The organism is Aerosakkonema sp. BLCC-F183 (assembly GCF_041929145.1).
In the GTDB taxonomy this organism is placed as follows: Bacteria; Cyanobacteriota; Cyanobacteriia; order Cyanobacteriales; family Aerosakkonemataceae; genus Aerosakkonema.
On record NZ_JBHFNU010000118.1, the window covers coordinates 1 to 57,671 of the forward strand.

50 protein-coding genes and 2 tRNA genes (1 of these 52 running past the window's edge) are annotated in these 57,671 nt (G+C 44.7%); 29 read left to right on the forward strand and 23 right to left on the reverse strand.

The window, feature by feature from the left end; genetic code table 11:
* Positions 1 to 135 precede the first annotated feature (135 nt).
* Positions 136 to 1,002, reverse strand: coding sequence for a PAS domain S-box protein (locus ACE1CD_RS34595; RefSeq protein WP_374827666.1), 867 nt, complete (start codon positions 1,000 to 1,002; stop codon positions 136 to 138).
* Positions 1,003 to 1,623: 621 nt separating this feature from the next.
* Positions 1,624 to 3,258, reverse strand: a complete 1,635-nt coding sequence (locus ACE1CD_RS34600) for a YcjF family protein (RefSeq protein ID WP_374827667.1) — start codon at positions 3,256 to 3,258, stop codon at positions 1,624 to 1,626.
* Positions 3,259 to 3,926: 668 nt separating this feature from the next.
* Here ACE1CD_RS34600 and ACE1CD_RS34605 point away from each other — a divergent pair.
* Together ACE1CD_RS34605 and ACE1CD_RS34610 are read left to right on the forward strand one after the other, a co-directional pair.
* On the forward strand, positions 3,927 to 4,937 hold the full coding sequence (locus tag ACE1CD_RS34605; RefSeq protein ID WP_374827668.1) for a hypothetical protein: 1,011 nt from the start codon (positions 3,927 to 3,929) through the stop codon (positions 4,935 to 4,937).
* A 263-nt stretch (positions 4,938 to 5,200) separates the two neighbouring features.
* A complete protein-coding gene (locus ACE1CD_RS34610; RefSeq protein WP_374801066.1) occupies positions 5,201 to 5,722 on the forward strand; it encodes a DUF937 domain-containing protein in 522 nt (173 codons plus the stop codon).
* Positions 5,723 to 5,893: 171 nt separating this feature from the next.
* Here ACE1CD_RS34610 and ACE1CD_RS34615 read toward each other — a convergent pair whose 3' ends face one another.
* Together ACE1CD_RS34615 and ACE1CD_RS34620 are read right to left on the reverse strand one after the other, a co-directional pair.
* Positions 5,894 to 6,346, reverse strand: a complete 453-nt coding sequence (locus tag ACE1CD_RS34615) for a hypothetical protein (RefSeq protein WP_374827669.1) — start codon at positions 6,344 to 6,346, stop codon at positions 5,894 to 5,896.
* A 571-nt stretch (positions 6,347 to 6,917) separates the two neighbouring features.
* Positions 6,918 to 7,814: a hypothetical protein gene (locus ACE1CD_RS34620; protein WP_374827670.1), complete on the reverse strand. Its 897-nt coding sequence runs from the start codon at positions 7,812 to 7,814 to the stop codon at positions 6,918 to 6,920.
* Positions 7,815 to 8,065: 251 nt separating this feature from the next.
* Between ACE1CD_RS34620 and ACE1CD_RS34625 the strand changes: the two genes are divergently transcribed.
* Together ACE1CD_RS34625 and fmt are read left to right on the forward strand one after the other, a co-directional pair.
* Positions 8,066 to 8,953, forward strand: coding sequence for an OmpA family protein (locus tag ACE1CD_RS34625; protein WP_374827671.1), 888 nt, complete (start codon positions 8,066 to 8,068; stop codon positions 8,951 to 8,953).
* Positions 8,954 to 9,026: 73 nt separating this feature from the next.
* Positions 9,027 to 10,031: a methionyl-tRNA formyltransferase gene (fmt, locus tag ACE1CD_RS34630; RefSeq protein ID WP_374827672.1), complete on the forward strand. Its 1,005-nt coding sequence runs from the start codon at positions 9,027 to 9,029 to the stop codon at positions 10,029 to 10,031.
* A gap of 17 nt (positions 10,032 to 10,048) precedes the next feature.
* Here the strand turns inward: fmt and ACE1CD_RS34635 are convergent, their stop codons facing one another.
* The 4 genes from ACE1CD_RS34635 to ald all read right to left on the reverse strand — a co-directional run bounded on the left by ACE1CD_RS34635 (position 10,049) and on the right by ald (position 13,686).
* Positions 10,049 to 10,411, reverse strand: a complete 363-nt coding sequence (locus ACE1CD_RS34635) for a DUF6464 family protein (protein ID WP_374827673.1) — start codon at positions 10,409 to 10,411, stop codon at positions 10,049 to 10,051.
* A gap of 235 nt (positions 10,412 to 10,646) precedes the next feature.
* Positions 10,647 to 11,807 (reverse strand): GTPase, encoded by a 1,161-nt coding sequence (locus ACE1CD_RS34640; protein ID WP_374827674.1) that lies wholly within the window; start codon positions 11,805 to 11,807, stop codon positions 10,647 to 10,649.
* A gap of 162 nt (positions 11,808 to 11,969) precedes the next feature.
* Positions 11,970 to 12,227, reverse strand: coding sequence for a hypothetical protein (locus ACE1CD_RS34645; RefSeq protein ID WP_374827675.1), 258 nt, complete (start codon positions 12,225 to 12,227; stop codon positions 11,970 to 11,972).
* Positions 12,228 to 12,579: 352 nt separating this feature from the next.
* On the reverse strand, positions 12,580 to 13,686 hold the full coding sequence (ald, locus tag ACE1CD_RS34650; RefSeq protein WP_374827676.1) for an alanine dehydrogenase: 1,107 nt from the start codon (positions 13,684 to 13,686) through the stop codon (positions 12,580 to 12,582).
* Positions 13,687 to 13,962: 276 nt separating this feature from the next.
* On the opposite strand from ald, the gene ACE1CD_RS34655 reads away from it, so the two are divergent.
* The 4 genes from ACE1CD_RS34655 (at position 13,963) to ACE1CD_RS34670 (ending at position 16,256) form a co-directional block, all read left to right on the forward strand.
* Positions 13,963 to 14,154, forward strand: a complete 192-nt coding sequence (locus tag ACE1CD_RS34655; RefSeq protein ID WP_190461096.1) for a hypothetical protein — start codon at positions 13,963 to 13,965, stop codon at positions 14,152 to 14,154.
* A 177-nt stretch (positions 14,155 to 14,331) separates the two neighbouring features.
* Positions 14,332 to 14,628 carry a hypothetical protein gene (locus tag ACE1CD_RS34660; protein WP_374801044.1) on the forward strand — a complete coding sequence of 99 codons (297 nt, stop codon included), beginning with the start codon at positions 14,332 to 14,334 and terminating at the stop codon, positions 14,626 to 14,628.
* Positions 14,629 to 14,689: 61 nt separating this feature from the next.
* Positions 14,690 to 15,136, forward strand: a complete 447-nt coding sequence (locus ACE1CD_RS34665) for a heavy metal-responsive transcriptional regulator (RefSeq protein ID WP_190461165.1) — start codon at positions 14,690 to 14,692, stop codon at positions 15,134 to 15,136.
* 124 nt (positions 15,137 to 15,260) lie between these two features.
* Entirely contained in the window at positions 15,261 to 16,256 is a 996-nt protein-coding gene (locus ACE1CD_RS34670; protein WP_374827677.1) for a WD40 repeat domain-containing protein, read from the forward strand.
* Between the two features lie 57 nt (positions 16,257 to 16,313).
* Here the strand turns inward: ACE1CD_RS34670 and ACE1CD_RS34675 are convergent, their stop codons facing one another.
* Entirely contained in the window at positions 16,314 to 16,568 is a 255-nt protein-coding gene (locus ACE1CD_RS34675; RefSeq protein ID WP_374827678.1) for a hypothetical protein, read from the reverse strand.
* 161 nt (positions 16,569 to 16,729) lie between these two features.
* On the opposite strand from ACE1CD_RS34675, the gene ACE1CD_RS34680 reads away from it, so the two are divergent.
* From ACE1CD_RS34680 to ACE1CD_RS34690, 3 genes are all read left to right on the forward strand, one after another.
* Positions 16,730 to 18,844 carry a diguanylate cyclase domain-containing protein gene (locus tag ACE1CD_RS34680; protein ID WP_374827679.1) on the forward strand — a complete coding sequence of 705 codons (2,115 nt, stop codon included), beginning with the start codon at positions 16,730 to 16,732 and terminating at the stop codon, positions 18,842 to 18,844.
* Between the two features lie 284 nt (positions 18,845 to 19,128).
* Positions 19,129 to 19,743 carry a pentapeptide repeat-containing protein gene (locus ACE1CD_RS34685; RefSeq protein ID WP_374827681.1) on the forward strand — a complete coding sequence of 205 codons (615 nt, stop codon included), beginning with the start codon at positions 19,129 to 19,131 and terminating at the stop codon, positions 19,741 to 19,743.
* A gap of 84 nt (positions 19,744 to 19,827) precedes the next feature.
* The gene (locus ACE1CD_RS34690; RefSeq protein WP_374827682.1) at positions 19,828 to 21,366 is read left to right on the forward strand and encodes a DNA phosphorothioation system restriction enzyme; all 1,539 of its coding nucleotides are present in this window, start codon (positions 19,828 to 19,830) and stop codon (positions 21,364 to 21,366) included.
* A gap of 294 nt (positions 21,367 to 21,660) precedes the next feature.
* Here ACE1CD_RS34690 and ACE1CD_RS34695 read toward each other — a convergent pair whose 3' ends face one another.
* On the reverse strand, positions 21,661 to 23,052 hold the full coding sequence (locus ACE1CD_RS34695; protein ID WP_374827683.1) for an NB-ARC domain-containing protein: 1,392 nt from the start codon (positions 23,050 to 23,052) through the stop codon (positions 21,661 to 21,663).
* 298 nt (positions 23,053 to 23,350) lie between these two features.
* Here ACE1CD_RS34695 and ACE1CD_RS34700 point away from each other — a divergent pair, with 298 nt between their 5' ends.
* Complete coding sequence (locus ACE1CD_RS34700) at positions 23,351 to 25,654, forward strand: FG-GAP-like repeat-containing protein (protein WP_374827684.1); 2,304 nt, start codon at positions 23,351 to 23,353, stop codon at positions 25,652 to 25,654.
* Positions 25,655 to 25,739: 85 nt separating this feature from the next.
* Here ACE1CD_RS34700 and ACE1CD_RS34705 read toward each other — a convergent pair whose 3' ends face one another.
* Complete coding sequence (locus tag ACE1CD_RS34705; protein WP_374801026.1) at positions 25,740 to 26,138, reverse strand: type II toxin-antitoxin system VapC family toxin; 399 nt, start codon at positions 26,136 to 26,138, stop codon at positions 25,740 to 25,742.
* Positions 26,129 to 26,329, reverse strand: a complete 201-nt coding sequence (locus ACE1CD_RS34710) for a hypothetical protein (protein WP_374801024.1) — start codon at positions 26,327 to 26,329, stop codon at positions 26,129 to 26,131. The genes ACE1CD_RS34705 and ACE1CD_RS34710 overlap by 10 nt, the downstream gene beginning before the upstream one ends.
* A gap of 268 nt (positions 26,330 to 26,597) precedes the next feature.
* On the opposite strand from ACE1CD_RS34710, the gene ACE1CD_RS34715 reads away from it, so the two are divergent.
* The 5 genes from ACE1CD_RS34715 to ACE1CD_RS34735 all read left to right on the forward strand — a co-directional run bounded on the left by ACE1CD_RS34715 (position 26,598) and on the right by ACE1CD_RS34735 (position 31,161).
* Entirely contained in the window at positions 26,598 to 26,771 is a 174-nt protein-coding gene (locus ACE1CD_RS34715; protein ID WP_374801022.1) for a hypothetical protein, read from the forward strand.
* Positions 26,772 to 26,824: 53 nt separating this feature from the next.
* Positions 26,825 to 28,888, forward strand: coding sequence for an AAA family ATPase (locus ACE1CD_RS34720; RefSeq protein WP_374827685.1), 2,064 nt, complete (start codon positions 26,825 to 26,827; stop codon positions 28,886 to 28,888).
* A complete protein-coding gene (locus tag ACE1CD_RS34725) occupies positions 28,878 to 29,534 on the forward strand; it encodes a Uma2 family endonuclease (RefSeq protein ID WP_374801018.1) in 657 nt (218 codons plus the stop codon). Before ACE1CD_RS34720 ends, ACE1CD_RS34725 begins: the two co-directional genes overlap by 11 nt.
* A gap of 90 nt (positions 29,535 to 29,624) precedes the next feature.
* Positions 29,625 to 30,095 carry a DNA phosphorothioation-associated protein 4 gene (locus ACE1CD_RS34730; RefSeq protein ID WP_374801016.1) on the forward strand — a complete coding sequence of 157 codons (471 nt, stop codon included), beginning with the start codon at positions 29,625 to 29,627 and terminating at the stop codon, positions 30,093 to 30,095.
* 34 nt (positions 30,096 to 30,129) lie between these two features.
* Positions 30,130 to 31,161 carry an endonuclease/exonuclease/phosphatase family protein gene (locus ACE1CD_RS34735; RefSeq protein WP_374827686.1) on the forward strand — a complete coding sequence of 344 codons (1,032 nt, stop codon included), beginning with the start codon at positions 30,130 to 30,132 and terminating at the stop codon, positions 31,159 to 31,161.
* Between the two features lie 172 nt (positions 31,162 to 31,333).
* Here ACE1CD_RS34735 and ACE1CD_RS34740 read toward each other — a convergent pair whose 3' ends face one another.
* On the reverse strand, positions 31,334 to 32,935 hold the full coding sequence (locus ACE1CD_RS34740) for a DGQHR domain-containing protein (protein ID WP_374827687.1): 1,602 nt from the start codon (positions 32,933 to 32,935) through the stop codon (positions 31,334 to 31,336).
* A gap of 214 nt (positions 32,936 to 33,149) precedes the next feature.
* On the opposite strand from ACE1CD_RS34740, the gene ACE1CD_RS34745 reads away from it, so the two are divergent.
* Positions 33,150 to 33,620 (forward strand): hypothetical protein, encoded by a 471-nt coding sequence (locus tag ACE1CD_RS34745; protein WP_374827688.1) that lies wholly within the window; start codon positions 33,150 to 33,152, stop codon positions 33,618 to 33,620.
* 58 nt (positions 33,621 to 33,678) lie between these two features.
* Positions 33,679 to 34,743 carry a DNA sulfur modification protein DndB gene (gene dndB, locus ACE1CD_RS34750; protein ID WP_374827689.1) on the forward strand — a complete coding sequence of 355 codons (1,065 nt, stop codon included), beginning with the start codon at positions 33,679 to 33,681 and terminating at the stop codon, positions 34,741 to 34,743.
* Positions 34,744 to 34,790: 47 nt separating this feature from the next.
* On the opposite strand, the gene ACE1CD_RS34755 is transcribed toward dndB, so the two are convergent.
* Entirely contained in the window at positions 34,791 to 35,966 is a 1,176-nt protein-coding gene (locus tag ACE1CD_RS34755) for a DNA sulfur modification protein DndB (protein ID WP_374827690.1), read from the reverse strand.
* Between the two features lie 180 nt (positions 35,967 to 36,146).
* On the opposite strand from ACE1CD_RS34755, the gene dndC reads away from it, so the two are divergent.
* The 4 genes from dndC to dndE all read left to right on the forward strand — a co-directional run bounded on the left by dndC (position 36,147) and on the right by dndE (position 41,396).
* Positions 36,147 to 37,826, forward strand: a complete 1,680-nt coding sequence (gene dndC, locus ACE1CD_RS34760; RefSeq protein WP_374827691.1) for a DNA phosphorothioation system sulfurtransferase DndC — start codon at positions 36,147 to 36,149, stop codon at positions 37,824 to 37,826.
* Between the two features lie 316 nt (positions 37,827 to 38,142).
* Complete coding sequence (dndD, locus tag ACE1CD_RS34765) at positions 38,143 to 40,134, forward strand: DNA sulfur modification protein DndD (protein WP_374827693.1); 1,992 nt, start codon at positions 38,143 to 38,145, stop codon at positions 40,132 to 40,134.
* Between the two features lie 279 nt (positions 40,135 to 40,413).
* Entirely contained in the window at positions 40,414 to 40,803 is a 390-nt protein-coding gene (locus ACE1CD_RS34770) for a GxxExxY protein (protein ID WP_374800998.1), read from the forward strand.
* 188 nt (positions 40,804 to 40,991) lie between these two features.
* Positions 40,992 to 41,396, forward strand: coding sequence for a DNA sulfur modification protein DndE (gene dndE, locus ACE1CD_RS34775; RefSeq protein WP_374827694.1), 405 nt, complete (start codon positions 40,992 to 40,994; stop codon positions 41,394 to 41,396).
* 58 nt (positions 41,397 to 41,454) lie between these two features.
* On the opposite strand, the gene ACE1CD_RS34780 is transcribed toward dndE, so the two are convergent.
* The 3 genes from ACE1CD_RS34780 to murA form a co-directional block, all read right to left on the reverse strand.
* Positions 41,455 to 41,538, reverse strand: a tRNA-Leu gene (locus ACE1CD_RS34780).
* Positions 41,517 to 42,395: a M48 family metallopeptidase gene (locus tag ACE1CD_RS34785; RefSeq protein WP_374800994.1), complete on the reverse strand. Its 879-nt coding sequence runs from the start codon at positions 42,393 to 42,395 to the stop codon at positions 41,517 to 41,519. The genes ACE1CD_RS34780 and ACE1CD_RS34785 overlap by 22 nt, the downstream gene beginning before the upstream one ends.
* Before the next feature lie 232 nt (positions 42,396 to 42,627).
* Positions 42,628 to 44,001, reverse strand: coding sequence for a UDP-N-acetylglucosamine 1-carboxyvinyltransferase (gene murA / locus ACE1CD_RS34790; protein WP_374801111.1), 1,374 nt, complete (start codon positions 43,999 to 44,001; stop codon positions 42,628 to 42,630).
* A gap of 259 nt (positions 44,002 to 44,260) precedes the next feature.
* On the opposite strand from murA, the gene ACE1CD_RS34795 reads away from it, so the two are divergent.
* A tRNA-Leu gene (locus ACE1CD_RS34795) sits at positions 44,261 to 44,342 on the forward strand.
* A 145-nt stretch (positions 44,343 to 44,487) separates the two neighbouring features.
* Positions 44,488 to 45,267: a TrmH family RNA methyltransferase gene (locus tag ACE1CD_RS34800; RefSeq protein ID WP_374827696.1), complete on the forward strand. Its 780-nt coding sequence runs from the start codon at positions 44,488 to 44,490 to the stop codon at positions 45,265 to 45,267.
* Positions 45,268 to 45,311: 44 nt separating this feature from the next.
* Here ACE1CD_RS34800 and ACE1CD_RS34805 read toward each other — a convergent pair whose 3' ends face one another.
* Positions 45,312 to 45,548 (reverse strand): hypothetical protein, encoded by a 237-nt coding sequence (locus ACE1CD_RS34805; RefSeq protein WP_374800990.1) that lies wholly within the window; start codon positions 45,546 to 45,548, stop codon positions 45,312 to 45,314.
* A 174-nt stretch (positions 45,549 to 45,722) separates the two neighbouring features.
* Between ACE1CD_RS34805 and lpdA the strand changes: the two genes are divergently transcribed.
* The 4 genes from lpdA to ACE1CD_RS34825 all read left to right on the forward strand — a co-directional run bounded on the left by lpdA (position 45,723) and on the right by ACE1CD_RS34825 (position 49,973).
* Positions 45,723 to 47,162 (forward strand): dihydrolipoyl dehydrogenase, encoded by a 1,440-nt coding sequence (gene lpdA, locus ACE1CD_RS34810; RefSeq protein WP_374827697.1) that lies wholly within the window; start codon positions 45,723 to 45,725, stop codon positions 47,160 to 47,162.
* Between the two features lie 182 nt (positions 47,163 to 47,344).
* Entirely contained in the window at positions 47,345 to 48,232 is an 888-nt protein-coding gene (trpC, locus tag ACE1CD_RS34815; protein ID WP_374827698.1) for an indole-3-glycerol phosphate synthase TrpC, read from the forward strand.
* A gap of 68 nt (positions 48,233 to 48,300) precedes the next feature.
* Entirely contained in the window at positions 48,301 to 48,612 is a 312-nt protein-coding gene (locus ACE1CD_RS34820) for a DUF5340 domain-containing protein (RefSeq protein WP_374800984.1), read from the forward strand.
* A gap of 191 nt (positions 48,613 to 48,803) precedes the next feature.
* Positions 48,804 to 49,973 carry a pyridoxal-phosphate-dependent aminotransferase family protein gene (locus tag ACE1CD_RS34825; RefSeq protein ID WP_374827699.1) on the forward strand — a complete coding sequence of 390 codons (1,170 nt, stop codon included), beginning with the start codon at positions 48,804 to 48,806 and terminating at the stop codon, positions 49,971 to 49,973.
* A 9-nt stretch (positions 49,974 to 49,982) separates the two neighbouring features.
* On the opposite strand, the gene ACE1CD_RS34830 is transcribed toward ACE1CD_RS34825, so the two are convergent.
* The 5 genes from ACE1CD_RS34830 to ACE1CD_RS34850 all read right to left on the reverse strand — a co-directional run.
* The gene (locus ACE1CD_RS34830) at positions 49,983 to 50,108 is read right to left on the reverse strand and encodes a hypothetical protein (protein ID WP_374800980.1); all 126 of its coding nucleotides are present in this window, start codon (positions 50,106 to 50,108) and stop codon (positions 49,983 to 49,985) included.
* Between the two features lie 136 nt (positions 50,109 to 50,244).
* A complete protein-coding gene (locus ACE1CD_RS34835) occupies positions 50,245 to 50,715 on the reverse strand; it encodes a cupin domain-containing protein (RefSeq protein ID WP_374827701.1) in 471 nt (156 codons plus the stop codon).
* 273 nt (positions 50,716 to 50,988) lie between these two features.
* A complete protein-coding gene (locus ACE1CD_RS34840; RefSeq protein WP_374800976.1) occupies positions 50,989 to 51,591 on the reverse strand; it encodes a PadR family transcriptional regulator in 603 nt (200 codons plus the stop codon).
* 247 nt (positions 51,592 to 51,838) lie between these two features.
* The gene (locus ACE1CD_RS34845) at positions 51,839 to 54,427 is read right to left on the reverse strand and encodes a CHAT domain-containing protein (RefSeq protein WP_374827702.1); all 2,589 of its coding nucleotides are present in this window, start codon (positions 54,425 to 54,427) and stop codon (positions 51,839 to 51,841) included.
* A 252-nt stretch (positions 54,428 to 54,679) separates the two neighbouring features.
* Positions 54,680 to 57,671, reverse strand: partial view of a filamentous hemagglutinin N-terminal domain-containing protein gene (locus ACE1CD_RS34850; RefSeq protein WP_374827703.1) — the 3' portion only. Its footprint extends 185 nt past the window's final position; only the last 2,992 of its 3,177 coding nucleotides appear in the window; its start codon lies off the right edge, out of view — the gene reads right to left on this strand; it ends in the stop codon at positions 54,680 to 54,682.

Here is a 57,671-nt window from a genome sequence, read left to right on the forward strand (position 1 = left end):
GGAATCTCTAGATTTATTTAGTGAACAAACTGCTAAATTAATGTCTTTAAGTCCTCATAAATTACCTTATTATCAACGAGGTCATCGCGCCGAAATGCTTATCCAGTCTACCTTTGAGCTATAGTTGTCGCCCCGTCAGGCTCTGTTGGGCAAACCTGTTAACGCATCGTGAAAAGCATTATGAATCAGTTGTTCCTCCGCACGCTTGCGTTCGGTTATATCTCGCGTTACTTTCGCAAAACCTTTTAACTTTCCACTTTCATCTCGTAATGCCGTTATGACGACATTAGCCCAAAAACGCGATCCATCTTTTCGTACCCGCCATGCTTCGTCTTCAAACCCACCTTCTGTTGCTGCCATTTTCAATACTCGATTCGGTTTGCCGCGTAGGATATCTTCTTGGGGATAAAAGCGGGAAAAATGCTGACCGATAATTTCTTCTGGTTTATAACCCTTTATTTTTTCTGCGCCTTCATTCCAGGTAATCACATAACCGTTGCGATCTAACATGAAAATAGCATAGTCTTTCACACTTTGCACTAGCAGTTGGAAACTCGTTTCGCTTTCTCGCAATACCTGTGATGTGCGATGGTGCGACTCTAACTGGTTAGTTACGTGGTTAGCTAAAATTTGCAATCCTTCCTTCTGCAAATTGGTAAACTGACGCGGTTTCACGTCCATCACGCACAAGCATCCTAATGAATCTCCTTTGCAGTTAATTAAAGGTATACCGACATAAAAACGGACAGAATGACTAAAAGTGGCTAGTGGGGTAGTACTTAATTTAGTATCCTGCCAAGTATCCTCAATAATTAGCAAGTCCTTGTGGAGAACAGCATAGGCATAGTAGGCACTATCCGTAGATATCTGTAACCCTTCTAAACTTCCTTCTGATGCAAACCATTGCTGGGTGCCATCGGTAAGATAAATAAGCGCGATCGCACTCTGGCAAATATGGGCAGCTAAGCGAGTAATATTGTCTAACTCCTCTTGGGAAGTCATTTTACCTAGATTTTGCTTTGCGGGATTATTATATATAAAGATTTCTTCCCAAGACAATAGTGGCCGCTCTATCGTCCTTTTGGTTTGTTGATTATGATAATACTCTAATGTTTTTTCGGCAATTATATCTCTATATTGCAAATTTTTTCTCCTAACTTACTTAAGCAATTGGCTGTTTATTGTTTTTTCTTGATTCAGGATCGCTATGAATCGTGGATTGCCAACTGGTAGTTGGTAGCCGATCGTCCGAAATTTCCACAATTGACCTACACTCTTGGGGATGAAATGTCCACGGGTAACATTAGCGTATAGGAGATCGAAGAGCCTCCAAAATCGAGCTTAAATACATCATATTACACTTTAGCCAAAATTTTTATATTTTTTTAATATTGTTAGGATTAGACAAGCAAAATGGCTAGGCTGAATGTGGATAAGCCTTCAAAAACCCGGTTAATCGTGTGCGGTTATAACCTGGCAAAAGAGCATCTAGGTTTTAGAGCCAACTTTGATAATATTCTTTTGGGATAAGCAAAATGGTCGTCTCAGATAAAAATTTAGATGCTGGGTAGCTTAGGGACGGGTGAAAAGCGAAGACTCGGTAATTTTCGCAACATTTAGTCCCTACCAATCATCGCGGTGGGGAGATGGGTTAAGCCAGTCGTCTTGTACATACTCTGGCTGTAATTCAATTTCTTCCTCTTCTTCCTCTTGTTCCAGTTCTTCGTTTTCCTCTAGTTCTGGCGCGTTGTTTGCCAAAGGCTGAACTACTTTCGCAATTGCCTGCTGCACGAAAACCTTCACAAATTCATCTTTTCGGTTTAATTGAAACTGTCGCTGCACCACTTCGGTAATTCCGCCATCCCCCCAATCTTGATCGTGACGAAAATATTCGATAAAACTTTTACCCGCAATTCTGGTAAGATAAGCAGCTGTGACGCCTTGAATTGCTTTACCCACTAAATAGGTAGCAAGGTTCAGTTGCAGGGCGGTGGAAAGTAATTCGATCGCACCCTTGACAATTCCCAAACTCGCCAGCGTTTTCCCCAAAGAAAGCGCCAATTCTCGTCCGCGTTCCATATTCAGGTCGCAGCCGTAAATTTTGCCGATTTCCACTACCATTTGAGCATTTACAGCCGCAGTTGCCAGCAAATCGACCACCGGCAAAGGAGTTACCGCAATCACACCGGCACCGATCCATTGGAATCGTTCTACCACTTTATCAGCTTGACGCCGCCGTTGTGCATCGATGAGTTTCCGCGCTTCTTCTCCCAGACGTTGAGATTGCAGTAAAATATTATCTGCCATCAAGTCATCGCCTTCAGCGCGGAGGACGATTGCCAGACGGCGGATTAACGGCATGACATCTGGTTCGGCTGTAAAGAGATTGCCATTTTCTAGTTTGACAGGTTTGGGATTAGCTGCGATCGCCACTACATCCGACATTGAGATAAATCCCCGCACTCGTTCCCGCAGACGCGCCAGAATTTTTTCCCGATCTTGTTCTATATAAAGGTCAGTTTTGTTGAGAACGAGGATACTGCGTTTACCGATTTCTGCCAATGCACGCAACGGTTCGTATTCCGACTTTCGCAAATCGTTATCTACAACAAATAATAATAGATCTGCTTCCGTCGCCAATTGACGCGCCAGTTGTTCCCGTTCCGTTCCCGCCACCCCAGCTTCCAAAATTCCCGGCGTATCGGTGATGAGGATTTCCCGTTCCAATCCTTTCAACTTCAGATTGTAAGTTTCCCCCACCTCCGTCGTTCCCATCGGCGCATTCACCTGTCCTACCATTCTCCCCATCAACGCATTCACTAGAGAAGTTTTACCCGCCGAACCTGTCCCGAATACTACCACTTGCAAGTTACCGCGAGCGAGATTCGCTTCAATTTCGCGAGAACGACTGAGTAAAGCTTGTCGCGTCACTTCATCTTGAATCTGTTTCACCTGCTTTCGCACAGCGCGAAGCGTTTCTGCTGCTGCTTCCGTTTTCGCTTCCGGGACTTTCGGTTGAATTTTGCGACGGCGCGGCTTATTCTGGGACTGCCAGAACTGCATCGCGTAGTAGCCGAATGCTGCAATTAACATCGCCAGCAGCACAATCAGCAAGAAAAGTAGCAAATTGGCTAGCAGAGGTGGCGCTGACCAGGCAATATTAGCATAAAGGCGATATAGAGAGTTAATCAGCCAAATTACCAGCCCCAGGAGTACGGTGAAGCTAGCAACCAGCGGGAGAAGGCGAGACAGACGCATGAACTTGGCAGAGATTTTTCTGCTGTTTGGAGGCAAGGCCCGTGCAAGTAGGAGTTGCTCAAGGCTCTAAATTCTAGCCTACACCCGCAGCTTGAGTCAGTCGTTATCCAAGTTATTTCAGTGAGCAGACTTATCTGCTATTCAACCCTGATGTAGCTGATGCTGTAGCAAGGGGAGAAGGCTCTTTCGGATTTATGGGGAAAAATGTTCGTATATGTTACAGTTGAGTGCGAGCGGTGGGTTACGGCACGGGAAGTATATTATCGCTCTAAAGTGTTGAAATTATCGCCCGTGCCTAACCCACCCTACAATTAGATAAGTTTGTCTTATCACCACAAACACGGGAGAGCCAACAACTCCTTTAAGTCTTCCCCCATATTCAGGCTTCTCCTCCGTAGGAGGAACGGTCTTCCTCTTCTAGAAATCCTAAACTGTGAAGGTGAGTTCTTCTGTTCATCAAATATGAGCGGTAAAAGTGGTAAATCTTTGAAAGCTTACCATTTTTAACTGTTAATGGTATTTTAAAATTGACCTACCACAAACTGACAGACCTGATGCGCTCAAGTGCAAATATGACCGGGTGCAACGGGGGCGAGGCATTCAGGAGTAAGGAGGCGATGTGGCCCTAGTTCCAACGCCATACACAGGCAAATTGAGTGAGAGAAAGAATGGCTCTTAACTATACTGTCTTTGACGAAGCTTATTACCTGCAAAATAACCCGGATGTAAATTCGGCTGTAAATACTCCCGGAGGATTTTTTTCGGGAAGAGAACACTTCGATCGCTTCGGTCGATTTGAAGGCCGGGTAAACGTCTCACCATACTATAACGAAAATGCTTACTTGCAAAAATACCCGGATGTAGCTGCTGCCGTGGCATCGGGGGCTTACTCGTCTGGGCTGCAACACTTCGTGGAAGTTGGCTACGACGAAGGACGCGCCTCACCGCTGGGAACCGGAGAAACCGGGTTACTCAACACCGAAGAGATTTATTTGCGAAAATACCCGGATGTGGCGGCGGCGGTAGCAAACCGCGTCTTCAGATCTGGTTACGATCACTTTCTCCAGGTTGGCAGAAAAGAAGGTCGTTCGCCAACTTATTTCAGTGAGCCGGATTATTTACTATTCAACCCTGATGTAACTGATGCTGTAGCAAGGGGAGAATTTGCATCCGGGTTCGATCACTTTGTACGCTTTGGACAATACGAAGACCGATTTCCCCAATTCTCCGGTACTCGTGGCAATGACATAGTACAAGGCTTTGGTAAGGCTACTCGGTTCTTCTATGGAGTTGATTACCAGAATACAAGCCCCCAGCCTTCTTACGACTATATACTGCGGAGTGATGGACGCGGTGAGATCGATACCCTCATCGGTTCGCCGGGACAAGACGGTTTCTCCCTTGCAGGTGAGCTCGGTGTATCCCATCCCACAAACACAACGTTCTATCTTGGCAACGGTGCAAATGACTACGCCATCATTCGGAATTTTGAGAGAGGAATTGACGGAATCCAAATAGTGGGTACACTCAGTGATTACACACAAGTAGTTTCGGGCGGAAATCTCAGCATCTTTAAAGGAGGAGATTTAATTGCAGTTGTGGAAGAACAAACAACTCCTCTAGGTCCGGCGCCAGTTTCCGTCTTGTACCCAGTAGGAGGAACTGTCTGGATCACCTAGAGCGCCAGTCGAGTAGAATAAATTGACAGAAAGGACAAAATATGTATTGTGTAGGGGCGTTCGCGTAGCGTGCCGTAGGCATTAGCATTCGGGCCACAATCGATTGCGATCGGCATGTGTAAAGCCCGCCTGCGCGGGCTTCAAGAAAAACGCACCCTCCCCTACCCATCTCTCCCATTTCCCCCTATTCTCTACTATTAGCTAGAGGCGAACAGCCACTAAATGTGAGATATTTGCCTAAAACAGCACAAAGAGCCACAATTATGGGACTTTTAGACCAAGTTTTGAATGCCGTCAACAATTCCGACCAGCAAGGCAGTACGGGTCAACTCGCCAGCATTCTCAGCACTGTTCAGCAGCTGGGTGATGGCTATGGGGCCGATCCCTCAACTGTGCAAACCGCCTTGTCCGTGGTGGGAAACCACGTGCGTTCTGCCTTACAGCAAAAACAAGCTAATGAAGGTTTTGAGCAAGCGCAGAGCCTTGTAAACCAATATAGCGGCACATATCCCAACTCCCAAGCTGTCGATGCACTCTTCGGATTTAATCAGGTGCAGCAAGTCGTACAGGCAGTTGCACAAAGGACGGGATTGGATGCAGGTATGATTCAACAAATGCTGCCAGTATTGGTTCCCCTGGTGCTGAATTTACTGCAAACTGGCTCAAATTCTCAAAATCCTCAGCAGGGATCGAATCCAGTGCTGAATTCCTTTTTAGATGCTGACGGAGATGGTGATGTCGATATCGCCGATGCGATGCGGATGGCGGGTCGCTACCTAAGTTAGTAGTTCAGGACTTACGCACGCCGAGGTCAGAAACTGGGTTTCTTTGTAGATATAGCATCTGCATCTGTACTTACGGCGAATAAGTTAACGATAATGGTAAATTGACAAAGAAGCCTGGTTTCTTGAAGAACCCAGGTTTCTTTGTGCCTCACACACTTGAAAAGGGCTATATTAGTACCTCGTTGCTCTGCTAACAATGCGCTCCAAATCATCCACATTGCGACGCACATTAGACCAGTCCCTTTCAACGCGGGGGCCTAAGCGCCTGCGTTGGAGGAAATTGTCTATTCTAGATGCACTAGAAAGTACAGAACGAATATCGGAAGTAACATTTTGACCTCTGTTGTAACGATCGAGCAAACGATCGGTTGCCCTTTCAAAGTCTTTGACGTATCGGTTAATTTCATCTTCTTGGTTGGTGCCGTTGAGACGACTGCGATCGAGTGCGTCATCTAGGCTATCCTCAAACCTATCTGTGTTACTTTCTATGCGGCTTAAAATTTGCTCTACTTGGCCGTTGTTTCGGCGCGGAAAGCGTTGCGCTTGCGCCTCAGAACTTATGCCAATACTCGTTCCTGCGATTACCAGTGCAATTAAAAGCACCCTTTTGATTTTATCGATCATGTTTCCTTTCCTCCCAGTTGGGAATTAACTGTTTGATTTTCACCAAACCTAACTTTAGTAGAACTTGCGCTTCTGTCTTTCTATAGATGACAACTTGCTGTAAGTCTTCCGAAAATACTAATTCAGCAATTGCCAAACAGCATCTACCGACCGAGCGCGAGGGCAATAGAATTAAGTTAGGAAAAAAGCCCTTTTCCCTATCCTAAACTCTGATTCCAAACAGTGCTGCTACTTAAGCTTTGGGTTGGCACAAAATTCTCGATCTTGCAAACTTTGACGGCATTGGTGACTGTAGGTTCCCTTAGATTTCTGGCGGATTTGGCAAAGCAGAATTTTTTCCTATAAAGAAGTAGACAAGCAGAGCAGAAATTTATACCTCTGAAAATTCTAGATTACATATTCTCTATTAAAAAGCTTGTTTATACAAACACTTTATAGTCCCATCGAAAAATTAGATACTTAAATTATAGGTATTGCTATTTACAAAAAACTGCGGCCAATTTTACCTGGGAAATTCTGGATTTTGGATTATCTGCTTTTAATCCAAAATCCAAAATCCAAAATCTAAAATCTAAAATCGACTGCCGATCGGCCTTTGGGGGCCTGCCCAAGTATGATTGATACTGCGACCGAAGACAACGGGTTGGTCTTGTTTCGCCGCCACAGTTTGACCGCGCAAATTCACTGCCCATAAAGGCGGTTTCTCATTACCTAATTCCCCAGCGCGGAAGAGAACTTGGTCGGGTTTGGTTTGACTCCAACCTAACAACACAGCTTGGCTGTATTCGATTTTACTGGGAGCAACTGTGTTGGCACGATTTTGTCGTTTATCCCAGACAACAGCGTAGTCAGAAGCATCGGATGAGTTAAATGTACCTTCAAATTGCCGAGCCAAAAGCCGATCGCCACTTTGAGACCAAGACACGGGAGTCATAATTGAAATCACCCCTGGCATATCGGCAGGTTCATTTTTCTTCAAAGGATTATTTGCGAGAGGAGAAGAAGCGCTGACAACTCGCAAATTGCCGGTAGCCAGATTTTCTACAAACATGACGCTGCTGACGCGACTGTTGTACATTTCTGGCTGCACTTGGATCTGAATGCGACTGTAGGCTGCATATTGACCGTCTGGGGAAACCAGTGACGGGGTGCGATAGAAGCGTACCCCAGAACCTTTATTGGCGCTAATTTGGTCTTGGGTTGTCAATATCCATTTCCAGGGAATGGGATGAGGACTATCCAAGGGGTCAACTTGCTCCGGTTCGGAAGTAGAGGGAGCAGTAGTAGGAACTGCGATCGCTTTTTGCAAGCGCAGCTTACTGGGTGACGCTCCCACCTTTGCAACCCTTTTCGCCAAGGCAGATGAGTCAAAAGTGACTATCCCCGACATCATTAGCAGTATGGCCGCCAAGGGTAAAAAGTATGGTCTTGTGTGGAACCATCCGCGAAGCAATGGGTGTTGGAACATTTATAAATCTCTATAGTGCGTTTTCGGTGTGAGGACGAACACCCAAGAACAGGTTGAGCTTGTTTATCTTTTATTTATATCAGGGGAAGGTTGTTTTAACTTGCAAGTTCCATAATCTTTTTTAAAGATTCAAACAGCTGCTTCCTGAGTTGACAAATTTAGGCTGATATACCAAATCAGCAGGTTGAGATATTATCGCAGATGCTACGTTGGCTTTATTGTGGAAAAGTGTTTGGATGAGGTAAATAAGCGTGAAGGAATATTCAGAGGAATCTCCTGGCTTTGGCCGCTTTTTACTGGTTTTAGTGTTCAGATTGCTGCTTTTGGCTGTGGGAGGCGGTATAGCGGGATTAATAGGGGTAGCGATCGCCACGGTAAATCCCGCGACAAGGCCAAATAAGCCTTTAGTGGCAAAATTGCTGCAACTTCCCGGCGATGTCAAAAACTCACCCACTCTCGCCAAAGACCCAGCTGCCACAGAAGCGTCCGCTTCCGAAACTGAAGCTTTGGCAGTTCCCCCGCCGCCAAAGCTAACCCCACAGCAGAGACAGAAATTGGAAGCGGAAGTAAAGCAGTTAGAAGCGCAATTAAAGGTTTTGCGCGATCGCGCCACTACCTTGGAAAACCAAATCGGTAACAGTAATGCCAGCGAAGCATTAGAAACCCGATTGCAAGTTATATCCCAGCAACTGAAAGCTGCTGCCCAACCGCAACAAGCAAGCAACTCCGCCGTATCAGCAGCAGAGATAAGCCAACAAGTTTCTTCCTCCGGTGTACTCATTTCCCCAGAAACGCTGACGGCTACACTTCCCAGCGATGCTTTATTCTTAGACAGTCAAGCTGTTTTGCGGAAAGAAGCACGCCTGATTTTGGATAAGCTGATCGCTGAATTGCAAAAGTACCCAGACGCAAGAGTCAGCATTGCTGCCCACACTGACAGCGCTGGAGAAGCAGATAACAATCGAGTGCTATCTTTTCGGCAAGCGCAAGCAGTTGAACAGTATCTCTCCAGTACGTTAGGTGATAAGTACCACTGGCTAGTGTTGGGGTATGGAGAAACTCGACCTCTTGTGCCCAATAACACTACCATCAACTTGCAACGCAATCGCAGGCTGGAAATCACCGTTGATAGTAATTAATCAAAAGTCAAAAGTCAAAAGTCAAAAGTCAAAATTTTCCCTCTTCCCAACGCCCTAACCCCTAACCCCTAACATGAAAGTAGTTTTTTTCGGCACTCCCGAATTTGCAGTACCCAGCTTGGAGAAATTGTTAAATCATCGCGATTTTGAGGTTGTGGCGGTTGTCACCCAACCGGATAAGCGGCGGGGAAGGGGTAACCAGCTAACTCCCTCGCCAGTCAAAACCGTTGCTTTGACTCACGAACTGCCGATTTGGCAACCTCAACGGGTTAAAAAAGATACCGAAACTCTGGAGCTGCTGCGGCAAACACAGGCAGATGCCTTTGTCGTGGTGGCATACGGGCAAATTCTTTCTCAAGAAATTCTGGATATGCCCAAATTCGGTTGCATCAACGTTCACGGTTCGCTGCTACCCAAGTACCGAGGTGCCGCACCGATACAGTGGTGTCTCTACAACGGCGAGATGGCAACGGGCATTACTACAATGCTGATGGATGCTGGCATGGATACGGGTGCGATGTTGCTAAAAGTTCATACACCCATAGCGCTAATGGATAATGCCGAACAACTAGCCCAAACTCTATCAGTGTTGGGAGCAGATTTGTTGATAGAAACGCTGCTGAAGCTGCAAAAAGGAGCGCTTACTCCTATTCCTCAAGATTCTTCGCAAGCAACTTACGCACCGCTAATTAAAAAAGAAAATTACTCGCTTAATTGGTCGCGTCATGCTTTGGAATTACACAATCAGGTGAGGGGTTTTTTCCCAGACTGCGTGGCAACTTTTCGGGGTGCGCCGTTGAAAATCACCTCTACAGCACCGATTACGCCTGAGATGCGATCGCAGCTGCCTTCAGAATTGAGAGTGCTGGAGGAAAAATGGTTTGATTTGTCCGATCGTACAGCAAGCCCTGGAGAAGTGGTGGCTACGGTCAAGGGAATTGGCCCCCTCGTGCAAACTGGAGAGGGACTGTTGCTGCTACAAAAAGTGCAACCCGCAGGTAAACGCGCTCAGTCTGGTTTGGACTTTGCGAATGGGATGCGTTTAGCGGTGGGAGAGGTTTTGCAAAACGGCGAGTAGCATAGGCATTGCCCACCCTACTGGACTGAGGATTTTTCGTAGAAGCGGCAGCGATCGCATGGCCCTTCTGGATTAACCGCACAGCGAATTAGTTCGGAATGAGCGTTGAAGCGGCAGGAGGCATCCCCCAGCACCCAGCGTCCGTCTATAATACTTCTCTCTGTGGGGCGCGGTGCGGACTGTACGTATAGGGCTATTTTGTGCAATTTGTAGCGTCCTAACCTGAGTTGATAGCGGTGGCGGCGTTCTAGGACGGCGTAGGTTTTCCCTTCCAGATCGAGATAGTTACCGGGTTGCGGTGCCCAGTCTAGGTTGATGTTACCGAGGGACTGACGCGGGTGCGTCAAAATCACCTCGGTTGGTAAATAATCTGGTTCCATAGCTCCCTCCAGATGTGTTGCGGACTACATCTTTTAAGGTATCGCGATCCTTGGCAAAGTTCGATCGCTGATGTATAGCTAGGGCGTCGGGCGTCGGGACTGGGGCGTCGGGGAAGAAGCGCGTCAAATTAAGGGTTTCAGGAATTAAAAATGTCCTAACAGCCTTGGCGGTTGCTATAAATGTGAAGCCAGGGAAGGTGCATTGCCTGTTTCTGTGGCTCTAGGTCAGGATCATCTATCTGGAAGTTCTAAAGTTATCGATAAATTTTTGTAAATCCTGGTAGTCGATTGCACTCCATCCATTAATGGACTGTTTGGCAATCCTCTCTATTTCTTCCCATGACGGGATATCCTCGCTAAAGTAATTTCTAGCTGCATCGCCAATTGTGGCAGTATATAAAACCAATGCTACTGATGCTATTCCTGATGAAATCATAATTCCGCTCATAGAAAATATTCCTCCAGAGAGGCCAGCGGAAATAACATCTACAGTTATACCTGATGCTGATGCTAATACTTTGAAAGCAGAAGCTCCCCACGTAATGATCCAACTTTGCCATGAAAGTCTTTTTCTAAATTCTCTGTAAAAATTTTTAGCATCAGCTTCTGCTTTATCAGTCTGTTCGGGTGACGGATGATCTCCTTTTTTTTGTTCACCAATCAAGATCAAGTTTACAATCATCTGTATGATTTCATCATTAATAGCTTGAATTTCTCTACCAAAACTAGCAGGCATTGCCGCAAGTCCAGCAACTTTAAGCAAAGTTTCGCGGATAGTAGCCGAACAAGCCTTTTGTTTGTCACGACAGACAAGTTGGAATAAAAATGACTTTTGCAAACGTTCTAATTTTTTAGAAATAGCCTCTGTTAAAGTATCGATTCCTCGTCCGTCTTTGGAGCATATAGGGATAATACAAGCATCAATATCGTCCTCTATCTGAGATTTTACACGCTGCCAATTTTCATCCGCATCAATTCTAGACACGACTATAATAAAATCATTTCCATATTCGGAATTCAACCAAAAACAGTCTGACTTATCTTTATCTTGCCAACCAGAGGCTGTATTAACGAAGTAAAGCACGATGTCTATATTATGAACATTCCTTTTTAACGAAATATTTGTTTTGGGATCTCTTAAACCAGGGGTATCAATAAGTTTGACAACATTAGAGTTAGGTAGTGGATACACATTAAACCACTTTGTAGTTCCTGTCGCAGCATCAACTTTGGCAATTTCTTCTCCTATGATAGCGTTAATAGCTGAAGATTTCCCAGCGTTGACTGCCCCAACAAGAGCAATTTTAAGCCCTTGTTTCAAGTTTTCACGAATGACTTTGGCAACAGATGAAGCAGCAATAGCTTTTTCAATGGCTTCTTCGTTATTATTGTACATATATTTTTCCAAATAAATTAGGCTGATTATAGCAATTGTCTATGGAAAATATTCTTTTATAAACACAAATTTTAAATCTATACAGCAAGCTTATATCGCTCATCAGCTATAAAGAAATCGCTCCCTCCAATATCAGAGGGAGTGCGATCGCCCGTTCTCAAATTAATCCGCTTCTGTTTCGCCAGAAAATGGATTTTCTCCAATTCCCAACTCCTGTTTCGTCTTTTCCAGTTCTTTCCAGAGCGCTTCGATATCGCTAAATGCTTGCTCCATCGAAATTTTTCCATTGCTTGCTAAACAACTGATGTAACTTACCCGTTGTGCAAATTCTTGTATGTTGGCATTAAACACTAAATTCTCTGGTTTCACTTCACCATAGTAGTGGCTTCTGGGATATAAAAGACTATAAATAGCTAACATTTTTATACCCTCGCATCAATTGATATTTGGTTATAATTCTATTATCAAGGTTTTCCAACAAATTTTCGTGATAGCTGTCAAACAAGGGTGTGATGACAATCACTAGCGAAATTTAACAGATTACGGCTAGAATACCAATTCAATATTCGCGTCGAGTACGATCGACCGGGTTTATTTGGTCGTCAACCAAATAAACCCGGTGGCTGGGATTAGTAATTTGCTGTTCTATGTGCAGCTAGAGGTGTTCTCCGTACTGCTTAAAGAGCGATCGTACATCTACTGAGTCGGGTGCGATCGCTCACAATCGCGTTTTTGCTCTGTAAATTAAGGCTTTTTCTTTAGTCCACCAGAGTCATCTTTTTTTGTCTGTTGTGTCCGCTAAATCGGGAAACACCTCGCGCACTGCCGGATGCACCAACTGATGAGAGCGAACGTTCAATCCCTTGGCTAAATTTGGGTCTAATTCCAGTGCTTTGATACCGCGATTGGCTAGTTTCAAAACATAGGGTAAGGTGCTGTTATTGAGTGCTTGAGTAGCAGTCCAAGGAACGGCCCCTGGCATATTTGGTACGCCGTAATGTACTACTCCTTCCTCAATGTAGACTGGATTGGTGTGAGAGGTGGGACGCAAAGTTTCGATACAACCACCTTGGTCTACTGCCACATCAACAATAACAGCACCAGGACGCATTTTTTTGACGAATTCTCGCGACACGAGGATGGGAGCTTTTTTTGCTAGTACTAAAACTGCACCGATGAGCAAATCGGTGTCTGGAATATTAGCTTCGATCGCAGAAGGATTACTGTATAACAATTCAACTCTAGAGCCAAAAAGAGTTTCTAGATAAGCTAAACGTTCTACATTTATATCCAAAATCTGGACTCTGGCACCCATACCGACGGCAATTCTGGCTGCTTCAGTACCGACGACACCACCGCCTAAAATCGTTACTTTTCCGGGACTAACTCCGGGAACGCCTCCCAGGAGAACGCCTCGACCTCCTTGCTGTCTCTCCAGAAACCTAGCTCCGAATTGTACGGCTAAGCGTCCGGCGATAATGCTCATGGGGGTAAGGAGGGGAAGTTTGCCGTCTGGCAGCTCTACGGTTTCGTAGGCGATCGCAGTTACTCCGCAGTCTATCAGATGTTCGGTTAAAGTGCGATCGGCGGCCAAGTGCAGATAAGTAAACAGTAACTGCTCTTTCTGAAGAAACTGGTACTCTGCCTTCAGAGGTTCCTTCACTTTAACTACCAGTTCTCGATTCCAGGCTTCTTCTGCCGTGGGTACAATCTTAGCTCCTGCCTGAATATAATCTTCATCCGTAAAACCCGCACCTACACCGGCTGCGGTTTCTACAAAGATACTATGACCGGCTTCGTGCAACACCCGTACACTACTCGGACTCAATCCCACCCGAAATTCTCGATCCTTGGTTTCTTTGGGAACGCCAATTTCCATATATCACCTCGATCTACCTATATTTCCAGCTTAAGTCGCAAAAGTCTGGTCTTGCCTTTATCTGAGATATATTTCTGACCTACTACTGGTATTAAATTTTCAACCTGCCTTGCGATCGATCCTGAGATGGAGGACTTATGCTTGACTGCTGGTTAACCCTCCTTACAATAGAGAAGGTAAAGAATTGTAACTAGCGCGTCGGTATGCAAAACTACCGATCGGCAGCCAATCTAGCCTGGTGTTCCAAATTACCATCAATATAGAGTTGAAAGACTTATGGCGCAAGGGTTCCAACCAACAACACAACCGCAACCGACCGTAACTCCGAAGCTGGAGGAGCCAAAGTTTGGTTTCAACGAGTATGCAGAACGCTTAAATGGCAGAGCTGCCATGATCGGCTTTGTCCTCACTCTGCTGATTGAATACTTTACGGGTCAAGGATTGCTATCCTGGCTAGGGCTAAATTAGGAGCTGGGGGGAGAAGGGAAGAGAGAAGAGGGAAGAGGGAAGAGGGAGAGGGAAAAAGATTTATTCTCCCGCTCCCCTGCTCCCCTGCCCCCCTGCCCCCACTCCTAGCGAGGCTGCTCGGATTAGAATAAGAAGCGCTAAGATCGAATTAAAATTCAGGACATAGTACCAACTGTGATGAATGCTGCATGGGTTCGGTTTGTGAAGTCAGCCTACCGTAAAGAACCGATTTCCAGCTTTATACTGATTGTAGGAGCGGTGGACGCTGCCCTCGGTGGTTTGGACAATCGCTGGTCTTTGTTCAGCCTGGGAATAGGAACGGTAGGGTTGGCGATCTCATTGCGTTGGTGGTTGATTCAGCGTAGCACCGCTGAGGTTCCCTCTGAAGTACCGCAATACTATCTACCACCTACCCCATCTCGACCTCAGTTACCCAACTTGAACGTTTCTAACAAGAAACATCCACCCCGCTAGGAAGCAGAGGAGCAGAGGGGCAACTAACTTGACTGCCGACAACTGGCTCCTCAAGAGAATTATGAATACAGCCGTGGTAGGTAAACTGCTGAAGATTGGCGAAGTCTCGGCGTCTAGCGGTTTGCCAGTAAAAACTATTCGCTATTATGAGGATCTCGGCTTACTATCGCCAATAGTAGTCAGATCGGAATCTGGCTATCGATTGTTTAATCCTCTGGTACTGAAGCGATTGGATTTCATTAAACGGGCGCAGTCTCTGGGGATGAGTTTAAAAGAGATTCATCTGTTTCTGGAAATACACGATCGCGGTAAGTTACCTTGTCGGGAAGTTAAGCAACATTTGGAGGCAAAGATAGAGGAAATAGTCAAACAAATTGACGCACTGGAAACGCTAAAATTTGAATTGCAAGGTTTACTATCCGGTTGGCAAGAACAACCTTCAGCCAACTGTCTAGAGGAAATTATCTGTCCCAATATTCAATCCGAGCCGGATGAAATTTCTATATAAATTCAAAGCTAAAAGCCAAAAACACAACAAACGAATACTCTTCAATATTTCTTTTGCCTTTTGCCTTGTTACTTTTTATTTTATCAGTCAGGGGCAGGCAAATACGATTGCCCAGTTCAAACCCTTGCCAGTTCCAGTTCCGCCGCCCTACGGTGTTCCCGATGTATCTCCACCCACCGTCGTTCCCGCTCCACCTTATCTCAACAGCGGTGCGTGGCAAAATGTTACCCTCCTTCACAACATTAAAGCGCATTGGGGGCCAGTGTATGCGCTTACTTTTAGTCCCGATGGCCGTTTTCTTGCTAGTGGGGGAACTGATATCGATACAAAAATTAGGTTGTGGAATGCGATAAAAGGCAAAAAAATTCGCACCATCAGCGCTCACAGTAATAGGGTGCTTTCCATTGCCATTACTCCCGATAATCTGACTGTTGCCAGCGGTGGTGAGGACGCTACACTCAACCTTTGGAGTCTGAAAACAGGGCGATTAAGTCGTAGTTTTACCCACGATTTCAGTAATATTTTGTCGCTGGGGATTACCCCGGACGGTCAAACTTTAATCAGCGGCGGTTTGGATGGAATTAGATTCATAGATTTGCGGACAGAACGATTGCTTTACACTCGCGTACCTTTGTCTCAACCAGTAGTTTATACTTTAGCAATTAGCCCGGATGGGCAATTGTTGGCAACTGGGGGTAGGGATAAAAGTATTCAACTGTGGAATTTAAGTACTAGCCAATTTCTCGGTGCTATATCGGGACATGAAGGTGCTGTGAGTTCTTTGGCTTTTACTCCTGATGGTGCAAACTTAGTTAGTGGCAGTTACGACCACACGATTAGAGTATGGAATCTCAGAAAAAGAAGGTCTTATACGCTGGTGGGACATCGAAATGTGGTTTATTCTGTCGCTATTAATCCTGATGGGCGTACTTTAGCTAGTGCGGGTAGAGATGGTTTGAGACTTTGGGATTTGCAGACGGGACAACTGATCGGTTCGGTTCCGTTGGATACAGATTGGGTGCAATGCGTTGCTTTTAGTCCGGATGGGCAGATTCTAGCTAGTGGTGCTTATGATGGGACGATTAAGGTTTGGCAAGGAAATACCAATTTTAGATTTTAGATTTTAGATTTTAGATTTTAGATTTTAGATTTTAGATTTTTAGCATATCGTATCCTGTCAAATACCTTTCCCATCACTCCCGCTCCCCCACTCCCCCACTCCCCCCTTCGCCCGTGCAAAAAAAATAGGGAGGGAACTAATCTTCCCTCCCGGTGAGTTTTTGTTGTTTTCTGTTTCGGACTGTTCTTTGAGTTTGTTGCGGAGCATTTTTTGTTGTTTCTTGAGTTGGCGTTGACGAGCGGAACCGCCTCGGCCTTTGTCGTTTCTACCCTCGCGGCGAGGGGACTCCCAGCGCTTGAGAAGTCGAGCCATTGTTTTCCCTTTTTTGTTGTGTATTTCAATTGTAGCACAAGCTCGGCGATCGCCTGTAACTGTTGTATAAGTTCTGTATTTTTTCTATAAATCTTTGGTAAATGTAATCCTAAGCAATAAATCTTAGTAAATAATATTTATATTATTACTGCGCTGCTGCCATGCCCCTCAGTCGTAAATTGGGTACTGAAATTGCTTTAGATCGAGTCCTTGACTGGATTGCGGCGATCGCCTTGCGAATGCACCAGTCGCATAACTTAGGTGATATTTTGAAAGTAACTGTCACAGAGGTTAGGGAAATACTAAGAAGCGATCGCGTCATCATCTACCGCTTCCTGGCGGATGGAGATGGCGTCGTGGCAGAAGAGTCTGTGAGTCCCGAATGGAAACCGATTCAAGGGCAACTGATTTATGACCCTTGTTTCAATGCGGAATGGGTGGAGAAATATCGGCAAGGGCGAATTGGCGTCTTGGAAGATATTGATGCCAGACCTTTGGAACCGTGTTACAAAGACTTATTAATGCGGTTACAGATTCGAGCCAATCTGGTAGTACCGATTTTACTGAGGAGTCAGGAGATTAACAGTATTTCCACGGTGTCGGATCGCGTTTGGGGCTTACTGATCGTTCATCAGTGCAGCAGTCCGCGTCAGTGGTCTTCAGTAGAAATAAAATTGCTACAACAGGTTGCGATCCAACTGGGAATCGCCCTTGTGCAGATAGAACTGCATCGGCGTTTGCAACAACAAGATCGAGATATTAGCGAACGACAAGCTGCGCTACAGGAACGCCAGCAGGTGGAGGAGAAACTGCGCTGGAAAGAAGCGCTGTTGCGCTGTATGACTGATACTTCTCGACTGGCGTTTTTTGTTGTGGATAACCGCACCGATACAATTTTGTATTTTAATCACTGCTTTTGTGAAATTTGGGGCATTGAATATCTGGAAAGCCAGATGCGATCGGGCAAGCTGAAAAACAATGACATTATGCCGGATTGCTTACAATTAATTGCAGATATTCCCGCATTTGTTGAGTCTTGTAAACTTTTGCAGAGCGAAGAAAACCGTTGTACAATTGAAGATGAAATCGCGTTTGTAGATGGGCGCACGATTCGCCGTTTTTCGAGTCAAATTCGGGACGATCGAGATCGGTACTTTGGACGATTATATGTGTTTGAAGATATTACGGTTCACAAACAGGCAGAACAAGCTTTGCAACAGCAAGCTGAACGGGAACGGATGATCTATGAAATTGCCCAACATATCCGCGAGTCTTTAGATTTGGATGAGATTCTCAACACAACGGTTGCGGAGGTGCGGCGTTTTCTGCAAACCGATCGCGCGATCGTCTACCGTTTTAACCGTGATTGGAGTGGTGTAGTGGTCAAGGAATCTGTTGCAGAGGGTTGGCAGGCAATTTTGAATATGCAGATTACAGATACCTACTTTGTAGAGAGGCAGGGACAATCGTATCAGCAAAGTGCTATTCAAGTTACTTCCGATATTTATACGGCTGGATTATCCCTTTGCCATATTGAGTTATTGGAAAGGTTGCAAGTACGAGCTAAGCTCGTTGTGCCGATTTTACAAGGCGATCGTCTTTGGGGGCTGTTAGTGGCTCACCATTGCAGCGCTCCTCGCGAGTGGCATCCCTTGGAGACCGAGCTGCTTCAACAGTTGGCAACCCAAGTAGCGATCGCGATTCAGCAATCAGAACTGCATCAACAGTTGCAAATCGCTAACCAACAGTTGGAAAATTTAGCGCTGATCGATCAATTAACTCAGATTGCCAATCGACGTTGTTTCGATCGCACTTTTACCCTGGAATGGTATCGTCTCATGCGGGAACAACGTCCCCTGTCATTGCTGTTGTGTGACATCGATTATTTCAAACAATATAACGATACTTACGGTCACGCCGCCGGGGATACCTGTTTGAAAATCGTTGCCCAAACTTTTAAACAAGCAGTTGAGCGTTCTACTGATTTGGTTGCTCGTTATGGTGGCGAGGAATTTGCTGTTATCTTACCCTATACTGATACTGATGGGGCTGTTCGAGTTGCCCAAAAAATTCATGAAGCCATCCAAGCACTCGCTCTTCCTCATATTGCTTCTGCTGTGTCACAATATGTGACGTTAAGTATAGGGATTGCCACCGTAATTCCCAGTTACAATTTGAGTCCGGTGGATTTGATAGAGGCAGCCGATCGGGCTCTTTATAAAGCTAAAGTAAGCGGTCGCAATTCTTGGTTTACCAGCAGTATTTTTCTAATTTAAATTTCAAAAAAATTCATAATTATGGTTATTTACTATAAAAAAGATTGTGTATTATAAGTTAAAGAAATTGATGAATTACGCTTGCTCGCTCAACAAACCCGGTTTCTGGTTTTCACCCTCAAGCTGAAATAAGCGAATTATGTTAACTCACATCTTGCACCAAACGTAAAAACCGGGTTTCTTGCAAATAGCTAAACCTGAAACCCTAGATTTTTCGTAAAGAAACCCGGTTTTTCAAGTCTTGTTGTTTTTGTTAAAACTGAGATAGTGCAAAAAAAGGCGCTATGCAGGAACATTCCAATGAGCCCAGAAATTACGATGTTGTGCTTGGCGGTAAAACTCCACCGCCGACGAGTGGTGCGGTTTTGGGAGGATTGGCGGGAGTCAAGCACCGACTGATAAGTCAGGAAGCCGAGCAACGTATTGGGGCGCTAATGGAAGCGCTCAGTTATGGGGAAGCTGGTTTCGATGTGCTAATTCGAGCATTGGACGATCCCGTACCCCAGGTGCGGGATACTGCTTGCTTGCTATTGCAAAGCAGAATCGCAAAAATCACCGTCCTAAAAAAGGGTGTAGGGATTTGGAATAAGTGGAGAGCGTCTACTATTCGCCTAGAAGGTATCAATGTAGACCTTAGTTCGGTGAATCTGAGCGGATTTGACCTCAGCGGGTTTAATTTCAGCAATGCGAATTTGATCGGCGCTAATCTCAGCGGTGCTAATCTCAGCGGCGCTAATCTCAGTGGTGCTAATCTCAGCGAAGCTAATCTAATAGATGCGGATCTCACAAATGCTAATCTCACGGCTGCTTGTCTGTGGAAAGCTGAACTGAACGGCGCTAAACTGCGACAGGGTACTGTCCTCCAGCAAACAACTATGCCTGATGGGAAGGTGATTTAAGGAAAAGTCAAAAGTCAAAAGTCAAAAGTCAAAAATTAAAAGATAGAATGCAGTAGCGGGACAATTCCCAATAAAGAATCACCAATGACTAATCGACAGGGTGTTTATAAGGTTCAAAATCAGAAGAAGGGGAAAGAAGTTTTAGCGAAAAACTACGATGTAGATTACCCGTTACTGGAAATCAATAAACTTTTAGGGGTGGCTGCATCTAAAGGTAGTTACTATCTGCATTCATCGGAGGGGAAACAACCACCGCCGGGATGTCCCAGGATACCACCTTCGTTACATTTGCGGGGATATCAGCAACAAGCGGTTACCAATTGGCTTGCCAATAAAGGTAGAGGGACTTTAAAGATGGCGACTGGTAGCGGGAAGACGATTACGGCGTTGGCGATCGCAACTGAACTTTATCATAAAATTGGCTTGCAAGTGTTGCTGGTAGTCTGTCCTTATCAGCATTTGGTAAAACAATGGGCGCGTGAATGCGAGAAATTTGGCATTGAACCTATTTTAGCTTTTGAAAGTGTGCGTCGCTGGCAAACGCTACTTTCTACACAACTATATAATGTGCGATCGAGCAATCAATTGTTCCTGGCAGTTATCACAACTAATTCGACTTTAATTAGTGAGGGGTTTCAGTCGCAACTGAAGTATTTTCCAGAAAAAACCCTAATTGTGGGAGATGAAGCGCATAATTTGGGCGCACCCCGTTTGGAGGAAAGTTTGCCTCGGAATGTTGGGTTGCGCTTAGCTTTATCTGCAACGCCGGAAAGGTATTTTGATGAGGATGGTACTCAATCGCTGTTTGATTATTTTGGCCCGGTTTTGCAACCGGAATTTACTCTCAAAGATGCGATTCAACAAGGTGCGTTGGTGCATTATCTTTATTATCCGATTTTAGTGGAATTAACGGAATCGGAGAGTCGCAGTTATATTAAATTGACTAAAAGTATTGGGCGTTCTTTGCAATATCGTCAACGCGAAGGACAAGCTGGTGGGATATCAGATGAAGATAACGAAGATTTAAAGCCGTTGTTGATGCAAAGGGCGCGGTTAATCGGTGCTGCTGCTAATAAGTTACAAGCTTTGCGCGATTTAATGTATACTCGGTTGGAGACTAGCCACACTTTATTTTATTGCGGTGATGGTTCGGTGGAAAGTACGCGCCAACTTAAGGCTGTGACTAAGATTTTGGGAACAGAACTGGGTTATCGGGTAAATACTTATACTGCGGAAACTCCTTTGGAGGAAAGAGAAGATTTGCGGCGTCAATTTGAGACGGGTGAGTTGCAAGGTTTGGTGGCAATTCGCTGTTTGGATGAAGGGGTGGATATTCCGGCTATTCAAAATGCGGTGATTTTGGCTAGTAGCGGTAATCCGCGCCAGTTTATTCAGCGACGGGGACGCATTTTGCGAAGGCATCCGGGGAAGGAAAGGGCGACTTTATTTGATACGATCGTACTCCCTCCCGATATGGATCGGGAAACTTTGGAAGTCGAACGCAATTTGCTGCGAAGAGAGTTGCGCCGCTTGGTGGAATTTGCCGATTTAGCTGATAATGCGGGGGAAGCCCGAATGAAGTTGTTGAGTTTGCAAAAGCGCTATAATTTGTTGGATATTTAGGTATGTTGTTGCCCTTTAGCGCCCAAGCGTAACAATAAACATAACAAAGGCTTTATGAAAAATTGTTGGTTTCTCAACTAGACATCTACTAAGAAACCCGGTTTCTGGCTTCGTCGTGGGTAAGTCTCGATCTAGAAAGGAGTGGGGATAGTTAATATTTGTGTCTGATATCCAATTCGTTGGCATCAGAATTGTATTTTTTTAACGCAAAGTACGCAGAGGATAGCGCAGAGGTACGCAAAGTTTTTTGTTGAAAATTTGTAAGGATTGAGAAGGTACGGGAATTGATATGAGTTAATTTTGTGGCGAATTATATCGATTTTCCAGATACTTTTTAAGCAATAATGGCACAGAGAATAGCAGCGATCGCTTCTCGGTTGCTTTTTCGATTAAACCCCGTTTCCGCAAAGACTGTACTGCTTTCAAAAAATCAGCATCAGATAAGGCTAATTCTGTTGGTTTGTGGAAAATATCGGCAGTATCTTGGTTGGCTAACCAGAGAATTACCAGTTTTTCAGATGCCGATAACCGTTGATAATATTCTTCTAATTTTGGTTCTAAGTCGCCTAGAAATAAACTGGGATAGGATAGGTAGCGATCGACACTACCGTTAAATAAATCTTCGATTGTAGAAGCTATTATATTCAACCAGGAAGGATTGCCGCCGTAAAGTTGGATCAGTTCCCCCCATTTATGCTCATCAGTTAATCCTTTGTTGGTCAATATTTCTGCCGCCGTTTCTCCCAAACTGCCAAGTTGTAGGCTGCGACAATGACGGTTTTCTCCTTCTAGGGTGGCTATTTCTGTGGGTTTTTCGCAACTGAGGAGTAGGAAACAACTTTGGTGAGGCGAACAGGCTATTTCTTTTAAGAATTTACCGTAAGTTTGGCATTCGGGGAGATAAGTTCCTGCTAATTCTCCACTGATAAATAGTTCTTGGAAGTCGTCGAGAATAATCAGGCAGGAATGAGAACGCAGATAGTCGATTAGCGATAATAGTTGAGTTTCTCTATTTTGGCAGAAAAACTGCATTAAATTGGTTTGTAGGGATTTCAGGGTGAGGGTGTTGGTGCAGTTGCGCCAGATGATATATTCAAAGTTATCTTGAATTTGTTCGAGGAGTTCTCTAGCGAGGGTGGTTTTGCCAATTCCCGGTAATCCAAAGATGGTGATGAGGCGGATATTTTCTTCAAGTATCCATTGTTTAAGGGTTGTTAGTTCTGTGGTGCGGTTGGAAATGCGATCGTATTCGGGTGCTTCGATTAAATCGTGGTGTTTTTCTGATTGGTTGGTGGAGTTTGTAGTAGGGGTGGATGTGTGCGATCGGTTTTTTGTTTTGCCATCAGAGTGCCAACTTTCTCCACATACAGTGATGCTTCTCCCGACCAATTGACTATTCACAAAATTATTACTAATATTAGACTTGGAAATATAAAACCGTTCCATTGTAGCGCGAAAGTTTTTTTTATTAACTTTTTCGTCTAATTCTTCTGATATCAGTTCCCATAAATTCCCTGCAACTCTCTTAACATTTGCTTCAGTACAGTGATATTCATTTGCAATTTCGTGATATTTTTGACTATCCCAAACCCCTGCTAATATTGCCTGTTGCAGACTATTTAAGTGTGTTCCCGTTTTGGCCAAAATTAAATCATCTGCCCATTTGAGGACTTCTTGGACATCCATCGGTGATACACATACTAATTTTACGCAATTTTACTACTTTTTGCGCCCTTTTGCAACCTAGTGCGACTAAACTATACTTTTTGCTACCAATAGTTCCTCAGAAAGGTCGGTAAAAGTCTATACCAGGTTAGACTTTTTATCACTTTACGAATTTATGAAGCTTTTTATCATAGAAGATAAAACCAAAAATCATTGCATAAAAATTTCATTAATTAAAAGTGACAAGGTGTTTCCCGACTTTCCGCAGATTGGTGGAAGTTAAAAAACGACGATCTTAATGATGGATGAGGTGCTGATAATGTTTTCTTTTGACGCAGATACTAGCAATATGAAGGGATTGGTTGGAATGAATCCCGATCCGAGCGCTCCCAGTGATGCGGACATTTTAAAGTCTTTTGGCGTGCATCAACCACGAATTTTGGGAGGCTCCGATGCAGGGCTTCTCCCAAATTTAGTATCAGCGGCTCACGATCATATTGTCATGCCTCTCGATATGTCGGTTGACCAAGGAAACACCCGATCTGAAACAGTTGCTCACACTGCTGCATCCGTCGATCCTTTAACTGGAATTGCCTTAGCCAAAAGTAAAGAAGAATTACAACAATTTGCCAGCAAGCCAGAATTTCTGACTCAGATGGGCGTTGCTTTTGGAAAACATTTTAATGTCAAGACTGCCGAAAATTTGGCAGACAACTGGAGTCATGGTCTTTTCAATATCCCACCCATTAAGGTCGTTTCTAGAGCCGACATCAAAGAAGCTAATGGGGCTTTTGCCGCAGAGACTAACACAATTTATTTGTCGAGAGAGTTTGTTGCTAAAAATGCTGATAACATAGAGGCGATCGCATCAGTGGTGCTAGAAGAAACCGGACATTATATAGACTCCCGGATCAATATCCGCGATGCAGCCGGAGATGAGGGTGCTATTTTTGCTGGTATTGTTCAAGGCAAGCAGTTTGATTCAGCCGAATTACAGGCATTAAAAACTGAAGATGATACCGCGATTGCGATGCTGGATGGGAAACCCATTTTGATTGAGCAGTCATACAATAGTATAGTTAGCTCTTCCCCTGGATTCACAAAAAATGTAGGTGGCTGGACAGATAACAATAATTATCCGCGTTTAGCCGGTGATGTTAACGGAGATGGTAGGGCTGACATTGTGGGTTTTGGTTCCTCTAACGTTTTTGTCTCCTTCGGCAATAGCAATGGCACTTTTGGCACTCCCATTTCCTCTTCACCAGGATTCACAAAAAATGTAGGCGGCTGGACAGATAATAATAACTATCCGCGTTTATTGGCAGATGTCAACGGTGATAAGAAAGCCGATATTATCGGTTTTAGTAGCACTAACGTTTTTGTCTCTTTGAGCAATGGTAATGGCACTTTTGGCGCTCTCATTGCCTCTAAACCTGGATTCACGAAAAATGTAGGTGGCTGGACAGATAACAATAATTATCCACGTTTGGTAGGTGATGTCAACGGAGATGGTAGGGCTGACATTGTGGGTTTTGGCCCGAGTGATGTGTTTGTCTCCTTCGGTAATAGTAATGGAACTTTCGGCACTCCTATTACCTCTAAACCTAGCTCAACAAATGCCTTCACAAAAAATGTAGGCGGCTGGACAGATAATAATAACTATCCACGTTTATTGGCAGATGTCAATGGTGATAAGAAGGCCGATATTATCGGTTTTGGCGGCACTAACGTTTTTGTCTCTTTGAGCAATGGTAATGGCACTTTTGGCGCTCCTATTGCCTCTTCCCCTGGATTCACGAAAAATGTAGGTGGCTGGACAGATAACAATAATTATCCGCGTTTAGCAGGTGATGTCAACGGAGATGGTAGGGCTGACATTGTGGGTTTTGGTGCCAGTGATGTGTTTGTTTCCCTAGCCAATAGTAATGGAACTTTCGGCACTCCTACTGCTTATAAACATAGCTCAACAAATGCCTTCACAAAAAATGTAGGTGGCTGGACAGATAATAATAATTATCCCCGTCTATTGAGTGATATCAACGCAGATAGCAAGGCTGATATTATTGGTTTTAGCGACACTTATGTTTTTGCATCTTTAGCAGGTTCCGCACCACCTACTGGTTCTCAGCCTATTCTGACTGTACAAAATCCCGACTATTTCAGAAATCGTCCTCAGTTTTATATGGAGCAGGGCAATGGCTATGCTAAATATGGCTATGGATCGTCTTTGCTAGGAAATAATAATTGGGGTCAAGAAGGAAACTGTACTTGGTATGCTTATGGTCGTCTCAAGGAATTAGGATTTAATCCTGATGATGTGATGAACGGCTACCCTCCTGCTTCTGATTGGGGAAGCGTATTGCGTAATAATGCAAGAATTCTAGGGTCAGGAGAAACACCGCGCTTAGGTGATGTAGCTCAATGGTATCTTAATGGTCAAAATCATGTTGCTATTGTCGAAAAAGTAGAAAATGGACAAGTTTGGCTTTCAGAATCTAATTGGTCTACAGATAAAGACGGTGACAAGGATGGTGACACAAAACTGGATGATGGTACATTTCATTGGATTGTAACTTATTCAGTTAGCGCTCCTCAGCGTTACATCCGTTTGAGTAAGAGTTAGAGGAACAAGGCGATCGCTTTTTTCAATACACAAGGGATCGCTCTTTGATTTTAGAGAAGGCGATCGCATTACTTCATAATTGTTACTAAGGGGAGGGAATTACCTGAATTAACCCAGTGTGGAAAGCATTATCGTAAGTGATAATAGGCAAGTTTTCTAGTTCTGCCTGAGCCATCAGCATCCGATCGAACGGATCTCGATGCGAAATAGGCAAGCTTCCTGCTCTCAATGCGTGAGCGTTGGTGATGGTTAGCTCGTTAAACTTTGCTTTCTGTAATATGTACTGATAATTATCAACCAAAGGTTTAGCTTCAGGTAGTTTGCCGAGCCGATATTTGGTAGAAATTTCCCAAGCGGAGGCACTGCTAACCAAAATGCGATGGTTGGGGTTGCAAATGATGTCTCGGCACTCTTGGTTAAGTTTCGGATCATTAAAAAGCCACCAGAGCAGAATATGAGTGTCAAGCAGGTAGCTCATTCCCATTGCTGAAGTTCCTCTTCTGGTAGGGGTTCAAAAAATGCCTCTCCCAGTTGTCCTATCAGTAGTCCAGGGGTACGAGGTTGGGTGTCTTCTTGATTTAAGCCTAAACGGAAGTCGTGAATTAAATCATAAATTTCTGTAAGCTTGTCTTCTGGTATATCTTTTAGTTCTTGTATAATTTTCTGAATTAACATAAATCCTCCAGGGGTGAATTGTTCGTGCAGCAACTTCTTTACAGTCAGTATCGATGGATCGTCGCCCGTACCTAACCCACCCGACGATTAGATAAGTTTTTATTATCACCACAAAAACAGGAGAGACGCTGATAAGGCATTCTCGTTGGCGCGTATATGGGCTATTATAACTGCCCGCGTCGATCGCCTGTATCCGCAGTTGCGACACTCTACACCTTTAAGTTCTAAGATCGATTGAATAAGCGCGAATTTTCATGGGATCGGGGAGATGGAAGAGGAAATCAGCCTGAGTTACGTGCAAGAGCCGATCGCAACGGCTCCCCCAGAGGTGCGACAAATTATCGATCGCGTCAAGCAAGCGGAAAAGGATAAGCTTTATATGCCAAAACCAAAAGGCATTAATGACGATATTGTCGCCATCATTAAGGAATGCGTCAAGTGAAGTAAAGAAGTTCCGTTGGGAACGCAAATTTGTCACTACTATTATCACACAGAATGAAGTTAATTTCAATTAAACTTTGTAACTTTCGCTGTTTTTATGGCAAGACTCCGGAGATTTTACTTTGCGGCGAAGAACAGCGAAACACAACGATTATTCACGGCAATAATGGCGCGGGTAAAACGACGCTGTTAAATGCGTTTACTTGGGTGCTGTATGAGAAGTTTACTGCGGCGTTTGCTTCAGAAGAACAGCTGGTGAATAAAAGAGCGATCGCCGAAGCAAAACAGGGTGAATCTGTAGAATGTTGGGTGGAAATTGTGTGGGAACACGATGACAAACGCTATCGCGCCAAACGGGAGTGTCGCGCTTACAAAAGTGACACGATCGAACAAGGCGAAAGTAGGCTATATATGCAGATAGCGGGAGACGATGGCAGATGGCAACTTCCGCAACAGCATCCCGATGATATAATAGGAAGAATTTTACCGGAAACGTTGCATCAGTATTTTTTCTTTGACGGAGAACGCATCGATCGAATTGTGCGATCGGACAATAAACTAGAAATTGCCGAAGCAACTAAAACGATGCTGGGTATGGAAGTGCTGGATCGTTCCATCAAGCATCTGAAGGAAGCGAAGAAAACTTTGGAAGAAGAATTAAAGGCGATCGGCGATACGGAGACGCGACAGTTATTGAAACAGAAGGACAAAAAAGAACAGGAAGTTGAGAAATTAACGAATCGTCAAACGGAAATCGCTCAGGAATTATCTCACCAACAAACGCTCAAAAAAGAAACAAGTAACCGTTTCCGCGATGTCAGTGGTGCGAAAGATTTAGAAGAAAGACGCAAAGAGTTGGAATCGCAGAAAGCAACGAATAGAGATAGGCTGAAACAAAGTAGAGAGGCGTTGAATAAAGCTATTTCTACTAAAGGATACGCGACTTTGCTACCAGAAATAACGGCTGAGTTTCGTGCAATTGTGAGTGAATTGAAACAGCGAGGTGAATTAACTTCGGGAATTTCGCGAGAATTTATCAACGATTTGCTGAATTCGCAACGCTGTATTTGCGGTGCGGAGTTACGCGAGGGAACGCACCTTCACCAAAATGTGAGTAGTTGGCTAGATAAAGCTAGCATAGCGGCGGTGGAAGAAACGGCTATTCGGACGATCGCACAGGTGGATGAAATTGATAAGCAAACATCGATATTTTGGCATGATATCGATCGAGAGCAAGCTAATATCAATCAGATTAGACAAGAAATTTCCCGCATTGAAACGCAACTCGATGATATTGGCGAACAGTTAAGAAAGAATCCGGCGGAAGAGATTCGCAATCTGCAAAAGCGGCTGGATGAAATTGAAGGTAAAATTCGGGATTTGACTTTGGAGGAGGGAGAAAATAAGCAGAAAATTTCTGATTTAAAAACTGAGATTGAAGCACTCAGTAAGCAAATTGCCAAACAGGAAATGAATGAGGCAAAACAAGCGCTTGCACAGCGGCGGATTGCGACTACTCAGGATGCGATCGAACGTTTAACGGAGTTTCGCTCTCGCCTGGATAAGCATTTTCGCTCGCAATTGGAAAAGCGCGTCCAGGATATTTTTAGCTCAATTTCCTTTAAGCCTTATCTCCCCAAACTCACCGATAAATACGAACTGATGCTAGTGGAAAAAACGGCGGGTAAAGAGTCGCAAGTTGCCGCCTCAACGGGAGAAAATCAAATTCTCAGCTTATCGTTTATCGGCGGCATTATCGACAGGGTGAGAGAATGGAGTAAAGAGGAAATGATGATGCCAAATAGCAGCACTTTTCCAATTGTGATGGATTCGCCTTTTGGCAGTTTGGATGAAATTTACCGCCGCCAAATCGCCAAAATAATTCCCAAATTGGCGAATCAATTGGTGGTTTTAGTGACTAAAACTCAGTGGCGAGGTGAAGTAGAAGAAGAAATGGCTAATCGCGTTGGCAGAGAGTATGTGCTGACTTATTACTCTTCTAAGCCAGATTGCGAAGCGGATACAATTGAGTTGGGAGGTCTTCCCTATTCTTTGGTACGGCAAAGTCCGAATGAGTTTGAATATACGGAGATTGTAGAGGTGGATTATGAGTTCTAGTTTAGCGGCTGTGGCTGAAAATTTGGTGACGGATACTTGGGTAAAGGCAAGTTGGGAAGAGTTTCTGAAACTGGCTGAAAACCCAGATTACGTTAATGCTAGATTTTATTACCATCAAGCATATATGAGGATTGAAACTATGTCATTAGGTGCGAGTCACGGTCAGGATAATGCTATCCTTTCTAAGGTAGTCAGCCTTTTTGCGACTATCAAAAATATTCGCATTAAGGAATTAGCTAATACAAGTTTTAGAAAAGCAGGTATTGCTGAATGCCAACCAGACTTAGCCTTCTACATTGGTGCGGATTTTCAGTTTCCGCCTCGCAATAATTCTCCTATCGATTTGAATGAACTTGCACCGCCAAATTTGGTAGTGGAAATTGCGTCAACAACTCTGAGTGATGATTTGGGTCGAAAGCGGTTATTATATGAACGGTTAGGCGTGCAAGAATATTGGGTTGTGGATGTAAGTGTTGATGATGTCATTGCTTTTGAAATTTCCCAAAGGCGTAGTGGTGAAATTGAAGAGTCAAGGGTGTTACCGGGATTAGCGATCGCTCTCGTTGAAGAAGCACTTCAACGCAGCCAAACACAGGATGATGGGGAGATTAATCGCTGGCTGATTCAAACTTTCAGCCAAAGTTGAGAGGAAATATACCCTCAATTATAAATATGATAAAATTGGGGGTAATTCAAACATAATTCAGTTATTGTCGATTGAGTAAATATCAATAAAATGAGTGCCAGTAAAATTAGGATTGCCAAAGATAAAGCTGATTTAGTAAAATCCTTACTTATCGCCAAGGAAACAACTGGGCCTTTTCAAACTTACGCGGATATAATGGTATTTGCCGCTGCATTGGGTGCAAAGCGAAAAAAACGAGTGCCTTTGGAGGAAATATCGAAAAGAGACCCTCTCCCAATTGGTATAGAAATTTTCGTTTCGAGGGGGTATGATGTGGCGATTAAGTTGTTAGCGATCGCAGAAACTAAAGATGTCAATATTATCTCACCAAATGATGAAAATGCCGAAGAAAAACGCATCCAAATTTTTGAAGAATATGCCAATGGTGGACTGGAAATTTTGCAAGATGAATTGCGAGGTTCGGTAGACTATTCTGAAAGGCTTTTGTTAATGCTAATTTCGGAACGAGACAAGCAAAATCGGGCGGAAGGGGAGTTTGATTTAACGAGGTTTTTATATTGAATAAAATGAGATTTTTAACCGCAGATAAACGCAGATGTTATCAAGGATTTGGGTCTTTTTGAAAAGAGCGATCGCACTATTAGCTTACAGCTATTCAGCATTGATTATTGTCTATTTCCTTCTCCGAATAATATTTTGGGATCGATTTTGGGTAGTTGGTTTTGTCAGCAGTTTTATCCCTTTGATTTTATTACCGATCTTAATTTTACCAGTTTTGGCATTGGGAATCGTAAAAAGGCGCTGGTTTTCGATCGCATCATCGATCGCTTGCATTTTACTGATAAGTTGGCTGCATTTAAAATACTTTTCTCCTCACCCAATTCAAGCAAATGCTTCTCAGCTTAACATCAAGGTTTTATCTCTGAATTGTAGTTGGTATAAAACCAGTTCGGAAAATCTCACCAGTCTAATTCAAAAAGAAGCACCCGATATCGTTTTCTTACAAGAAGTTGTTAAAAAACATACTCAAAGAGCATTCGTTTGGTTAAAATCAACCTATCCCTACCAATTTGCCGCCCCTGAAACAGGTATTCTCAGTAAATATCCGATCGAATTTAGCGAAATTTTACATTTGGCTGGGCATCGAGATATTCAGCAACGTGCTATAATTAAGATTGACAATCGAGATATAGTTGTTTATAATATTCAAGTAAAATCTCCCTGGATAAACTACCAGAAAGTTTTGCCTTTGATCGGGATTCCATTTTACGATTATAGAGAGCGATCGCAAGAAATTCAAGACCTACTACAGCGCCTGCAAAAAGAAACCCTTCCGCTGATTGTTGCTGGCGACTTTAACATGACCGACCAATCCCAAGATTACCATTATTTAACAACAGTTTTGCAAAATTCTTTCCATGTGTCGGGACTGGGGTTTGGGTTTACTTGGCCCCACGGTTGGGAACTGAGTTTTTTGATTAAAAACTCACCTTGGAAACTAAATTATCCCATCTTCAGAATAGACCATATTTGGTATTCTAAACATTGGGGTTCTCGCGCTAGCAAAGTGTTACCGACAACGGGCTCGGATCATTTACCTGTGGAGACAGAATTACAATGGATGTAGCATCGGTAGCACAATAATGATGTTTGGGATTGTCTGTGGGAATCGAGGGTTAAATTTTTACCGCAGATAAAGGCAGATGAACGCAGATAAACGCAGATAAGATGGCAATTTTTTTAGGCTGCGGATGTTAAAAAATACCTAAAAATTTGTGTTCATCTGTGGTCAAATAAAATTAATTCAGAATCGTCGGCAAACCTACTTCTCTCGGTTGGACAAATTTACCATTAAAACCAACCGCCTTATTCTCAAAAGTTCTCGCTTCCGCCAACGCCTGACGCAATTCCGCACGTTCTAAATCATCATCAACTCCACCCAAAATATAGACAAGTAATTTCGCCGCTAAATCTCTACCCGCAACTAAAATCCGCTTCTTGTTCGGGTCGTACAAAACTCCGTACCAAAGCGACTCCGGATACTCCATGTTACTAAATCCATCATCCGTATCGAACTTGCGAAGTTTATCAAAAACACTCTTCAGCGGCATCTTTTTCCGAAATATCGTAATTCCTAATGCTTGCGCCAAAGCAACTTGTCCCACCGGACGAAAAATCATGTTTCCTTCCCCGCCATCTTTCTCAAAACTGAAGCGGCGCAATTGCGGTGTTTCTTCTCCCGATTCCAATCTTTGGTAACTCGGTAAATTTGCTAAATTATCGAATAATTTATGAAATTCCTCGAAAGCTTCTTCCAGTTCCTCATCATCGGGACGCATGGGAATTAAACCTTTATCTTGCGACGGTTTCCAGTGCGGAAATTTTTGCCCTAAATATCGTTCCGACATCTCTGTTAGCGCTTGCAGGGTAGTTAAAACTGTTGATTTTGTTGCCACTGTAGCGCTATCCCAATTCACGCGAGGATTGCGACTTGGTTTATCTTTTAGTAATGGATGGGTAACGGCAACTTTTCTGGCAATAATCGCAAAACCGTTATTTTCATCTAATTGCGCTAACTGTCCTTTAGTTAAAGGTGCCGCCATCAAATTAACGTGAACAAAAATCGACCTAACTCGCCGCCTTGCTTCTTCGCGAGTTTCCCCCGGAACGACGGCGCAAATAAATTCAATGCCTATCTTTTCTTTGGCTAAATTTTGTAAATAGGAGGAATCAACTTGAAACTCTTCACTTAAATCATCTACAGTAATAAAGCTTCCAGCTGCTTTTTTATCCTTTTTATATCGCTGGAGTTTCCCGGTTTGAATTAACTCCATTAAACCCTGCACTCCCATGAGGCGATGTTGACCGTCCAACGCGAAAATTGTCACGTCGTCGGAAACATTCAACAACCCGACTTTCGCATCTTTATCTAATGGCATGAAATCAGCGGTAGATTTAATTGCCTTTCCGTCCGTACCCCACTCCGCAGATTTGGCGTTGTCTACCCACGGTTGATTTATGACTACTAAAACTGGTGGGAATTTGTGATGTTTTCGCGCTGCTAAATACTGCGCCAAAGCTGCTTGACGCGACCAATCTAAAGGACGTTGCTGAATTTCTTCTATCGTTTCTGCATCAATTTCAATATTTTGGGTATCGGGATTGAATTTGGGACGGAAAAGCGGTAGGCGCGATGCAAATCGAACGCGACTGGAAAACCATTCCAGGGTGACGGAACCGATGTATGCTTCCGTTCCTCCCATTTCGATTTTTTGTACCATAATTTGGTCGTTACGGCTTAAAAATCGGTCTAAAAGGAGCGCTAAGGCTTGCTTTTCTTGGTTTTCTCTTTCCAAGATTTGACTGGCGAGGTCTGGTGTCGGGTTGCTGGCGCTGTTCATGGTTGGGGAATGGGACGGGACTCCTCAGAAACCGGGTTTCTTGAAGAAATGCGGTTTCTGTTTTTTAAGACTAGCGGTAAAAAATACCTTAGTCAATATTGTTTTTAAAAATTTTGACATATGCAATAATAAAGTTAATGGAGATGGCATTGTTGATGCACAATTCAGTCATTATGTCAATATGTCACAATAAAATTTCATCAGATCGCTAACTATGACACAGACACCAAGCAATAACGGCAATTCCAGCAGATTAGACCGAATTGAGGCAATTTTAGAACGCACGGTAGAAGATAAGAACGAATTGCGATCGGCCCTTACGCAGCTTACCGCGCAAACGGTAGCGGATCGAGAAGCTGATAGACAGGATAAGAACGAATTGCGATCGGCCCTTACGCAACTGACCGGGCGCGTAAACAACTTGGTCGAGAGAATGGGACGATACCAGGAGGAAACTGCATTTAATAACTCTGAATTAGCGCGAGGACAAGCAATGATGACCGACCTAATCAGACAACTTACTTTACGACAAATACAAAGTGATGAGAGACAAATGCAACTCGAACAAACTCAAGCGCAAATAGCACAAACTCAAGAACAAATGAGAGAAATGCAGGCATCTATACTAGCAGCGCAAGAGAGACAAGAACGCATTTTAGATTATTTAATCCGCCGCAGCGAGTAATTTAGGGAAAATTTAATTATGACACAAGCACAAATTAAACTTAAAAAAGAGTGCGAAAATGCTTAAAATTTCTTCCCCATCTTTTGAATATATTTTACCAGTCATTCGGGGAATTCAGTCAGGACGGGAGTACTACGTTTCTATGTGCCCCGTGCGATTGTTGCCGAAACTTTTTCCATTAGACGAACAGGAAACACCGCCAGAAATGAGGGCAACGCGCACTCTCAACCGCCAACGAGTGCCAGAAATTGCTAAATATATTGTCAATAATCCTAAGAACTATATTTTTTCGGCAATCACCGCATCAATTGATGCCAATATCACTTTTGAACCGATGGGAACGGAGGCGGAAGGCAGAAAAATTGGCCGCTTGCGAGTACCGATGGATGGAAGGTTTATTATTAACGACGGACAACATCGCAGGGCGGCGTTAGAAATGGCGCTGAAAGAAAATCCAGAATTAGGATATGAGACGATCGCACTTATTTTATTCTTAGATATCGGACTGGAACGATCGCAACAAATATTCGCCGACCTCAACCGTTATTCAGTGCATCCCGATCCTTCATTAAATATCTTGTACGATAATCGAGATAAATATGCTAAAATAGTCAGAGAAGTTGTCAAGCAAGTCGCTGTTTTCCGCAGTTTGACAGATTGCGATCGCAGCACCCTCCCCACCCGTTCCAGTAAATTATTCACACTCAACAGCATATATAATGCTAATCTTGCCATTTTAGCTAACTATAAAGATGCGGAATTGGAGAGTGCGATCGCAATTGCAGCGCGTTTCTGGAATACTGTTAGCAGCAATATACCAGATTGGCAACAAGTTTTATGCAAAAAAGTCAGTGCAGGCGAAATGCGACGGGACTACATTCACTCTCACCCCACCGCGCTGACTGCATTAGGCGCAACAGGCGCAACTCTCCTCTCCCTTTATCCAGATAGCTGGGAAAATTATCTTGCAGGATTGGCACAAATTGACTGGTCGCGTTTTAATGTAGATTGGGAAGGGAAGGTTTTGTCGAAAAGTGGCGTTTCTCAGTCCCGCAGCAGTGTTAATTTCATGACTGCTTATATTAAACAGCGATTGAATTTGCCACTAGCTGCGGATGACTGATGCAGAATTCCCTTTTTTTAAACCGCAGATGAACGCAGATATGTTGATTATATCCATCCCAGATGAGCTTTTGCCATTCCAACTGCTATTCTTATACTATTGACACCTGCTGATATTTTGTATGGTTTAGCTGGATTTTTTGGTCTTGGGTCAATTATAACAACATTACCCTGCCAAATATTACTTTCTCTCGACCAATCAAGTTGTGCAAGTTGTGAAACTTTTTCAGCCTCGAAACACTCATTATCTTTGTCATAAGCACAGTATAGTAAGTGCCCTAAAACTTCCAGACCAACACTTCTCCCTAAAATAATGGTTTCCTTAAATTCACCCACTTCTTCGACTGTCAAATCTTCAAAACTTTTTTCATAAATATCCTGTGTCTGACTGCATTCTGAGAAAAACTGTTTGAGACAATTAACCAGAGCTTCTGAAGATGTTCCAACATCATAATCTTGAAGATCATCATTTGGTTCGTCAGCAAAAGCACAACTTACAAGCTTTGCTATATAATTAATTGAATAAATTAATTTCTTTTTGGTAGGCGGATTATCCTTGATTTTCTCTGTTTTGTCCAAAAACATTGGCACTCGATTAATTAAGTTTTTTGTAATGCCAACCCGACCTTCAAATTCACCGAATGACAAAAGCAAGCTTTTATCCAGTTGTTTTGTCTGCGCCATATCTCGGAAATCTGTTTGACACTGGTTAAAATTTCCCTCTAAAACAAGAGTTATTGGGAAATCATTTTCAGCGATTAACTCGGCTTCAGAACTTTCAATCAATTCATGAATGGCTCGCTTTCTATGTTGCCCATCAGTAATGTCTAGCTTAACCCAGCGAGGAATTACCACCAGGCAAATTCCCCGACCCAGTTCAATTAGCTTAATCTTGTCTGGGGCGACATTCGCTGTTAGCGTCCCCAAAATCCAAGGTTTTCCATTTCTAACACGCTTGAGGATATATTCTTTCACTTCGTCAGCGTGACCCTCCACCTCTGGGCGATTTTTACCAGAATCAGGATCGTTGTCACTAGAGGGCTTTGCTTGTAGAAGAGTAGGTAGTTCGTGTGCGGGTACGTTGATTTGCACCATTTTCCGGTTTCCCTGCTCAAAACTGAGCCCTGGATAGCATTTATCGCGGTGATACTCGGCAAAAAGGCGCTCAAGCACCTGAGCTATTTGATCTTTCGCATCGGAGATAGGGGAATTTATTTCTGACATACAAGACGGTGATAAAGTTAAGTAAAACCCTATTGACTCATCATAACCAGTATCGAGAACGCAAATGCAGATAGCATCTACCAAGCAGCTAAACGACCAAGCACAAACATATGAGGCTGCATCAAAATCATGCTATAATATCACAAAGAATGAAAATAAGCAACGTGGGAGTTTTTAGACATGGCAGAAACCCAACAAATGTCACTATTCCCGCCGCGCACGGTTGAGGAATTAGTAGAAGATATAGAAAAGCTGACCAAAGAAATACAAGAGTTATATTGTCTAGACGATATACCCTGGATAGTAGGTGTATCCTTCGGTAAGGATTCAAGTGCAGTATTGCAACTTGTTTGGTATGCGATCGCTGCTTTGCCACCTGAAAAAAGAACTAAAAAAATCTACGTTATTACAACAGACACTCTGGTAGAAAATCCCATAGTTTCTGCTTGGGTTCGGCATTCTATTAAAGAGATAAAATTGGCGGCTCAAAAGCAAGAAATGCCAATTGAACCGCATTTACTTCAACCAGATATCAAACAGAGATATTGGGTCGGTTTAATTGGTAAAGGATATCCTGCACCGCGTCAGTTGTTTCGCTGGTGTACAGGAAGGCTAAAAATTGAGCCTTCTAACCGCTTTATTAGAGAAGTAGTTCGAGCCAGCGGTGAAACAATACTTGTTTTAGGAACTCGTAAAACTGAAAGCGCAAATCGTGCTGCTATAATGAAAAAGAGAGAGGCAGGTAGAGTGCGCGATCGCCTTAGTCCTAATCCTAGTCTTCCAAATTCTCTAATTTATAGCCCTATTGAAGATTGGCGTACAGACGAAGTTTGGCTTTACTTGATGCAGTGGAAAAACCCTTGGGGATCTAACAATAAAGATCTATTCTCCATGTATCGCGAGTCTACAGCAGATAACGAATGCCCCTTAGTTGTCGATACTTCTACCCCAAGCTGTGGTAATTCTCGCTTTGGATGTTGGGTTTGCACACTCGTTGATAGCGATAAATCTCTTACAGCAATGATCCAGAATGATGAAGAGAAAGAGTGGTTGCAACCTCTAGTCGATTTTCGTCTTGAATTAGATGTTGAAAACGATCGCGAGAAAAGAGACTTCCGTCGTATTTGGGGTGAAGTTCAACTTTTTGAGCGCAATGTAGATGGTGAAAAAACTGAAGTAAAACCAATTCCTGGCCCTTATGTTAAAGAATGGCGAGAAGAGTTGCTAAGAAAACTCTTACAAGCAGAGAAGAAAATTCGCGAAACCGCACCTCCAGAGATGCGCGACATCACCCTCATCACCAACGAAGAACTTAGCGAAATTCGTCGCATTTGGCTAGAAGAAAAACACGAATTCGATGACAGCTTACCGAAAATTTACCAAGAAGTCACCGGCGAATTATTCCAAGATACCCGTCCCGGCGTCGAAAGAAGACTTTTGGGAAGCGACGAATGGACAGTCTTAGAAGAAATTAGCGATGGCGATATCATGCACTTAGAACTGATGGCAAAACTACTCGACACCGAACGCCAGTATTACACCAAAACTCGCCGGACAGGAATCTATGACACCCTAGAAAAATGCTTCGATACAAGTGCGCGTTCCAAAGAAGAAGCCATCAATAACGCCCACTACCAGCGCAACGTCAATAATGCCGTCAAAGCCGTCAAAGAAAATCTCGACGACATTTACCAAATCAAACAAATCATTGCTGGCGAAACCGCCCAAACACCCCCAAAAAATACCTCAAACATCGACAAAATTAAACAAACCGTAGAAAACAAAACCGAACAAAGCAGACAACTATCTTGGGCAGACCTAAAATTCTCAAACAATGACTCCGAAACCCCAGACGAATAAAGTCTGTCTGCCTACTCATCACCGCACAAAACAAGAGGACGAAAAACTTTGTTTTTACCTACAAATTCTCGCCCTCTTACTGCGACCCCACACAACATTTTCGATGCCAACTTTCAACTTCTTTCGGGTCAAATATTCGCTCCTAATAGCACAGCCAATTAAAATATTGCTATAACCGACAAATTGATGACCCCGTGCCCCTACAAAATGTTTATGTTAAACATTAACATAACAATTCTAAAACACCCCTCTGCGTACCTCCGCGAAAACCTTTGCGTTCCTTTGCGTTAAAAAATTAACCCATCCCAACACCATCGTGATTTTTCTGCAACTCATCCTCCAAAACTTCGGCCCTTATCTAGGCAAACAAATCATCGACCTTCGCCCCGAAAATAACGGTGAAACTCGCCCCATTATTTTATTTGGCGGTATGAACGGCGGCGGTAAAACTACCTTGATGGACGCCATTCGCCTCGCTTTATATGGAAGTCGCGCCCAATGTTCCACCCGCAATAATCTCGGCTACACCGAATTTCTTTCTCAATCCGTTAACCGCAACACCCCACCCACCGAAAAAGCCCGCATTGAATTAACCTTTGAACACGTTTACGAAGATAAACTCGCCAAATTTAAAGTTGTTCGCTATTGGGATAAAGACGGAAAAGATACGTTAGGCATCCTTATATATAACCCATTTATCGATGATTGGTATACAGACAAAGCGTTAAGTAACACCTGGGACGAATACATCGAAACGCTGCTACCCATCGGCATTTCCAACCTGTTTCTCTTCGACGGCGAACAGGTAAAAGAACTCGCCGAACTGGAAACGCCTCCCCCTCCAGTCGTCGATGCGATTCGTTCTTTGTTGGGTTTAGAATTAGCCGAACGCCTTGCTGTTGATTTAGATATTTTAGTCAGCCGCAAACGCAAAGAAATTGCGGGCGCAAAAGAACTCGCCACGCTGGATAAAATCGAACAAAAATTTCAACAACTGATTGCCGAAAAGGAAATCGCCACCCAAGACCAAAGCAGTACCAATCAAAAAGTCGAATACCATGAAAAGCAAGTGCGCCAACGCGAAGAAAAATTTCTATCGGAAGGCGGAAAAATCGCAGCCGAACGCAATCAACTCGACTTACAGCAAAAAGAATTTATCAAAACAACCGACAAATGCCGTCAGGAAATGGTAGAATTAGCTGCTGGCGTGTTGCCTTTGGCGCTGATTTCACCTTTACTTACCCAGATACAAACCCAAGCGGAAAATGAAAGCCACCAACAACAAGCCAAACTCGAAGGAGATGCTTTCAAAAAAAGAAGCGATCGCCTCCTCAATTATATCACAAACCTCTCCTTAAACACCGACCAATTCGACAAAATTAAAACATTTCTCGATCGAGAATATCAAGAAATCGAACAAGCAGCAGTCAGCGATGAAAAACCCTGGTTAGCCGCCGACAGCGAAGCCATCAACCAACTGGAAAATTTACTGCGTTACCAAATCAAAGCCAGCCAAATTGAAGGCGAAGAAAAAATCAAACAACTGCGCGAAATAGAACAAGAAATAGAATTTCTGGAAAGACAACTCGCAATTGCCGCCTCCCCAGAAGCCTACGAAAAATTAAAAGGCGATGTCAGACAAGCGCAAAACGAACTAGCCAAAGCCACAGCCACCCACGAAATGGCAAATCGCCGTTTAGAAGAACTGAAAAAAGAAATCGCCAAAACCCAAAAAGAACTAGAAGAATACAGCCAAGATTATATCAAACTGAGAAACAACCAACACATCATCACCGCTTGCGCCAAAGTGCAAGAATCACTCAAACTCTTCAAAGAAAAACTCACCCTCAAAAAATTGAACAAACTAGAGATAGAAGTAACCCAATGTTTCAGCTATCTCCTGCACAAAACCGACCTCGTACATCGCGTCGTCATCGACACCAATAGCTTCAGCCTTTCCCTCTACGACGGACAAGGACAACCAGTACCCAAACATCGCTTATCAGCAGGAGAAAAACAACTATTAGCCATAGCCTTTTTATGGGGATTGGCGCGAGTTTGCGGACGCCGCTTACCCGTAGCGATAGACACACCATTAGGCAGATTGGATTCGTCACACCGAGGCAATTTAGTAGAGAAATATTTCCCTGCCGCCAGCCATCAAGTAATCTTACTATCTACCGATACAGAAATAGGAAAAACCGAAGTGGAGAAGTTGAGAGAACAGGATGCGATCGCACGAGAATATCTGTTAAAATATGACCCAAATGAGAGACAAACAATTGTGCAGTCAGGTTACTTCTGGTAGAATAGGATAATAATGTTTTTACCGCAGATGAGAACAGATGAACGCAGATGAACGCAGATGGGAAATTAATCAGATGACACAGAAGATTATCCAGTCATCCAGTCATCTTACTATCTACCGATACAGAAATAGGAAAAACCGAAGTGGATAAGTTGAGAGAACAGGATGCGATCGCACGAGAATATCTGTTAAAATATGACCCAAATGAGAGACAAACAATTGTGCAGTCAGGTTACTTCTGGTAGAATAGGATAATGTTTTTACCGCAGATGAGAACAGATGAACGCAGATGAACGCAGATGGGAAATTAATCAGATTACGGATAAGATTATTGGGTGTGCTTTTAAAGTGTCGAATACTTTAGGGTGTGGCTTTTTGGAGAAAGTTTATGAGAATGCTTTGGTGTATGAAGTGCGTAAAACTGGGTTGCGGGTTCATCCACAGTATCCGATTGCAGTTTATTATGATGGGGTTGTGGTAGGAGAGTTTGCCGCAGATTTATTGGTAGAGGGGCGCGTTTTAGTAGAACTCAAAGCAATCAAAACCATGACTGAAAAAGATACATCTCAATGCCTAAACTACCTCAAAGCTACCAACCTAACCATCTGCTTACTCATTAACTTCGGCAACCCCGAAGTCGAAATCAGACGGATAGTCCGCAACTTTTAATCCACCCATCAAACCAAACAAAAAAATCCCATCTGCGTTCATCTGCGTTCATCTGTTCTCATCTGCGGTAAAAAAAATCTTATCCCACCACCAACCAACCCCATCCTACCCTTCCCACCCATCAAACCAAACAAAAAAATCCCATCTGCGTTCATCCGCGTTCATCTGTTCTCATCTGCGGTAAAAAAATGGAACCACCCATCAACACCATCAAACTCTCCCAAACAGCCAAAGACCAACTCCTCAAACTGCGACGCTTCACCAAAATCGACCAATGGAACATCCTCTGCCGATGGGCATTTTGCCGTTCCCTAGCCGAACCAAGTATCCCCTCCCCCGTCCCCATCATTACCGACAGCAACGTCGAAATGACCTGGAAAGTCTTCGGCGGCGAAATGTCCGATATCCTCTTACTAGCCCTCAAACAACGCTGTCACAACGACGGCTTCGGCTGCGACAAAGAAACCCTCATCACACAATTTCGCCTCCACCTGCATCGAGGTATCGGCTACCTCGCAGGCGACCCCAATATTAAAAAGATAGAAGATTTAATCGCGATCGCTACTCAGGAAACCGGGACTAGCAAATTTTAGATTTCAAATTTCCGTCTTCAATCCAAAATCCAAAATCCAAAATCCAAAATTCTCTAGATGGGCGGGGAGAGAATCGAACTCTCATAGTATCGCTACCGGCAGATTTTGAGTCTGCTGCGTCTACCAGTTTCGCCACCCGCCCTTGGGTGAAGCTTTATCATTATAACCTTGCTTCCCAGAATTTTGCAAGAGGGTTTGATATTCTTTGCTACTAGCCCAGCGATCGATCTCTCTAGCCCGCAGCACCGGCACCGGATGGGTCAAACCAGCCGTTTGCACCTCCTTCAGCATTTCCCCCAACTCGCTATTACCGATCTCATCGTAAGCCCTTGCTTGCGCCAAAAACGCATCCAAATTGAGTTGAGGAGCCAAAGTAGGCGAACCGCCAGCCAACTTCATCAACAGGGAACTCACCACCTTCGGGTCTTGAATCGCCAATAAAGCCGCGCGATCGCAAGTAAACTCAGCACATCTTACCCATTGCAACATTTGCGCTTGCAGCGTTTGGGCAATCCAACCCCCCAAATTGGGTAGTTGACCCGCAGCCAAAATTATGATATTAGCCAACGTCAAATAAACCCCGTGATCGCACTTCAAGTGGCCCAACTCGTGAGCGATCACAGCCTGAATCTCTGCCGGCGTCAGCAGCTCGATTAAAGAAGTATGCAGCACCACAAAAGGCTGCTTCCCCCGCATCGCGAACGTATAGGCATTCGGCACCGGATGCTGACGGACATATAGCTGCGGTGGCTCTAAATCCAACACCTGACAAGCTTCTAGCAGCATCTCGTGAAATTGGGGCAGCTGCTTCTCACCCACCAAAACGCTAGCCGCAATATTTTCCAAATAAAAAAACTGCTCAGCTACTGGCCCAAGCAGATTCCGCACGATCGCATCAAAACCGGGCAGCTGCTTGAGCGCCTTAGTTGCTTCCAGATCCAGCGGATGACGGAAATAATCTGCTTTCAGACCGATCAGCTGTGTTTTTGGGAAGGACATGGAGCCAAATTACCAGAAACAACAAAATAGTAGCAAATTGGGTCTGACCGACAAACAAATTAGGTAGCTCAAAAGTCCCAGTCGGTCTGCCCCCTACCAAGGATCTTAGTCGCCCTTTTCTGATTTGAGCAAAACACACCCTGACAAATAATCAGAACAAAGGCAAGAGTTTGGCCTACAGGCAGGCGACATTAAACTGCCTATAGCGCCCGAAATTGGCAATTTCGCGGTTTTATCCAGCTACATTAGCCGTATTTAGGGGGGCTTGTTCGCTCTCAGCTTCTTTCTCCCCCTTAACCCGCTGCAATCGGGCTCCCACATTTTGCAACTTGCCAACCAAGTTATCGTAGCCGCGATCGAGGTGCTGCAATCCTTCGATCCTAGTTTTGCCATTAGCGGCCAATCCCGCCAGCACCAAAGCCGCAGAAGCGCGTAAATCCGTAGCTACTACAGGTGCCCCAGATAACATCGGCACACCTCGGACGATCGCAATGTTGCCCTTGACGCGAATGTCTGCCCCCATGCGATTCAATTCCGCTACGTGGCGCAAGCGATTCTCGAACACCGTTTCCGTAATCACGCTGTCCCCCTCGCTCAGGGTCAGCAGCGCCATAAACTGCGCCTGCATATCGGTCGGGAAACCCGGATACGGTAAAGTTTCGATATCCGTCGCTACATGGCTGTTTGCGCCAATCACCCGTACACAGGTAGGAGATTCCAGGATTACCTTAGCGCCAATGGCCCGCAGCTTAGCGATCGCCGCAGTCAGGTGATCCGGTATTATCGGCGATAAACTCAATTCCGAGTGCGTAATCGCACCTGCCACCAAGAAAGTACCAGCTTCAATGCGATCGGGGATAATGCTGTATTCCACCGAATGCAAGCTCTTCACCCCATCAATCACGATCGTGTTAGTGCCAGCACCGCGAATCCGAGCCCCCATCGCCTGACAGAAATTGGCCAGATCCGTAACTTCCGGCTCTTGGGCGGCGTTCTCGATCGTGGTTTCCCCATCTGCCAGGGTCGCTGCCATCATCAACGTTTCCGTAGCGCCCACACTAGGGTAATCTAAGTATATTTTCGCACCCTTCAAGCGACGATTGCTACCGTTGACATAAGCATGAACCATACCGTGTTCGATCTGAACGTCAGCGCCCATCGCTTGTAAACCACGGACATGGAGATCCACAGGTCGGGCACCGATCGCACAACCCCCCGGCAGTGGCACCCTCGCCACCCCCAGACGTGCCAGCAGCGGGCCGATCGCAAAAAAACTAGCCCGCAGTTGCGACACCAGTTCGTAGGGAGCTTGGGATTGTTGGATATCTCGGCCATTGATGTCTAAAACATCACCGTGTTGCTCCATCTTCAAGCCCAAAGCCGCCAGAATCTGAGCCATCCGCTGCACATCCATCAAGGAGGGAACATTACGCAGACGACAATCTTCCGGACAAAGCAATGCGCCGGCCATGATTGCCAGTGCTGAGTTCTTTGCCCCGCTGATTTGGACGTGTCCCTTAAGAGTCGATCGACCCCAAATTTCCAGGATGGATTTGTCTGCTTCAGGCGAAGCATGAGTGTCTGTTAAACCGATAGAAGAAGTAATTGTCTTATCCTCCCAATATATTTTTTAGGCTTGTACAGCTTCTTCAAATTTGGTTAAGATTCTACAGGAAACTTTCCAGATGTCTATAGGTATTGAAAATTTTTAGGAGCAGGGGGCGGGGGGGCAGGGGAGCGGGGGGCAGAGGAGCAGGGGGGCAGGGGGGCGGGAAGAAATTCTTAATGAGTGACTTTTGACTTTTGACTTGACAAATCCGAATACTTGCTGCATCATAGTAGATCGTGAGATAAATAAAACACAAGCGGAACTGGCGGAATTGGTAGACGCGCATGATTCAGGTTCATGTGGTGCAAGCCTTCCGGGTTCAAGTCCCGGGTTCCGCATACCAATCAAGGAGTTAGGGTCTAGGAAAGACGGAGAATTTTGCCTAGACCCTTATTCTTTTTGACTTTTTTCGATCTTCCCCTCCCCCTTTCTCCCTCTCCTTCTTCTTTTTGACTTTTGACTTTTGACTTTTGACTTTCTAAAATGTTAACCAGCCTTCAAAACCCACTGGTAAAGCAAATTCGCAAACTGCATCAAGCCAAAGAGCGGCACGATCGGCAAGTATTTCTGCTGGAAGGAACGCATCTGCTGTCAGAAGCTTGCGCTGTCAATTATCCCCTAGAGACAGTTTGCTGTACCCCAGCATGGCAGGAACGTTATCCGCAACTTTGGCAAGCAGTGACAGAACGCGCTCAAAGGATAGAACTGGTAAGTCCGGAGGTATTAAAAGCTCTAGCCACCACAGTACAACCGGATGGCGTAGTAGCGATCGCACCCCGATCCCAACTCCCAACGCCAGTCACACCCAATCCGGGTTTGCTGCTAGCCTTAGAAACAATACAAGACCCAGGCAACCTGGGGACAACAATTCGCACCGCCGCTGCCGCCAGTGCTGCCGGACTTTGGTTAAGTGGCGATAGTGTAGATTTGGATCACCCAAAAGTACTCAGAGCTTCCGCAGGACAGTGGTTTCGCCTCCCAATGGCTGTAAGTGGCGATTTAAAAGTACTGGTACAAGATTGTCAAGCGGGTGGAATGCAAGTAGTAGCCACCGTTCCCAATGCCAAGTTAACCTACTGGGAACTCGATTTGCGCCTGCCCACTTTGATACTGCTGGGTAACGAAGGCGCGGGACTATCCGCAGATTTGGTAGACCGGGCAGACAAACAGGTGAAAATACCCCTCCGCCAGGGGGTAGAATCATTGAACGTAGCGATCGCCGCTGCCTTGATTTTGTACGAAGCAGAACGACAGAAAAATTAAAAATTAAAAATTAAAACCATTTTTAATTTTTAATTTCTCATCATTCATTTTTTGCCCCTCTGGATAAAATCCTCAATGTCAGCAGCCGCTTGTTCAAAAGCATCTAGCTCAATAGGCGTTGGACTTGCTTGGCGACGTGAGGGGGAAGCAGCTTCAGACACTTCCGGCGTGGATGCCAATGCCTCACCTGCATCCGGTGCCAAGAAATTCTCGAATTCGTTTAAGCTAGCCATAAAGGCTTTAGCAGCCTCGCGACGCTGGTTTTGCTTGTGCCGATCCATAAAATTTCACTCCAAACTAGGGATCGATCGCCCAGGTTACACCTCGGAGAGATCGAACTGCTATTAAATATTCCCAATATTCAGCCCTCGATCGCACCATCAGCACAAATTGTTGTCTAAAATACCCAGTCCAGTTGAAAATTAAAAAGGGCGCGTAGCACCAGGAGAACTTAAGTGAGTCAGGGATTTGATTACGACCTCGTTATCGTAGGAGCCGGAGTGGGCGGACACGGTGCCGCTCTCCATGCGGTCAGTTGCGGCTTGAAAACCGCCATCATCGAAGCAGGCCAAATGGGTGGAACCTGCGTAAATCGGGGCTGTATCCCCTCAAAGGCGCTATTGGCAGCTTCCGGTCGCGTGCGAGAATTACGCAATGCCCATCACCTGAAAGCGCTGGGCATAAATGTGGGCAGCGTGGACTTCGATCGAGGTGCAATCGCCACCCACGCGGAAAATATCGTCAGCAAGCTGCGCGGTGACTTGACCAACAGCCTCAAACGCTTGGGCGTAGATACTATCCAAGGCTGGGGCAAGGTGGCAGGGCCGCAAAAAATCGCCCTCGCCACAGACAAAGACGAAAAAATTATCACAGCTAAAGATATTATTCTCGCTCCCGGCTCAATACCTTGGGTTCCCCCAGGCATTGAAATTGACGGCAAGACAGTCTTTACCAGCGACGATGCGTTAAAGCTGGAATGGTTGCCGTCTTGGGTAGCCATCGTGGGTAGCGGCTACATCGGTTTGGAATTTTCGGATATTTATACAGCGCTGGGAAGCGAAATAACCCTGATTGAAGCGCTGCCGGAATTAATGCCGGGATTCGATCGCGATATTGCCAAAATCGCGGAAAGAATTCTCATTACTCCCCGCGACATCGAAACAAAAGTGGGAGTATTAGCCAAAAAAGTAACCCCAGGTTCCCCTGTCGTTATCGAACTAGCCGACGCTAAAACCAAAGAAGTTGTCGAAATTTTGGAAGTAGACGCTTGTTTGGTAGCCACAGGTCGCATTCCCTTCACCCAGAACATGGGCTTAGAATCTGTAGGCGTCGAAACAGACAAGCGCGGCTTTATCCCCATCAATGACAAAATGGCAGTTTTGTCAGGTGGCGAAATCGTACCTCACCTGTGGGCAATTGGCGATGCCACCGGCAAAATGATGCTAGCCCATGCCGCTTCCGCCCAAGGTGTCGTAGCAGTGGAAAATATCTGCGGACGAGATCGCACTCCCGACTATCGCAGCATCCCCGCCGCCGCCTTCACCCACCCAGAAATTAGCTTTGTGGGGATGACGGAAGCAGCAGCTAAGGAATTGGGACAAACAGAAGGTTTTGAGGTGGCTTCCGTAAAAAGTTACTTCAAAGGTAACTCGAAAGCGATCGCCGAAGGAGAAGCCGAAGGTTTGGCAAAAGTCATCTATCGCAAAGATACTGGCGAAGTTTTGGGTGTTCACATCATCGGTCTGCACGCCTCGGACTTGATCCACGAAGCATCGAATGCGATCGCCTCTCGCCAGTCCATCTATAACCTAGCTTATCTGGTTCACGCTCACCCCACCCTGTCCGAAGTCCTCGACGAAGCCTACAAGCGAGCCAAAGAAGGGATTAGGGGTTAGCGGCTAGGGGAAAGAGGGAGAGCGGGGGAGCGGGGGAGTCAAAAGTCAAAAGTCAAAAGTCAAAAGTCAAAAGTTAAAATTCCTCTTCTTCCCTCTCCCTCTTCCCTCTCCCCTTTTCCCTTTTCCCTCTTTCCCTTAACCTCTAGTCCCTAACCCCTAGCCCCGACGCCCTAGCCCCAAATATGCAAATCCGTCGTCGTCCCCCCAATCCCGCAGTTGCCGTCCAAGAATTGCGTTACCAAGTTGCGCTGCCAGATGCCACACCCAAAAATATCTTGGAGGAAATTGTTTGGCAGAAAGAAACTGAAGTAGCACAAATGCGAGAACGGTTGCCTTTGGCCGATCTCCAGCGTAAAATAGCTGACCTGCCTCCACCCCGCGATTTTGTGGCAGCACTGCGCCAAGGCAAAACTCAACCTGCCTTAATTGCGGAAGTCAAAAAAGCTTCTCCCAGTAAAGGCGTCATCAGAGCAGATTTCGACCCAGTAGCGATCGCTCAAGCTTACCAGCAGGCAGGTGCTAGCTGTATCTCGGTTCTCACTGATACTAAATTCTTTCAAGGTAGCTTTGAGAACCTGCAACGCATCCGTGCTGCTGTAGACGTACCTTTACTGTGCAAAGAATTTATAATTTACCCCTACCAAATTTATCTAGCCCGGATTAACGGTGCTGATGCCATCCTGCTGATTGCCGCCATACTTTCCGATCGAGACTTAGAATACTTTGTAAAAATCGCGAATGCCTTGAAAATGACGGCTTTGATCGAGGTGCATACCCTAGAAGAACTCGATCGCGTGTTAGCCTTGGAAAAAGCTACCCTAGTTGGCATCAACAATCGCAACTTAGAAGATTTCTCGGTCGATCTGCAAACAACCTGCGATATCCTCGCAGCAAGGAACGATCGACTCCAAGAGCGAGACATCCCGGTCGTGAGCGAATCGGGACTGCATACGCCAGCAGACCTCCGCTTAGTAGCGCAAGCGGGTGCAACTGCGGTGCTGATCGGTGAATCGCTGGTTAAACAGCCAGATCCTCAAGCTGCGATCTCAGAGCTTTTTGCCGTTGGGTGAAAAAATTAAAAATTAGAAATTATCTTTTTAATTTTTAATGTAAATTATCTTGAGGTAAATGCGCGTTCATGGAGCCAATTCCTATTCCTTCTCCTATCCATTACGAACTGGTACTACAACTTCTAGAAAGGCAAACTATGTTCGCTGTATCTCAAAAACCAGAACTAAAGGATAAAGTTAATCAACTAATAATTACTTTGCGTAAAGCAGCTGCTCTACAGAAGCAAATCGAACAAACTTGCGAACAAGCTCACATCAAAACGGAATACCTCTGGTCGCTCAATCATGTTATTCCCTCTTCAGCTGAATTACCGCCAACAGCAAAACGAAATTTGAACTCGGCTTCAAATGGCCTGAAGCCACCTCAAGAACAATCTTAATTTTAGTTTGCGATGGGAGATACGATTTTAAATTAAAAATCTGCAATCTCAAAGTTAATTTTCTAGCAACTACTGGCTCCTGACTAATTTGTATTGACCGCGATCGAAGATGGATACAAGCCCCCGGATTTATCCGTGCGGTCAATCCAAAATCCAAAATCCAAAATCCAAAATCGAATGACTGCGGCATTATGGACGATAAGCAAATACTGATGATACCCGGCCCTACACCAGTGCCGGAACAGGCATTACTCGCTTTGGCAAAACAACCGATCGGACATCGCAGCAGCGAGTTTAGCTGTATCTTTGAGGAAGTGTTGCAAAACTTGCAATGGCTTCACCAAACTCAGAACGATGTCTTAATGCTTACCGCTAGCGGTACGGGGGCGATGGAAGCCGGAATAATTAACTTTCTCAGTCCGGGCGATCGCGTCTTGGTAGGATGTAATGGTAAATTTGGCGATCGCTGGGCAGACCTTGCTACCACGTACAACTTAAATGTAGAAAAAATTACCGCTGACTGGGGTAAACCTTTAGATACGGAACAATTTCGCGAAAAGCTGGAAGCCGACACAGAAAAGCAAATTAAAGCCGTCATCCTCACCCACAGCGAAACATCTACGGGTGTCATAAATGACTTAGAAACCATCAATCGCCACGTCAAAACGCACGGTGAAGCTTTAATTATTGTGGACGCCGTAACGAGTTTGGGAACAGTCAATATCCCCGTTGATGAATGGGGTATTGATGTCGTTGTCTCCGCTTCCCAAAAAGGTTATATGATTCCGCCAGGATTAGGCTTCGTCAGCGTCAGCGAAAAAGCATGGGAAGCATACAAAACCGCCAAAATGCCTCGCTTCTATTTAGATTTAGGCAAATATCGCCAATTCCAAGCCAAAAACACCACACCCTTCACCCCGCCAATCAACCTGATGATGGCGCTGCAAGTCAGCTTGCAGATGATGAAAAAAGAAGGCTTGGCAAATATTTTCGCTAGGCATCAGCGACTCATGAATGCCACCCGCGCCGCCCTCAAGCAGTTGAATTTACCCCTGTTTGCCCCCGATAGTGTTGCCAGCCCCGCAATTACCGCTGTAGCGCCCGTACAAGTAGACAGCGAACAAATCCTCAAAATCATGAAAAATCGCTACGACATTGCTCTAGCGGGCGGACAAGACCACCTGAAGGGCAAAATCTTCCGTATCGGTCACTTGGGTTTTGTTACCGATCGCGATATCCTGACTGCGATCGCCAGCCTAGAAGCAACACTGATCGAACTGGGACAGGATTCCTTCACCGCCGGCGCAGGCATAGCTGCCGCTGCTAGGGTGTTCGCCCAATCAGAGGCTAGGGAAAAGTAACTACCGAAGTTATAAAAAATAGCGGATAACTGTCCCTTCCGCCTTAATCTCCGCACCTTGTTGTATCAACATATCTTCTACATAGTATTCTTCGTAAAACTGCCTAACCAAGGATCTTTGTGTTTCTAAATCCATCTCTTCAAATCCTTATATTACGTTCTCGCTTGTGAATCAGTAGGTAACGTGAAACCAAACATGACTCGATCGAGCGATCGCATTAACTTGAAGTATAGAATGCGATCGCCCAACGTTCTAGTGCAGTGCGGTGACCTTAATAAGGGCGACCATCTTTGTGCGTTAAAGCCCATTCACCATTCGGCAATTGTGTTGCTTTGAGATCGTCATTTGGATATTCAACCTCATCTCCTTCAGTGCGATCGCCAATTTCAAGATAAGTTACATTTTCTTCAGATCGATTAATCAGTTGATGGGCGATACCTGTGCCTGCCTTAAATCCATAGCAGTCACCGGGATGCAAAACGAATTCCTCTTCGTCTAGTACCAGCGTTGGGCTGCCTTCCAATACCAGGATAAATTCTTCTTGCTTTGAGTGGCTGTGAGCAAGTGCAGAAATTGCTCCGGGTAAGAGATGGGTTAAATTAACTCCAAAATTAGTCAACCCAAAATACTCACCTAGTTTTCGCTTTTGTCGTCCCTTCACAAGGGAAGCATAAGGTTCTGGATATATCGTCTTACCGATCGGTGCTGAAATCGATTCTGCTGAAATTGGCGATTGCTTCATAACTGTACTTAGCCTTATTTTGAGGATGTTGATTACGCACGCTGGGGCTAGAAACCGAGTTTCTGAGTCGATCTTTCACGGTGAAACCTACCATTTTTCGTAGAAACCCGGTTTCTTTGCCTAAGTCCTATAATTGATATCCCGATCTTCTACAAATCCACAATGCAGACAAATGTGGGTTCTAGTCGATCGAGATTTCTATACTTTCCGATCGCAATGGGAGCAATTCTGACTCGTATTATAAGGATGCGATCGCGAAATCAACACATCTGCTTACTGTTCTGCTAGCAGTTTGTAAATCTCGCGTTTTACCTGAACAAGCAGATCGCGTACCCGATTGGTTTGCTCTACATTGCCACTTCGAGCAACTTGGGTGACAGCATCATTCAACTGGGTTAAAGTCTGCCGTAACTCGATCAATTCAGAAGGTTTGCTTTCGGTGAAACTGTCGTGACCCTTTCTGGAATGAGATTGCCGATCGCGATCGCTCAAGAGTTGTCTGCCACTCTCGGTAATCGTATAAACCCGCTTGCCCTCGACTTCCTCACTGGTCAAATAACCTCCTTCTTCCAGCATCTGAAGTGTTGGATAAACCGAGCCTGGACTGGGGCGACGAAAGCCACCGCGACGGGTTTCTAGCTCTTTCATCAATTCATAACCATGTTGGGGACGCTCCGCTAAAAGCCCAAGCAGTATGAATTTAATGTCACCGCGACGGGTACGAGGCTCATCTGGCCACCCGTCACTAGATGAACCTTTGTGTCCATGTCCATGTCCGTGTCCGTGTCCGTGTCGCCCACTCATGAAGACTCGATCGCCAGGGCCTTCTCCTGCCCATGCTGGTACGAGAAAATGGGGATGAAATTGTTTGAACATATTTTTGCTCCTTGTAATTATGAGGTATCACGATATATCGTTAACCTAAAACCAATCTATCGCGATATATCGGATTTGTCAATTTCAATAATCGGGGCTTATTGACAGACGAGCCCTAACTTGATGCTGATACATACTTTGATGAGTTTGTCAACTATAAATTAGATGCTATTGTCCGGCTTCCCTGCTCCCCTACTCTCCCTTTCCCTTTTTTTCTTTTGACTTTTGACTTTTGACTTTTGACTTTTCAAAGCCAATTTCCCACCAAGACGTAGGGAGCCCAGAAATAGGGATTCCTATAGCTGCGGTTTTGTAAAAGGCTATTTTGGGCGCGGCGGAGTGCTTCAGCTTTGGTGATGCCGGGATTGGCTAACTGGCGATAAAATTCAGTCATCAGCGTAGCAGTAGAACTATCGCTCACTTTCCACAAAGTTGCTAAAGTGCTGCGTGCGCCAGCGCGTACCGCCACCCCAGCTAGTCCCAAAGCGGCGCGTCTATCTCCAGTAGCTGTCTCGCAGGCGCTGAGTACCAATAATTCGATCGGATCGGATTTACTGGGGTCTCTGCTACGCAACAACTCATCTAATTGCTTGACATTGATTTCCCCATCCCAAGCGAGAATAAATGTATTTTGGTAATTGGAACTAAATTGACCGTGAGTTGCTAGGTGAACGACAGGAAAAGGAACTGCTTTGACCTCGTTCTCCAGTGTTGTGCTGGTAAATTCTCGATCGAGAAGTCTTGTAGCGCGAACTTCCGCACTAACTTGTTCTAATTCCCTTTTTACACCCGGTAAAGCAGAAAATCCCTGTCTGGATTCGCTCAATCCGCCAGCTAAAGCTCTCAGTCTTTCTCGTGTCAGGCGTTGTGGCTTCAACAATTGTAAACCGGGAGTCAGGGCAATACTATATTTTTCGATTAAATATTGCTTACCATCGGAGAGTGCAGACATGGGTATATTTCGCAACGCACCATCCAAAACAAATACCAGCGTTTGTATCCCACTCGCTTTTAATTCTACCTCAGCAGGTCGAATCAGCCAGTCATAAAGTTGTTGAGACAATTGCAAGCGTTCGTCTTGATTGGAGTGACGAATTCCCAAACTTTGTCTGAGTTGGTTAACGATATTTTCAACTTGTTTCTGGTCAATTTGAGTAGTGTAGTTACGCAATGGTTGCTGGGGCAAACTGAGGATTATTTCTAAGCGATCGGCTAAAATAACTGGATAGATAACTGCCGCTCCCGCGTCGATTTTGTCAATCAATTCTGGTGCTGCATCCAGACAAGCTTCTCGGAAAAAATTATCCAGTTCCGCTAGTTGTAAGGACTCGATAACTTGACGAGCTTGCACTAATCGATTTTGCACAGAAGGTTGAAATTTTTCTCCCTCTTCGGAGCTTTGCAAAAGCAGATCGACTAGCTCTCGATACACCGGTTCGACACTATCTCGAAATGAAAACTGCACTTCTGGATTGATTGTGGCTAAATCGCTGCGGAGAGATTGTAAGGTGTTTACTGCTTCAGTATAAGCTGCGATCGCATCCTGTTTTCTCGATTGCAATCTTAGCAATTTTCCTAATTGCCACTGCCATTTATAAGCAATATCCGGCGCATTACTCGCTTGCGCCAAAAGCAAAGCTTGCTCAGTCAAATTTTCGGCGTTATCCAATTGCTTAGTTTGTGCGTATAATCCCCCCAAATTCCCAAGAGCAAAAGATTCTACGCGCTTATCCCCGATATTTTTGGCTGACTGAATAGCTGTGGCTAAAAGATTGGCAATTTCTTTGGTCATTTCTGCTTTGTCTGATGTCAGTTCTAAATTACTGACATTTAACATTTTCATCAAACTTTCAGATAAATTAATTTGAGCGATAAGTTTATTTCGACTTAGAGGTAATTGAGCAAATTCCGATTCAATTTTTGGCCATAATTCCTGAGCTTCCGAGTTTTGCTTTGTTTCTACCAATAAGCTCATTTGATTTAGGCGTGCCTGAAGCCGAGTATTTCCAGAATCGGATATATTTGCCGCTTGTTCGTAATATTCTAAAGCCGCTTTATTTTTCTTTTCAATTTCTTCTGTGTCTTCTACATCTTCTGCTAATTCTGCTAATCTTTTCGCTAATGCTCTTTCCGTATTGCCTATATTGAGCAAAGCGATACTAATATCGGCAGGAGATTGCAAACGTTGAGAAATTGCCAAACTTTGCTGACATAATTCTAGAGATTTATCTAAATCGCCATTGATGCGGAGAGCGTTAGCAAGCGTCAGCAATCCCTTTGCTTTGAGCGGAGAATCGGGTTGATTTTGCAGACGTTTTTCTAAGTCTGCTAATGTTTTAGAAGCGCGACGATAAAAGCCCAAACTTTGCCAAGTCTGAGCAACGTTAATAGTGCTGCCAGTAATCCCAATTTCATCACCTGCTTGCGTGTATGCAGATGTCGCTTGCTGCAAGGTAATCAGCGCGTCTTCCGGTTGTCCTAATGACAATTGTAAGCGACCTTGAGTGTTTAAAGCAATGGCAAGGATGGGGGTTTTTTGGTTGTTGTCATTGGGGACTGTTTGTAGGAGGTTCAGGCTGGATGCGATCGCACTTTTCGCTTTCTCCCATTCTCCTAGTTTCTGATACGCTAAAGATATAAAGTTTAGTGCTAAAGCTTGACTTATTACATCTTTTTTGTTATGAAAATTTGCTTCTGCTTGCTGCCATACTCTCAGAGCATCCGCAAACTGTTCTGCCTCGTATAATTGTTTACCTTGTTGCAGTAACTGTCTGGGTTCTGAGGATAGATTTGTTTGACTTATAAACGTTTGTTTTGATAGAACCGCATCCGCCATAACGCAGTTGACCGAAAGTGCTATTCCCAAACCTAAAAGTATGGCAAAAAGGTATCTGAGATTAAGTTGGTTTGAAAAGTATTTTTGATTTTTTTTTAACCGCAGATGATAGCAGATGAACGCGGATGAACGCAGATGAAGAGAAATACTGAGTTTGCTCGCTAAGGAGGGGATTTTTCGGATGGGATATAAGTGTGTGAAAAGTAAAATTATCAAAATATTTTTTATCATATTATTTTTAATGTTTAATGTTTAATTTTGCTTGCATTCTGGTGGAATCAGAGCAATTTGGTGAGGTGTGAAGTTGGGCGTTTCTGCTGTGAGAATAACTTCGCCTTTGTCGCCAATTATCCAACCTTGTGCTTCTATAATTTTATTGGGAATTGAAGATTGGGAATTGGGAATTGGAGATGGGTTAGAAGGTTTGCCAGTTCCGGGAATGCGTAAATCTTCCCAAAACAAATCACCGTTGGAAGGATCGTCAGGACTGGGGGGCAAACCGCCGCGACCGGTGACAAAAAAGCTACTGCCTCGATCGTCTGCGGGACAAGCTTGGGCAATCAATCCGGTAGCGTCAACAAACTCAACTGGGGGAATATCGGGAGGGCTAATTTGAACTTCACCTTCTACGCGCAATTCGCCACTGGGTTTGATGATACTATCGGTAGATTGAAATACTGCTAAACCTAAACCTGGTGGAGGTGCGATCGAAATATTACTTCCTCCTTCTGGATTGAGCGCATCAGTCCTGACTTCGCTACCCTCAAGTAAGACTAATGTCTCTGTATTAATATCGATATTTCCTTCGGCGGTTCTTGCTGCGGAAACCGCAGATATTCTACTCTGAAGGCGGAGTTGAATATCGCGCGATCGCATCTCGATATTACCCGCTTTACCAGTTGCAGATTCAGCTCGCAATGCAGCTCGATTGTTAATCAGGATCGAGGGAGCTTCTACTAATAGGTTACCAGGATTTCCGGAACCCGTACTGCTGACGATCGCTTCCGCACCATCACCAACTCTCAATCGATCGGCTTGAATATTTAAAGTGCCAGCATCTCCCGATCCTACAGACAAAGCAGATACTTGTGTCGGATTCGGATCTCCATTCGGATTCCTTCCCACACCAGTTATTTCTACCTCATCCGTCGCTCGAATATTTAAATTTCCGGCTTTTCCCTGAGTGGCAGAATTCAAAGGTGCTTGAGTCAGAGAAGCAGCTGCCACTCTTGCGCCATCTCTAACTCTCAATCGTCCCGTGTTAATATTAACGTTATTGGCATTTCCCGTCGCTCCATTTTCCACTCTAGCTAACAAACCGCTGGGAAAACTGCCGTCGGGCGATCGACCGCTCAAATCCACTTCTTCCGCATTAACAGTCAAAGTTCCCCCATCCCCAGTTCCAAATGTGGAAGCAGATACTTGACCGCCATTTTCAGCAATCAATCTTGCTGTTTGAATAGTTAGAGAACCGGCTTTACCAGACCCCGCAGTTGAGGCAGATATTTGCGCGGGATTCGCATCGCCGTTAGGATTTCTGCCAACTCCAGTTATTTCGATTTTATCGGTGGATTGAATATTTAAGTTACCGGCATTTCCCAATCCTTGAGAAGCTGCTGTCACTCTTGCGCCATTGGTGACGCGCAAACTTTGAGTTTGGATGTTTAACTCGCCGGCATTTCCGGTTGCTTGGGATTCTACTCTCGCGAGGAGACCGCTGGGAAGACTACCATCAGGGGAGCGATCGTTCAATTCTATTTCATCCGCAGTTACGTTTAAACTTCCCCCACTCCCAACTGCATAGGTGGAAGCAGCTACCTGACCGCCATTTTGAGCAATTAATCTTCTCGTTTGAATACTTAAAGAACCGGCTTTACCATTAGCTGTAGTTGAGGCAGATATTTGCGCGGGATTGGGAGTACCATCGGGGTTAGTTCCCACTCCAGTTACTTCGACTGTATCGGTGGATTGAATATTTAAGTTGCCGGCATTTCCCCATCCCTGAGAAGCTGCTGTTACTCTTGCGCCATCGGTGACGCGCAAGCTTTGAGTTTGAATATTTAACTCGCCTGCGTTTCCGGTTCCTCCCGATTCCACTCTAGCCAGCAAACCGCTGGGGAGGCTACCATCGGGGGAGCGATCGCTCAATTCTATCCGATCGGCAGTAATCTTCAAAGTTCCCCCACCTCCACTTCCGGATGTAGAAGCTGATATCTGTCCTCCCTGTTGTGCAATCAATGTGCCGGTGACAATCTCCAAGTTACCGGCTTTACCTGCGCCAGTTGTCAAGGTGGATATCGCACTTGGCTGGATTACGGTTTGTTCTTGTTGGGGTACTGTTCCCACCCCAATTACTTCTACTGCATCGCTAGCGCGAATGGTAATGTTTCCCGCGTTTGCAGGTTTTTCCGTGAGAGAAGAAGCCGCTACACGCGCTCCACCTTCGACGCGCAAGCGTCCGGTCGTAATGGTGATGTTACCACCACCCCCTGTGGCATCCGCTTCGACTCTAGCTTGCAAGGCGCTGGGGGTACCATCGGCTAATCTGCCAATTACTTCTACAGATTCGGAAGCATTTACTGTTAAGCTACCTCCCAGTTCTCCTCCTTGAGTATTTGCTTTAATTTGGGAACCGTCGGTAAGTCTGATTTGCCTACCTCGTACCTGAATGTTACCGCCTCCGGAACCGCTGGCATCGACTGTAGATTGTTGGGATAGTTGGATATCTCCATAATTATTTGTGGGAGTTTGTTGGTTCTCGATTAATGACCAATTCCCAGTCAGCAATGATGCTAAATCGATTTGTCCTCTTTGTGCTATTAAATTGCCACCGATTAAGCTGATATCGCCACCTATTAGCGCCAGCGTTCTTTCGGGAGAAACCTGGATTTGAGCATTCTGTACGGTAATTTTTCCCGGATTGCCACCGAATTGCAAGCCGATCGGTATACTGACGGTAAGCAAAGGAGGAGTTTGCGTATTGTCAGCGCTAAACTGCGTACCATCGGCAAAGTTGAGCGCGTCGGCGGTACTGGCAAAAAACGATCCGCCGATGTTCAATTTGGCATTAGGGCCAAAAATAATTCCGTTGGGATTGAGCAAAAATAAGTTAGCGGTGCCGTTGGCTTGAATCAATCCATCAATATTAGAGATAGAGTTACCCGTAACGCGGCTGATAATGTTTTGAATATCCAGATTATTGTTAAAAAAAGCGATACCGCCATTCGGGACGGAAAATAGTTGA

Coding starts and splice junctions, on each gene's coding strand:
- ACE1CD_RS34595 (WP_374827666.1), bottom strand. CDS start 1,002: ATGACTTCCCAAGAGGAGTTAGACAATATTACTCGCTTAGCTGCCCAT.
- ACE1CD_RS34600 (WP_374827667.1), bottom strand. CDS start 3,258: ATGCGTCTGTCTCGCCTTCTCCCGCTGGTTGCTAGCTTCACCGTACTC.
- ACE1CD_RS34605 (WP_374827668.1), top strand. CDS start 3,927: ATGGCTCTTAACTATACTGTCTTTGACGAAGCTTATTACCTGCAAAAT.
- ACE1CD_RS34610 (WP_374801066.1), top strand. CDS start 5,201: ATGGGACTTTTAGACCAAGTTTTGAATGCCGTCAACAATTCCGACCAG.
- ACE1CD_RS34615 (WP_374827669.1), bottom strand. CDS start 6,346: ATGATCGATAAAATCAAAAGGGTGCTTTTAATTGCACTGGTAATCGCA.
- ACE1CD_RS34620 (WP_374827670.1), bottom strand. CDS start 7,814: ATGTTCCAACACCCATTGCTTCGCGGATGGTTCCACACAAGACCATAC.
- fmt (WP_374827672.1), top strand. CDS start 9,027: ATGAAAGTAGTTTTTTTCGGCACTCCCGAATTTGCAGTACCCAGCTTG.
- ACE1CD_RS34635 (WP_374827673.1), bottom strand. CDS start 10,411: ATGGAACCAGATTATTTACCAACCGAGGTGATTTTGACGCACCCGCGT.
- ACE1CD_RS34640 (WP_374827674.1), bottom strand. CDS start 11,807: ATGTACAATAATAACGAAGAAGCCATTGAAAAAGCTATTGCTGCTTCA.
- ACE1CD_RS34645 (WP_374827675.1), bottom strand. CDS start 12,227: ATGTTAGCTATTTATAGTCTTTTATATCCCAGAAGCCACTACTATGGT.
- ald (WP_374827676.1), bottom strand. CDS start 13,686: ATGGAAATTGGCGTTCCCAAAGAAACCAAGGATCGAGAATTTCGGGTG.
- ACE1CD_RS34655 (WP_190461096.1), top strand. CDS start 13,963: ATGGCGCAAGGGTTCCAACCAACAACACAACCGCAACCGACCGTAACT.
- ACE1CD_RS34660 (WP_374801044.1), top strand. CDS start 14,332: ATGAATGCTGCATGGGTTCGGTTTGTGAAGTCAGCCTACCGTAAAGAA.
- ACE1CD_RS34665 (WP_190461165.1), top strand. CDS start 14,690: ATGAATACAGCCGTGGTAGGTAAACTGCTGAAGATTGGCGAAGTCTCG.
- ACE1CD_RS34675 (WP_374827678.1), bottom strand. CDS start 16,568: ATGGCTCGACTTCTCAAGCGCTGGGAGTCCCCTCGCCGCGAGGGTAGA.
- ACE1CD_RS34680 (WP_374827679.1), top strand. CDS start 16,730: ATGCCCCTCAGTCGTAAATTGGGTACTGAAATTGCTTTAGATCGAGTC.
- ACE1CD_RS34685 (WP_374827681.1), top strand. CDS start 19,129: ATGCAGGAACATTCCAATGAGCCCAGAAATTACGATGTTGTGCTTGGC.
- ACE1CD_RS34690 (WP_374827682.1), top strand. CDS start 19,828: ATGACTAATCGACAGGGTGTTTATAAGGTTCAAAATCAGAAGAAGGGG.
- ACE1CD_RS34695 (WP_374827683.1), bottom strand. CDS start 23,052: ATGGATGTCCAAGAAGTCCTCAAATGGGCAGATGATTTAATTTTGGCC.
- ACE1CD_RS34700 (WP_374827684.1), top strand. CDS start 23,351: ATGTTTTCTTTTGACGCAGATACTAGCAATATGAAGGGATTGGTTGGA.
- ACE1CD_RS34705 (WP_374801026.1), bottom strand. CDS start 26,138: ATGGGAATGAGCTACCTGCTTGACACTCATATTCTGCTCTGGTGGCTT.
- ACE1CD_RS34710 (WP_374801024.1), bottom strand. CDS start 26,329: ATGTTAATTCAGAAAATTATACAAGAACTAAAAGATATACCAGAAGAC.
- ACE1CD_RS34715 (WP_374801022.1), top strand. CDS start 26,598: ATGGAAGAGGAAATCAGCCTGAGTTACGTGCAAGAGCCGATCGCAACG.
- ACE1CD_RS34720 (WP_374827685.1), top strand. CDS start 26,825: ATGAAGTTAATTTCAATTAAACTTTGTAACTTTCGCTGTTTTTATGGC.
- ACE1CD_RS34725 (WP_374801018.1), top strand. CDS start 28,878: ATGAGTTCTAGTTTAGCGGCTGTGGCTGAAAATTTGGTGACGGATACT.
- ACE1CD_RS34730 (WP_374801016.1), top strand. CDS start 29,625: ATGAGTGCCAGTAAAATTAGGATTGCCAAAGATAAAGCTGATTTAGTA.
- ACE1CD_RS34735 (WP_374827686.1), top strand. CDS start 30,130: ATGTTATCAAGGATTTGGGTCTTTTTGAAAAGAGCGATCGCACTATTA.
- ACE1CD_RS34740 (WP_374827687.1), bottom strand. CDS start 32,935: ATGAACAGCGCCAGCAACCCGACACCAGACCTCGCCAGTCAAATCTTG.
- ACE1CD_RS34745 (WP_374827688.1), top strand. CDS start 33,150: ATGACACAGACACCAAGCAATAACGGCAATTCCAGCAGATTAGACCGA.
- dndB (WP_374827689.1), top strand. CDS start 33,679: ATGCTTAAAATTTCTTCCCCATCTTTTGAATATATTTTACCAGTCATT.
- ACE1CD_RS34755 (WP_374827690.1), bottom strand. CDS start 35,966: ATGTCAGAAATAAATTCCCCTATCTCCGATGCGAAAGATCAAATAGCT.
- dndC (WP_374827691.1), top strand. CDS start 36,147: ATGGCAGAAACCCAACAAATGTCACTATTCCCGCCGCGCACGGTTGAG.
- ACE1CD_RS34770 (WP_374800998.1), top strand. CDS start 40,414: ATGAACGCAGATGAACGCAGATGGGAAATTAATCAGATTACGGATAAG.
- dndE (WP_374827694.1), top strand. CDS start 40,992: ATGGAACCACCCATCAACACCATCAAACTCTCCCAAACAGCCAAAGAC.
- ACE1CD_RS34785 (WP_374800994.1), bottom strand. CDS start 42,395: ATGTCCTTCCCAAAAACACAGCTGATCGGTCTGAAAGCAGATTATTTC.
- ACE1CD_RS34800 (WP_374827696.1), top strand. CDS start 44,488: ATGTTAACCAGCCTTCAAAACCCACTGGTAAAGCAAATTCGCAAACTG.
- ACE1CD_RS34805 (WP_374800990.1), bottom strand. CDS start 45,548: ATGGATCGGCACAAGCAAAACCAGCGTCGCGAGGCTGCTAAAGCCTTT.
- trpC (WP_374827698.1), top strand. CDS start 47,345: ATGCAAATCCGTCGTCGTCCCCCCAATCCCGCAGTTGCCGTCCAAGAA.
- ACE1CD_RS34820 (WP_374800984.1), top strand. CDS start 48,301: ATGGAGCCAATTCCTATTCCTTCTCCTATCCATTACGAACTGGTACTA.
- ACE1CD_RS34825 (WP_374827699.1), top strand. CDS start 48,804: ATGGACGATAAGCAAATACTGATGATACCCGGCCCTACACCAGTGCCG.
- ACE1CD_RS34830 (WP_374800980.1), bottom strand. CDS start 50,108: ATGGATTTAGAAACACAAAGATCCTTGGTTAGGCAGTTTTACGAAGAA.
- ACE1CD_RS34835 (WP_374827701.1), bottom strand. CDS start 50,715: ATGAAGCAATCGCCAATTTCAGCAGAATCGATTTCAGCACCGATCGGT.
- ACE1CD_RS34840 (WP_374800976.1), bottom strand. CDS start 51,591: ATGTTCAAACAATTTCATCCCCATTTTCTCGTACCAGCATGGGCAGGA.
- ACE1CD_RS34845 (WP_374827702.1), bottom strand. CDS start 54,427: ATGGCGGATGCGGTTCTATCAAAACAAACGTTTATAAGTCAAACAAAT.